This is a genomic window from Flavisphingomonas formosensis, from assembly GCF_009755815.1.
GTDB classification, from domain to species: domain Bacteria; phylum Pseudomonadota; class Alphaproteobacteria; order Sphingomonadales; family Sphingomonadaceae; genus Flavisphingomonas; species Flavisphingomonas formosensis.
The window spans coordinates 457,932-515,602 of record NZ_WRPK01000003.1 but is presented as its reverse complement, the minus strand read 5'-3'; the positions used below and the strand labels follow the sequence as shown (position 1 = coordinate 515,602).

General features: G+C 64.7%; 53 protein-coding genes, 1 tRNA gene and 1 riboswitch (2 of these 55 cut by a window edge). Of the genes, 37 read left to right on the top strand and 17 right to left on the bottom strand.

The features are described from left to right. Positions 1-84, top strand: partial view of a M13 family metallopeptidase gene (locus GQY20_RS11835; protein WP_157217263.1) — the end only. 1,965 nt of this gene lie to the left of the window's left edge; only the last 84 of its 2,049 coding nucleotides appear in the window; the start codon falls outside the window, past its left edge; it ends in the stop codon at positions 82-84. 15 nt (positions 85-99) lie between these two features. Here the strand turns inward: GQY20_RS11835 and GQY20_RS11830 are convergent, their stop codons facing one another. Further along, positions 100-444 (bottom strand): hypothetical protein, encoded by a 345-nt coding sequence (locus tag GQY20_RS11830; RefSeq protein WP_157217262.1) that lies wholly within the window; start codon positions 442-444, stop codon positions 100-102. Positions 445-628: 184 nt separating this feature from the next. Here GQY20_RS11830 and GQY20_RS11825 point away from each other — a divergent pair, with 184 nt between their 5' ends. The 3 genes from GQY20_RS11825 to GQY20_RS11815 all read left to right on the top strand — a co-directional run bounded on the left by GQY20_RS11825 (position 629) and on the right by GQY20_RS11815 (position 4,802). Then, positions 629-2,341 (top strand): toll/interleukin-1 receptor domain-containing protein, encoded by a 1,713-nt coding sequence (locus tag GQY20_RS11825; protein ID WP_157217261.1) that lies wholly within the window; start codon positions 629-631, stop codon positions 2,339-2,341. A gap of 37 nt (positions 2,342-2,378) precedes the next feature. Then, positions 2,379-3,038 carry a hypothetical protein gene (locus GQY20_RS11820; RefSeq protein WP_157217260.1) on the top strand — a complete coding sequence of 220 codons (660 nt, stop codon included), beginning with the start codon at positions 2,379-2,381 and terminating at the stop codon, positions 3,036-3,038. Between the two features lie 135 nt (positions 3,039-3,173). Beyond that, positions 3,174-4,802: a tetratricopeptide repeat-containing protein gene (locus GQY20_RS11815; protein WP_198350924.1), complete on the top strand. Its 1,629-nt coding sequence runs from the start codon at positions 3,174-3,176 to the stop codon at positions 4,800-4,802. Between the two features lie 15 nt (positions 4,803-4,817). Here the strand turns inward: GQY20_RS11815 and GQY20_RS11810 are convergent, their stop codons facing one another. After that, positions 4,818-5,480 (bottom strand): Crp/Fnr family transcriptional regulator, encoded by a 663-nt coding sequence (locus tag GQY20_RS11810; RefSeq protein ID WP_157217258.1) that lies wholly within the window; start codon positions 5,478-5,480, stop codon positions 4,818-4,820. 146 nt (positions 5,481-5,626) lie between these two features. Here GQY20_RS11810 and GQY20_RS11805 point away from each other — a divergent pair, with 146 nt between their 5' ends. Together GQY20_RS11805 and GQY20_RS11800 are read left to right on the top strand one after the other, a co-directional pair. Beyond that, entirely contained in the window at positions 5,627-8,059 is a 2,433-nt protein-coding gene (locus GQY20_RS11805; RefSeq protein WP_157217257.1) for a hybrid sensor histidine kinase/response regulator, read from the top strand. Between the two features lie 111 nt (positions 8,060-8,170). After that, complete coding sequence (locus GQY20_RS11800) at positions 8,171-8,533, top strand: response regulator (RefSeq protein WP_157217256.1); 363 nt, start codon at positions 8,171-8,173, stop codon at positions 8,531-8,533. A 22-nt stretch (positions 8,534-8,555) separates the two neighbouring features. Here the strand turns inward: GQY20_RS11800 and GQY20_RS11795 are convergent, their stop codons facing one another. Then, positions 8,556-8,888, bottom strand: a complete 333-nt coding sequence (locus tag GQY20_RS11795; RefSeq protein ID WP_157217255.1) for an ArsR/SmtB family transcription factor — start codon at positions 8,886-8,888, stop codon at positions 8,556-8,558. Between the two features lie 80 nt (positions 8,889-8,968). On the opposite strand from GQY20_RS11795, the gene GQY20_RS11790 reads away from it, so the two are divergent. Beyond that, positions 8,969-9,424 carry an SRPBCC family protein gene (locus GQY20_RS11790; protein ID WP_157217254.1) on the top strand — a complete coding sequence of 152 codons (456 nt, stop codon included), beginning with the start codon at positions 8,969-8,971 and terminating at the stop codon, positions 9,422-9,424. Positions 9,425-9,555: 131 nt separating this feature from the next. On the opposite strand, the gene GQY20_RS11785 is transcribed toward GQY20_RS11790, so the two are convergent. Then, positions 9,556-10,023: a DUF1203 domain-containing protein gene (locus tag GQY20_RS11785; RefSeq protein WP_157217253.1), complete on the bottom strand. Its 468-nt coding sequence runs from the start codon at positions 10,021-10,023 to the stop codon at positions 9,556-9,558. A gap of 69 nt (positions 10,024-10,092) precedes the next feature. Further along, positions 10,093-10,485, bottom strand: coding sequence for a limonene-1,2-epoxide hydrolase family protein (locus GQY20_RS11780; RefSeq protein ID WP_157217252.1), 393 nt, complete (start codon positions 10,483-10,485; stop codon positions 10,093-10,095). Between the two features lie 163 nt (positions 10,486-10,648). On the opposite strand from GQY20_RS11780, the gene recA reads away from it, so the two are divergent. The 3 genes from recA to alaS are packed head-to-tail and all read left to right on the top strand — an operon-like array spanning position 10,649 to position 15,321. After that, entirely contained in the window at positions 10,649-11,722 is a 1,074-nt protein-coding gene (gene recA, locus GQY20_RS11775; protein WP_157217251.1) for a recombinase RecA, read from the top strand. 29 nt (positions 11,723-11,751) lie between these two features. Then, positions 11,752-12,600, top strand: coding sequence for an agmatinase (speB, locus tag GQY20_RS11770; protein WP_232476005.1), 849 nt, complete (start codon positions 11,752-11,754; stop codon positions 12,598-12,600). 51 nt (positions 12,601-12,651) lie between these two features. Beyond that, positions 12,652-15,321 (top strand): alanine--tRNA ligase, encoded by a 2,670-nt coding sequence (alaS, locus tag GQY20_RS11765; RefSeq protein ID WP_157217250.1) that lies wholly within the window; start codon positions 12,652-12,654, stop codon positions 15,319-15,321. Between the two features lie 86 nt (positions 15,322-15,407). On the opposite strand, the gene GQY20_RS11760 is transcribed toward alaS, so the two are convergent. Continuing rightward, positions 15,408-17,255, bottom strand: coding sequence for a cation:proton antiporter domain-containing protein (locus tag GQY20_RS11760; RefSeq protein ID WP_157217249.1), 1,848 nt, complete (start codon positions 17,253-17,255; stop codon positions 15,408-15,410). A 160-nt stretch (positions 17,256-17,415) separates the two neighbouring features. After that, positions 17,416-18,636 carry an NADP-dependent isocitrate dehydrogenase gene (locus GQY20_RS11755; protein ID WP_157217248.1) on the bottom strand — a complete coding sequence of 407 codons (1,221 nt, stop codon included), beginning with the start codon at positions 18,634-18,636 and terminating at the stop codon, positions 17,416-17,418. Between the two features lie 238 nt (positions 18,637-18,874). On the opposite strand from GQY20_RS11755, the gene GQY20_RS11750 reads away from it, so the two are divergent. After that, positions 18,875-19,609, top strand: a complete 735-nt coding sequence (locus tag GQY20_RS11750) for a phosphatidylserine decarboxylase (protein WP_157217247.1) — start codon at positions 18,875-18,877, stop codon at positions 19,607-19,609. Continuing rightward, positions 19,606-20,382: a CDP-alcohol phosphatidyltransferase family protein gene (locus tag GQY20_RS11745; RefSeq protein ID WP_157217246.1), complete on the top strand. Its 777-nt coding sequence runs from the start codon at positions 19,606-19,608 to the stop codon at positions 20,380-20,382. The genes GQY20_RS11750 and GQY20_RS11745 overlap by 4 nt, the downstream gene beginning before the upstream one ends. Here GQY20_RS11745 and GQY20_RS11740 read toward each other — a convergent pair. Beyond that, positions 20,345-20,584, bottom strand: coding sequence for a hypothetical protein (locus GQY20_RS11740; protein WP_157217245.1), 240 nt, complete (start codon positions 20,582-20,584; stop codon positions 20,345-20,347). The genes GQY20_RS11745 and GQY20_RS11740 overlap by 38 nt on opposite strands. A 209-nt stretch (positions 20,585-20,793) precedes the next feature. Here GQY20_RS11740 and rpsB point away from each other — a divergent pair, with 209 nt between their 5' ends. The 11 genes from rpsB to fabZ all read left to right on the top strand — a co-directional run bounded on the left by rpsB (position 20,794) and on the right by fabZ (position 31,533). After that, positions 20,794-21,546: a 30S ribosomal protein S2 gene (gene rpsB / locus GQY20_RS11735; protein WP_157217244.1), complete on the top strand. Its 753-nt coding sequence runs from the start codon at positions 20,794-20,796 to the stop codon at positions 21,544-21,546. A gap of 153 nt (positions 21,547-21,699) precedes the next feature. Next, entirely contained in the window at positions 21,700-22,623 is a 924-nt protein-coding gene (tsf, locus tag GQY20_RS11730; RefSeq protein WP_157217243.1) for a translation elongation factor Ts, read from the top strand. Positions 22,624-22,809: 186 nt separating this feature from the next. Next, positions 22,810-23,532, top strand: coding sequence for a UMP kinase (gene pyrH, locus GQY20_RS11725; RefSeq protein WP_157217242.1), 723 nt, complete (start codon positions 22,810-22,812; stop codon positions 23,530-23,532). A gap of 1 nt (position 23,533) precedes the next feature. Beyond that, positions 23,534-24,091 carry a ribosome recycling factor gene (gene frr / locus GQY20_RS11720; protein WP_157217241.1) on the top strand — a complete coding sequence of 186 codons (558 nt, stop codon included), beginning with the start codon at positions 23,534-23,536 and terminating at the stop codon, positions 24,089-24,091. Next, complete coding sequence (locus GQY20_RS11715) at positions 24,088-24,834, top strand: isoprenyl transferase (protein ID WP_157217240.1); 747 nt, start codon at positions 24,088-24,090, stop codon at positions 24,832-24,834. The genes frr and GQY20_RS11715 overlap by 4 nt, the downstream gene beginning before the upstream one ends. Further along, a complete protein-coding gene (locus tag GQY20_RS11710; protein WP_332836088.1) occupies positions 24,831-25,478 on the top strand; it encodes a phosphatidate cytidylyltransferase in 648 nt (215 codons plus the stop codon). The genes GQY20_RS11715 and GQY20_RS11710 overlap by 4 nt, the downstream gene beginning before the upstream one ends. Then, on the top strand, positions 25,475-26,641 hold the full coding sequence (locus tag GQY20_RS11705; RefSeq protein WP_157217239.1) for a 1-deoxy-D-xylulose-5-phosphate reductoisomerase: 1,167 nt from the start codon (positions 25,475-25,477) through the stop codon (positions 26,639-26,641). The genes GQY20_RS11710 and GQY20_RS11705 overlap by 4 nt, the downstream gene beginning before the upstream one ends. After that, positions 26,638-27,777 (top strand): RIP metalloprotease RseP, encoded by a 1,140-nt coding sequence (rseP, locus tag GQY20_RS11700; RefSeq protein ID WP_157217238.1) that lies wholly within the window; start codon positions 26,638-26,640, stop codon positions 27,775-27,777. Before GQY20_RS11705 ends, rseP begins: the two co-directional genes overlap by 4 nt. 74 nt (positions 27,778-27,851) lie before the next feature. Continuing rightward, on the top strand, positions 27,852-30,455 hold the full coding sequence (bamA, locus tag GQY20_RS11695; protein WP_232476003.1) for an outer membrane protein assembly factor BamA: 2,604 nt from the start codon (positions 27,852-27,854) through the stop codon (positions 30,453-30,455). A gap of 47 nt (positions 30,456-30,502) precedes the next feature. After that, positions 30,503-31,057: an OmpH family outer membrane protein gene (locus GQY20_RS11690; RefSeq protein ID WP_157217237.1), complete on the top strand. Its 555-nt coding sequence runs from the start codon at positions 30,503-30,505 to the stop codon at positions 31,055-31,057. Positions 31,058-31,110: 53 nt separating this feature from the next. Further along, entirely contained in the window at positions 31,111-31,533 is a 423-nt protein-coding gene (gene fabZ, locus GQY20_RS11685; RefSeq protein ID WP_408641087.1) for a 3-hydroxyacyl-ACP dehydratase FabZ, read from the top strand. Here the strand turns inward: fabZ and mobA are convergent. From mobA to GQY20_RS11660, 5 genes are all read right to left on the bottom strand, one after another. Further along, on the bottom strand, positions 31,499-32,059 hold the full coding sequence (gene mobA / locus GQY20_RS11680; RefSeq protein WP_157217235.1) for a molybdenum cofactor guanylyltransferase: 561 nt from the start codon (positions 32,057-32,059) through the stop codon (positions 31,499-31,501). The two genes, fabZ and mobA, sit on opposite strands and share 35 nt — an antisense overlap. Then, positions 32,056-32,757 carry an ABC transporter ATP-binding protein gene (locus tag GQY20_RS11675; protein ID WP_157217234.1) on the bottom strand — a complete coding sequence of 234 codons (702 nt, stop codon included), beginning with the start codon at positions 32,755-32,757 and terminating at the stop codon, positions 32,056-32,058. The genes mobA and GQY20_RS11675 overlap by 4 nt, the downstream gene beginning before the upstream one ends. Continuing rightward, positions 32,754-33,722, bottom strand: a complete 969-nt coding sequence (locus GQY20_RS11670) for a FecCD family ABC transporter permease (RefSeq protein ID WP_157217354.1) — start codon at positions 33,720-33,722, stop codon at positions 32,754-32,756. The genes GQY20_RS11675 and GQY20_RS11670 overlap by 4 nt, the downstream gene beginning before the upstream one ends. After that, on the bottom strand, positions 33,722-34,435 hold the full coding sequence (locus GQY20_RS11665; RefSeq protein ID WP_198350923.1) for an ABC transporter substrate-binding protein: 714 nt from the start codon (positions 34,433-34,435) through the stop codon (positions 33,722-33,724). The genes GQY20_RS11670 and GQY20_RS11665 overlap by 1 nt, the downstream gene beginning before the upstream one ends. A gap of 126 nt (positions 34,436-34,561) precedes the next feature. Next, positions 34,562-36,454: a TonB-dependent receptor plug domain-containing protein gene (locus tag GQY20_RS11660; RefSeq protein WP_157217232.1), complete on the bottom strand. Its 1,893-nt coding sequence runs from the start codon at positions 36,452-36,454 to the stop codon at positions 34,562-34,564. Between the two features lie 89 nt (positions 36,455-36,543). Then, positions 36,544-36,693, bottom strand: a riboswitch (cobalamin riboswitch). Between the two features lie 105 nt (positions 36,694-36,798). Between GQY20_RS11660 and rpmE the strand changes: the two genes are divergently transcribed. Beyond that, a complete protein-coding gene (gene rpmE / locus GQY20_RS11655; protein ID WP_157217231.1) occupies positions 36,799-37,029 on the top strand; it encodes a 50S ribosomal protein L31 in 231 nt (76 codons plus the stop codon). Positions 37,030-37,282: 253 nt separating this feature from the next. On the opposite strand, the gene GQY20_RS11650 is transcribed toward rpmE, so the two are convergent. Next, complete coding sequence (locus GQY20_RS11650; RefSeq protein ID WP_157217230.1) at positions 37,283-38,209, bottom strand: XdhC family protein; 927 nt, start codon at positions 38,207-38,209, stop codon at positions 37,283-37,285. A gap of 91 nt (positions 38,210-38,300) precedes the next feature. On the opposite strand from GQY20_RS11650, the gene GQY20_RS11645 reads away from it, so the two are divergent. Then, positions 38,301-38,657: a VanZ family protein gene (locus GQY20_RS11645; protein WP_157217229.1), complete on the top strand. Its 357-nt coding sequence runs from the start codon at positions 38,301-38,303 to the stop codon at positions 38,655-38,657. Positions 38,658-38,738: 81 nt separating this feature from the next. Next, positions 38,739-39,824, top strand: a complete 1,086-nt coding sequence (locus tag GQY20_RS11640) for an AI-2E family transporter (RefSeq protein WP_157217228.1) — start codon at positions 38,739-38,741, stop codon at positions 39,822-39,824. A 145-nt stretch (positions 39,825-39,969) separates the two neighbouring features. Here the strand turns inward: GQY20_RS11640 and GQY20_RS32540 are convergent, their stop codons facing one another. Continuing rightward, positions 39,970-45,897: a cadherin domain-containing protein gene (locus tag GQY20_RS32540; RefSeq protein ID WP_269769733.1), complete on the bottom strand. Its 5,928-nt coding sequence runs from the start codon at positions 45,895-45,897 to the stop codon at positions 39,970-39,972. 654 nt (positions 45,898-46,551) lie between these two features. Next, positions 46,552-47,043, bottom strand: coding sequence for a helix-turn-helix domain-containing protein (locus tag GQY20_RS11630; RefSeq protein ID WP_157217226.1), 492 nt, complete (start codon positions 47,041-47,043; stop codon positions 46,552-46,554). Between the two features lie 598 nt (positions 47,044-47,641). Between GQY20_RS11630 and GQY20_RS11625 the strand changes: the two genes are divergently transcribed. Continuing rightward, positions 47,642-47,899 carry a hypothetical protein gene (locus GQY20_RS11625; RefSeq protein WP_157217225.1) on the top strand — a complete coding sequence of 86 codons (258 nt, stop codon included), beginning with the start codon at positions 47,642-47,644 and terminating at the stop codon, positions 47,897-47,899. 13 nt (positions 47,900-47,912) lie between these two features. On the opposite strand, the gene GQY20_RS11620 is transcribed toward GQY20_RS11625, so the two are convergent. After that, positions 47,913-48,002: transfer RNA gene (locus GQY20_RS11620), tRNA-Ser, on the bottom strand. A 106-nt stretch (positions 48,003-48,108) separates the two neighbouring features. On the opposite strand from GQY20_RS11620, the gene GQY20_RS11615 reads away from it, so the two are divergent. The 10 genes from GQY20_RS11615 to mazG all read left to right on the top strand — a co-directional run. Next, positions 48,109-49,182: a lytic murein transglycosylase gene (locus GQY20_RS11615; RefSeq protein WP_157217224.1), complete on the top strand. Its 1,074-nt coding sequence runs from the start codon at positions 48,109-48,111 to the stop codon at positions 49,180-49,182. Beyond that, the gene (locus GQY20_RS11610; RefSeq protein WP_157217223.1) at positions 49,166-50,191 is read left to right on the top strand and encodes a septal ring lytic transglycosylase RlpA family protein; all 1,026 of its coding nucleotides are present in this window, start codon (positions 49,166-49,168) and stop codon (positions 50,189-50,191) included. The genes GQY20_RS11615 and GQY20_RS11610 overlap by 17 nt, the downstream gene beginning before the upstream one ends. 19 nt (positions 50,192-50,210) lie before the next feature. After that, positions 50,211-51,389: a D-alanyl-D-alanine carboxypeptidase family protein gene (locus GQY20_RS11605; protein ID WP_157217222.1), complete on the top strand. Its 1,179-nt coding sequence runs from the start codon at positions 50,211-50,213 to the stop codon at positions 51,387-51,389. Continuing rightward, the gene (gene tmk, locus GQY20_RS11600) at positions 51,386-52,009 is read left to right on the top strand and encodes a dTMP kinase (protein ID WP_157217221.1); all 624 of its coding nucleotides are present in this window, start codon (positions 51,386-51,388) and stop codon (positions 52,007-52,009) included. The genes GQY20_RS11605 and tmk overlap by 4 nt, the downstream gene beginning before the upstream one ends. Beyond that, on the top strand, positions 52,006-52,980 hold the full coding sequence (locus GQY20_RS11595; RefSeq protein WP_157217220.1) for a DNA polymerase III subunit delta': 975 nt from the start codon (positions 52,006-52,008) through the stop codon (positions 52,978-52,980). The genes tmk and GQY20_RS11595 overlap by 4 nt, the downstream gene beginning before the upstream one ends. 227 nt (positions 52,981-53,207) lie before the next feature. Next, a complete protein-coding gene (gene metG, locus GQY20_RS11590) occupies positions 53,208-54,770 on the top strand; it encodes a methionine--tRNA ligase (protein WP_157217353.1) in 1,563 nt (520 codons plus the stop codon). Next, the gene (locus tag GQY20_RS11585; protein WP_157217219.1) at positions 54,757-55,533 is read left to right on the top strand and encodes a TatD family hydrolase; all 777 of its coding nucleotides are present in this window, start codon (positions 54,757-54,759) and stop codon (positions 55,531-55,533) included. Before metG ends, GQY20_RS11585 begins: the two co-directional genes overlap by 14 nt. Then, positions 55,530-56,297, top strand: a complete 768-nt coding sequence (locus GQY20_RS11580) for an MBL fold metallo-hydrolase (protein WP_157217218.1) — start codon at positions 55,530-55,532, stop codon at positions 56,295-56,297. Before GQY20_RS11585 ends, GQY20_RS11580 begins: the two co-directional genes overlap by 4 nt. Next, positions 56,294-56,887, top strand: a complete 594-nt coding sequence (locus GQY20_RS11575) for a retropepsin-like aspartic protease family protein (RefSeq protein ID WP_157217217.1) — start codon at positions 56,294-56,296, stop codon at positions 56,885-56,887. Before GQY20_RS11580 ends, GQY20_RS11575 begins: the two co-directional genes overlap by 4 nt. A gap of 61 nt (positions 56,888-56,948) precedes the next feature. After that, a protein-coding gene (mazG, locus tag GQY20_RS11570) for a nucleoside triphosphate pyrophosphohydrolase (protein WP_269769732.1) crosses the window boundary here: on the top strand, positions 56,949-57,671 show its 5' portion. It continues 9 nt past the right edge of the window; 723 of the gene's 732 nt are visible here — the first part of the coding sequence; the start codon lies at positions 56,949-56,951; the stop codon falls past the right edge of the window.

The window sequence follows — 57,671 nt, the reverse complement described above, 5'->3', positions numbered from 1 at the left end:
CTCGATCCCTGGTATGGAGCCTATAAGCCGGCGCCCGGCACGAAGCTTTATCTGGCTCCGGCGGATCGCGTTCGCATCTGGTAGGGGGCGGAGCGGGCGTCAGCCCATGATCCGCTGGATGATCCGCCGTGGCGGCCTCGCCGGCCTTGCCGGGCGCATGGGCGTGACGCGTATGCTGGAGGACCAGCCCCACAGCGTCACCACTGCCGCCGCATAGGACGGCTCGACCGGGTCGGTTTCGGCTTCCTCGACGGCTGCGAATTCGGGCAGGCTGCGCAGCCGCTCGATCCGGGCGCGGTCGGCCCTGCCGAAGATCTTGCCTTGTTGGATGGATTGGGCGGTGATCTCCACACGCTCGCGCAGCAGGGCGCCGGTCGCCGCGATCATGTCGCTCCGGGAGGATATGCTGAAGATGAGGGCGATGGGATCGGCCTGATCGGTCATGGCGTGTCACCTGCTATCGTTGCTGCCTGCTCGCCGCCCGGCTTAGGGCGGGGGCGTTCCGGCCGCGCGTGACGCCTGTCACGCCGTTGGAAAAGCCTTGTCCTTTGGCTTACGGAAGGGTCGGATGCCGCCGCGCGGCGCATAGGCCGACCATGCTCGGCCCGGGGGAGACGGGAACGCGGTGATGTGGGGGAGCAAGCCTGTCCTGGCTGTGGAGCGCCGCTATCGCGCCTTCATCAGCTACAGCCATCGCGATGCCGCGATCGGCCGGCAGCTGCATGCCCGTCTCGAAAGCTATCGCCTGCCTCGCCGCCTCGTCGGCTGGGAGGCGAAGCGCGGTGCGGTGCCCGCTCGCCTGACGCCTATCTTCCGCGATATCGACGAGTTGCCCGCCTCGGACGATCTCAGCGCGGAAGTGACGGCCGCGCTCGCCGCGTCGGACAGCCTGATCGTGCTCTGCTCGCCCGACGCCGCCGCCTCGCTCTGGGTCGCGCGCGAGATCGCGCTGTTCCGGCAGCTCCATCCCGATCGGCCGATCCTCGCCGCGCTCGTCCGCGGCGAGCCCGAGGAGGCGTTTCCCGAGGCGCTGCGCGTCGGCGGGATCGAACCGATCGCCGCCGATCTGCGCAGGGGCGGCGATGGCAAGCGGCTAGGGGTCCTGAAGCTCGTCGCCGGCATTCTCGGTATCGGCCTCGACATGCTGATCCAGCGCGATGCGCAGCGCCGTCTGCGGCGTGTGACCGCGGTCACGGTCGTCGCCCTCGTCGCCGTGCTAGCCATGGCGATATTGACGATCGTTGCGATGCGCGCCCGTGCCGAGGCGGAGCGACAGCGCGCGGCAGCGGAGGGACTGGTGGAATTCATGCTGACCGATTTGCGGCAGCGGCTGATCGGGGTCGGCAGGCTGGACGTGATGTCCGCGGTGAACGAGCGGGCGATGCGCTTCTATGGCGCGCAGGAGACGCTTGCCGCGCTTCCGGCCGGCAGCCTGGAACGGCGGGCCCGCCTGTTGCAGGCGATGGGTCAGGACGACGAGACCCGCGGCGATCTGGATCGCGCGCTCGCCAAGTTCCTCGAGGCGCATCGTACCACCGAAACGCTGCTCGCCCAGGCGCCCGATGATCCGGCGCGCATCTTCGCCCATGCCCAGAGCGAATATTGGATCGGCCATATCGACGAACTCGCCGGCCGCTTCACCCGCGCGATGGCGGCTTACCGCCGTTATCAACAGCTCGCCCGCCGCCTGATCGCCATCGCGCCGGCCAATCCCCGCTATCAGATGGAGATGGGCTATTCCGACAGCAATGTCGGCATCGTCCTGTTTACCGGCCTGAATCGGCCCGCCGAGGCGCGCGGCTGGTTCCTGAAAGCGCTGCACTGGTTCGAGCGGGCGAATGCCGGCGTGCCTGATGCGCGGGCCGAAATGGCCAATGCCCATGCCTGGATCGCCGACACCTATATGGACGAGCGCAGCTATGATGCCGCGCGCGAGCACCGGCTTGCCGAACGCGCGCTGCATCAGGCGCTGCTCGCCGCCGACCCGGCCAATACCGCCAAGCGATATGCGCTGGTCATCACCAACCGATCGCTGGCGCGCATTGCCATGGCCCAGCGCGACTATCCCGCCTGCCACGGCCTGCTCGATCTCGCCTCCGCCGATCTCGCCGCGCTGCTCCGCATCGAGAACGGCAACGACGTCTGGCGCCAGCAGGCGGCCTGGATCGCGATGGATCGTGCTTCGCTCGCCCTCGCAGAGGCGAACCGCGCCGCCGCCCGCTCCAATCTCGCCGATGCGCGCACGGCGATCGCCGCCGTCCGCCAGGACGCGCACAACCCGTCCAGCGACATCGCGCTGATCAACCGCCGCATTTCCGAAATCGCGTCCGCCGCCCGGTAATTTGGCGGCGTTGCCAGACAGTGAAAGGATTGAACCCATGGCTTTCCAGACCGCAAGGCAGATCAAGGCTCATTTCAAGGATGCGAGCTGGGGCGATTCGCCGATCAGCGCTCCGCCCGCCGGGGTGGCGGAGCCCGATCGCATCCTGGTAATGTATCTGGGCTTCGATCAGGACTTCCAGCTCAAGCCCGTCCAGCGCGCGGAATTGCTGAACGGTCGCACGGTCGAGGTCGCCGAGGAGGAGATCGTCGCCCAGATCCGCGTCGATCTGGCGAGCGGCACCCCCCTCCCGGCCGAGGGCGCGGGCGTCCAGTTCGATCATTATCCTTCCTATTTCACCGTCGTGCTCGACGCCGGCAAATGGCAGTTCTTTCCCGAGAATGGCGGCGCGGCGGACGAGACGATGATCTTCGTGCGTGAAAAGGCCGCCGATTCGAACGGCCCCGGCACCCGCTACGATCCGAACAAGAGCTTCTACAATCTCTCCCGCCGCCGTATCCAGGGCCGGGACAGCATCCGCTGCGCCAACTATATGCTCGATCGTCAGGGCCGGCCGATGCAGGAGAATGAGACCCGCACCTATTCGTTCAACTTTCTCGTGCGCGTGCCGATCAACAATCCGGAGAGCGGTGAGGATCCGTGGCTGACGATCATCATCGATCCGACCGGCCAGAATCAGGGCCCGAAGCGGCCTTGACGAAGGCGGTCGACGGCTTTGCGGGGTTGCGCATGCCCCGCTTGTGCCGGCAGATTGCGCCGGCGACGGACGGCGTTCGCGCGGAATTGAAACTGCTTGCCGCGCGGGCTCCCGTCCGCCGGGGGAGGACCGGCCTTGCCGACCAGTGCCGCTGACAGGTTGATCTCGATCATCGCCCACGCCCGCTCCGGCGCTCTCGAACAGGCTTGGCTGTTGTTCCGCGAGGCGGGGTTGGACGCGGAAAAGGACGATCCTGCGGTGCTCAGCGTGCGCGGCCGTCTGCTCAAGGACCGCGCGCTCGCGGCGCCCTTGGCCGAGCGCAAGCGCCTGTTCGGCGTGGCGGCCGAGTCCTACGCCGCGGCCGCCGCGATCAACGGCGCCAGCTATCCGCTGATCAACGCCGCCACCCTGGCGCTGCTCGCCGGTGCGCCGGAGCAGGCCCGCGATCATGCCCGCCAGGTGATCGCCCGGATCGAGGCGCGGCCCGACGAGCCGGAAACCCCTTATTATCGCGCGGCGACGGTGGCCGAGGCGCGGCTCCTGCTGGGCGAGGTCGCGGCCGCGCGCGATGCGCTTGCCGAAGGCATCGCGCTGGCCCCGCGCGCGTGGGAGGATCACGCCTCCACCCTGCGCCAGTTCGGGCTGATCCTCGACGCGCTGGGCGAGGACAAGGCGTGGCTCGATCTGCACCGCCCGCCGCGCAGCATGCATTTCGCCGGCCCGATCACGGTCGCCGCCGGGGATGCGCTGGCAGGGGCGGTCGCGGATCTCATCGCCGCCGAACGGATCGGCTTCGCATTCGGCGCGCTCGCCGCGGGTGCGGACATTGTCATCGCCGAAGCGGCGCTGGCGGCAGGGGCGGAGCTTCACGTCGTGCTGCCGGGCGATCGCGCGGGCTTTGCCAGCCGCTCGGTCGAGCCTTTCGGGGCCGACTGGCTGACCCGCTTCGACGCGCTGATCGAACGGGCGGAGACGGTGCGGGAGATAGGTGCCGAACATGGCCCGGTGGATCACGCCGCCATCGCGCTCGCCGACATGATGGCGATGGGCGGCGCGGCCATGCAGGCCGGCCTGCTGCAGAGCGAGGCAGTTCAGCTGCTCGTCACCGCGGAGGAGGCCGATGGCGGCGTCGGCGGCGACAACAGCATGCGCGTCGGCCAGCGCTGGCTCGCCGCCGGCCGTCGCCAGTTGCGCGTCACCGCACCGCGCACCGCGGCCGCGCCGCCGGCCCCCGCCTTGCTGCCCGATGCGGACGAGCAGCACCACATGGCGGCGATGCTGGCTCTATCGCCGGTCGCGGACAGGGGCGGGCGGCTCGCGCCCGAGGATCTCTCGGCCCGCCTCGCCGCGATTGCCGATGCTCTCGCCGCATCCGGGAACATGACGGTGCCGCCCTGCTGGGCCGCGGGCACGTTGCATCTCGCCTTTGCCGAGACGGCTGCGGCCGTGGCGGCGGCGCAGGCGCTCGCCCGGGCGCTGGCCGCATTCGGCGCCTGGCGCATCGCCGGCCATTTCGGCTCGGTCTTCCGGCTGCAGGACCCGCTGACCGGCGGCACGACGCTGTTCGGCCCGGCGGCCAAGGCTCCCGCCAGGCTGCTCGGCTCCGTCCCGCCCGGCGCCATCCACGTCACCGAGGGCTTCACCCTGGCGCTCTGGGCGGAGAATGCCGCGCCGCCGGGCACGGGCCTAGTCGGCGAGGTGGTCGGCGAGGACGGCCTGCCGGTGCCGGTCTATGCGCTCGCCCGCCAGCGCGGCGTCGACTGACGCCGTTCCGGCGGCTTACACCACCAGGGCGCGCAGCTGCTCCGGCGCAACGATGATCAGGCAGCCTTCCTCGCGCCGCAATATGCCGCGCCGCTCCAGCCCGCTGATCGCGCGGGAGGCGGTTTCGCGTGAGGTGTGCACCCGCTGGGCGAGATCGGTCACGATCGGCACCGGCCGGATCGTGCGCCCGTCGCCGTCGCGCGCCAGGCGCAGCAGCTCGGCATGGACGCGCCCGATCGAGGAGAGGGTGGTCCGCTCGTACATGCGGTTCGTCATCGCCTGCAGCCGGCGCAGCAGCATGCGCGAAAGGGCGAGACCGACGCAGGCATGCAGCTCCGCGAGAGCGATGAAATCCGCCGTTGCGAACATCGCGGTGATGAGCTGGTCGGTCGCCACCACCTCATGGTCGTCCGCCTCGGCATCCTGGTCGAGCGCGCCGAACAGGTCGCCCGGCAGATATTCGTGCAGCAGCACCAGCCGCCCGTCGAACGTGTAGAGCTGCGCCACCGCATGGCCGGAAACGACGAGGAACAGGCTCGACGTGCGGGTGCCGGAGGCGATCACGATGGTGCGTGGCGCATGGCTCTTGCGCGCGCTGCGCTGGAGCAGCGTCGCCGCCACGTCGGCCGGGCAGCCGAACGTCGTCGTGAAGAAGGTCAGCAGATCCGGATCAGTCAAGTGATGCATTCCCCGCCCGCCACTGTGGAGCACAAACAATGTATTTCAAGCGCGGAGTAAAGCCGCCACGCACTCGTCGCGCTTTCGCGGCCCGTCGCGGGCCGACGGCTTGACGCGCGAACGGGCGGGGCGGAAGACAGCCGGCTATGGCATCCTCCTATCCCGGCAGCCCTTCGCGCCTCGGTTATGAAGCGGCCGATCGGCTGATCCTGTTCGGCGTCTCGGCGGCTGGCCTCGTCTCGGCGCTGCTGTTGCTCTGGGCGCTCGGCGATATCGTCTTCGCCGCGGCATTTCTCGCCACCTTCCTGGCGCTCGCGATGCTTGTGCTGCTCTTCGCCCAATTCCGCCGCGCATCGGCTGCGGCCGCGCCGATGCTGGATATCGCGCTGCTCGGCGCCGCGCTGGACGAGGGCGCCGACGCTGTCGCCATCACCGATCGGGCGGGCAAGCTGGTCTATGCCAATCGCACCTTCGCGAACTGGTTCAGGGGCTATGCCCCGCCGCCGGGCATTCCGCTTGGCGAGCAGGCGGTGGAAAGCCTGTCCACGGCCGCCCGCGCCGCGTGGCGGGACGGGCAGGCGCCGGTCCATGGAATTCGCCTGGATCACGGGCCGCTGGAGGTCTCGGTCGCGCGGGCTGGCCAGCACGAGGATCATCTCGTCTGGCGCTTCGGCCGCGCGGAGACCTTCGACATCGCCGGTGAAGCCGCCCGGATGATCGAGGGTGAGCCGGGCCTGCGCCTCGGTGAGGCGGGGATGATGGCCGTGCTCGTCGCGCATGACGGGCGGGTGATCGCGGCGAACCGCGTCTTCGGGCATCGCGCGCTCGGCGGGGAGGGCGACATCGCCGGCCGCTCCTTCGTCGATCTGCTCCACAATGGCGAGGATGGCAGGATCCGCCTCGCGCAGGAGGATGAGGATGCGGCGCCGCTGCGGCTCGTGCAGGTGCCGATCGATCCATCCCGGCCGGACGGCCCGACCCTGTTCGTGATCCTGGACGAGGCCGACGCCGCCTCCGGCGAGGCGCAGGGCCCCTCCGCCACCAATCTCTATGCGCTGCTCGGCATGATGCCGCTCGGCCTTGCCCTGGCGGAGCGCGACGGGCGCTTCCTGTTCATCAACGACGCCTTCGCCCGCGCCGCCGGCACGGGAACGCGCGATACGCCGGTCTATCCGAGCGATCTCGTCGTGAAGGAGGACAAGTCGGCCGTGTCCGATGCGGTGCGGCGTTTCGCCGCCGGCCAGGCCATGTCCGGCGATATCGCCATCCGCCTCAAGCATCGGCCGGAAGAGCCTGTCGCGCTCACCATCGCGGGCGCGCGAGGCCTCGGCAGCGCCGCAGTGCTGCTCAGCCTCAAGGACAATAGCGAGGAGAACCGGCTGAAACGCCAGGTGGCGCAGGCCACCAAGATGCAGGCTGTGGGGCAGCTCGCCGGCGGCGTCGCGCACGATTTCAACAACATATTGACGGCGATCATCGGTCATTGCGATCTGATGATGATGCGTCACACGCCGGGTGACAGTGATTATGACGACATCCAGCAGATCAAGCATAATTCGAACCGCGCCGCCGGCCTGACCCGGCAACTGCTCGCCTTCTCCCGCCAGCAGACGCTGCGTCCGCAGATTCTCCAGCTGCCGGACGTGATCTCGGAAATCTCCAACCTGCTCAAGCGACTGCTCGGCGAGACGGTGACCCTTGTGGTCAAGCATGGCCGCAATCTCGGTGCGGTGCGCGCCGATCCCGGCCAGCTGGAGCAGGTGATCGTCAATCTCGCGGTCAATGCCCGCGATGCGATGGCGGACGGCGGGACGCTGACGCTGCAAACCTATTCCGTCTCTTCCACCGAGGTGCGCCAGCTCGGCAGCGACATCCTCCCGATCGCCGACTATACCGCGCTCAGCGTTTCTGACACGGGCGTCGGCATCCCGGCAGACGTGCTCGGAAAGGTATTCGAGCCTTTCTTCACCACCAAGGAGGTCGGCAAGGGCACCGGCCTCGGCCTCTCGACCGTCTACGGCATCGTCAAGCAGTCGGGCGGCTTCATATTCGTCGATTCCAAGGTGGGGCAGGGCACCACCTTCGTCATCTATCTGCCGGTGCATCGCGCCGAGACGCCGGCTCCCACGGCGCCGCTGCGCAAGGAAAAGTCCGGCGAGCTATGGGGCAGCGGCACGATCCTGCTGGTCGAGGACGAGGATATGGTGCGCGCCGTCGCCGAGCGCGCTCTCTCGCGCCAGGGCTATAAGGTGCTGACCGCGTCGAACGGCGAGGAGGCGCTGGAAACGCTGGAGGCCGCTGCGGACAATGAGCCGATCGATCTCCTGATCTCCGATGTGGTGATGCCGACGATGGACGGGCCGACGCTGGTACGCCACGCCCGGGAGAAATTCCCCGCTTTGCCCATCCTGTTCATGTCCGGCTATGCGGAGGAGCAGCTTCGTCGATCGATCGCGATCGACAATGTCGCCTTCCTGCCCAAGCCATTTTCGGTGCAGCAGCTTGCCGAGGCGGCGCGCGATACGCTGCGGCCCGCCCAGCCGCGGGAGGATGCCGAAGAGGATGAAACGGAAGAATGATCCGTCGGACCAGCGCCTTGCCTGCGTTGGCGGCGCCGACTGTTCCAATCCGGGCAAAATGCCGCAAGGAAAGCCTCTATCCTGCTGCGCGATCGATGTTATGTCGCTGACATGCTGACCCCGAAATCGATTCTCGTCATCGAAGATGAACCGCTCATCGCCATGATGCTGGAAGACTATCTGGATGTGCTCGGCCACAAGGTGGTCGGTACGGTGGACACTGTCGCCGAGGCGCTCGATCGGGTTGCGAAGGGTGATTTCGACGCTGCGATCCTCGACGTTCATCTGCGCGGCAACGAACCGAGCTGGCCGGTGGCGGATGCGCTGTCGGATGGGGGCATACCCTTCCTGCTGGCCACGGGAGGACTCACCGATCAGCCGCCGGCGCGCCATGCCGATGCGCGCATCCTCGCCAAGCCCTTCACAATCGACGGCATCCGCGCCGCCCTGAACCGCTGCTTCCCGGACGCCTGATGCAGGCGGTTCGCAAGCTGCGCTAAGCTGACGGCCGCTCCAGCGCCGATTTCATCCGGTCGAGCATATCCACCGCACGGGCGGCATAAGGGCCGATCCAGCGGTCATGGATCTGCTTGATCGGCAAGGGATTGAGATGATTCCAGCGCTCGCGTCCCCTGCGCTGCACGATCACCAGGTCGGCCTCCTCCAGCACCTTCAGATGCTGCATCACCGTACACCGATCGAGCCCGTCGAGCCGCGCGCATAGCGTGCCGGTGGTGTGCGGCTCGTCTTTCAGCATGTCCAGCATCCGGCGGCGCACCGGAGCGGCGAGTGCCTTGAAGACGCGATCCTGATACTCGACAGAAGACATGTTATAAAAGTATAACCTGTCGGGACTCGATGCAAGCGCGCACCGCAGCGGAAAGCCGCATCGAAACGAGGAGCCGTGCCGTGGAACTGAAATTCAGCGTATCCGCCCATGTCTTGCGGCCAGTTAGCGAGGTGTTCGAGGCTGTTGCCGATCCGGATCGGCTGTCCGCCTATTTCACCACCGGTGGCGCCAAAGGCCGGCTTGAGACAGGAGCCGTCGTCAGCTGGGACTTCCACGATTTTCCGGGCGCCTTTCCGGTGACGGTGATCGAGGTCGAACGGGATCGGCGTATCATACTGGAATGGGATGCCAATGAAGGCGAGGGGACGGCACCCTACCGCACCACCGTCACCATGACCTTCGAGCCGCTGGAGGACGATCGCACGCTGGTGACGATCACCGAGACCGGATGGCGGGAGACGCCGGCCGGCCTCAAGGCCTCCTATGGCAATTGCATGGGCTGGTCGCAGATGCTCTGCGCGCTCAAGGCGTGGATCGAATATGGCATCAACCTGCGCGAGGGCATGTATAAATAGCGGCTTCCCATCCTCCCGGAACGGGGAGGGGGACCGCCGAAGGTGGTGGAGGGGCTCCCGCTCACCTCGGAGGTGGCGCTTGTCTTATGCGGGAACGCCTGCCCCGTTCCGGAGAGGATGGGCGTCCCGCTTCAAGCCCGGTCGACACGCGCCGCATAGCAGCCTCGCGTCGCATAATGGGCATGGAGATACGCCGTTGCCTCGTGCTCCAGCATCGCCTCGATCGCCAGCTTGAGGTCGTCTCCGTCGATCAGCCGCGCGTCCTTCATTTCGCCGTCGTTGTCGAAGGCGCGTAGCGAGATCGGCCTGATTGCGAGAGCGGTCGGGATGGCGTCGATCAGGTCGCAGCGCGTCTCGGCGCCTTCGCGCACGAAAATGGCATGGCTCGATCGATAGGGCGTGTTTGCCGGCTGATGGAGGTAGTTGAGCAGGATCAGCCGTTCGCCCGGCTCGGCGTCGCGCAATTCGATGCGATCGGGATAGCCGGGGCGGGCATCGGCGATGCAGCGCCGCGCACCGCGCGCAGCCAGCGCTGCGTCGTCGAGGCCGTAAAGCGGACGGAATGGGGCGGGATCGAGGCCGGTGATGCGGAAGGACATGATATGCTCCTGTGAAAGGCGCATCCGGTCTGCCCCGCAAGCCGCACGGCCGCATCCCGCGGCTTGCGGTCAAAGCGCGGCGAGATGCGCGGAGACTGCGGCCACGTCCGAATAGTCGCGCCAGGCGAGCACGCGCGGTCCGTCCATCTCGAAAATGCCCATCAAGGGGATGCGGATCACCTCCTTGCCCGCCGCATCGTGGAAGATGTCCGTTCGCTCCGTCAGCACGATCGAGCCGGCCGCCGCGATGTGATGGGTCACGACATAGCCGCCCGTTACCTTCGCCTGGCGGACGAACATGTCCATGAATGCCACCGCTTCGTCGGGACCGACCGTTTTGGCGAAGCCGACATTGTCCCAGACCGTATCCTGCGTGAAGCGACGCCGGATCGATTCGATCATCGCCTCGATGCTGCTCCATTCTCCAAAGAAGCGCAGAACTTCGTCGCATGCCTGTGACATGTCTCTCTCCCCTGTATTTTCCGGCACCATAGCTGTCGCGCGCCATTCGGCAACCGGGGCTGGATTGCCGGAAGTTCCCCTCTTGTTCTCTTGGAACATTTCCAGTACGAACAGCTTCGCGTTGAACCCTACGCTTCGGCGATCTACGAGAAGGACGATTGCGATGGCCGCACAACTCAAGATCATCGGTTCCGAAGGACAGACAGCAGGCATGGATAGACAAAAGGCCCTCGACGCCGCGCTCGCCCAGATCGATCGCGCCTTCGGCAAGGGATCGGCAATGAAGCTCGGTTCGCGCGAGAAGATCGAGATCGAGGCGGTCTCGACCGGTTCGCTCGGCCTCGACATCGCGCTCGGCATCGGCGGCTTGCCGCGCGGCCGCATCATCGAGGTGTTCGGTCCGGAAAGCTCGGGCAAGACCACGCTCGCGCTGCATGCCATTGCGGAAGCGCAGAAAGCAGGCGGCACGGCGGCGTTCGTCGACGCGGAGCATGCGCTCGATCCGGTCTATGCCAAGAAGCTGGGCGTCGATATCGACGAACTGATCGTCTCGCAGCCGGATACGGGTGAGCAGGCGCTGGAGATCACCGACACGCTGGTCCGTTCCAATGCGATCGACGTGCTCGTCGTCGATTCGGTCGCCGCACTGGTGCCGCGCGCCGAAATCGAGGGCGAGATGGGCGACAGCCATGTCGGCCTGCAGGCCCGCCTGATGAGCCAGGCTCTGCGTAAGCTCACCGGCTCGATCAGCCGCTCGCGCTGCCTCGTGATCTTCATCAACCAGATTCGCATGAAGATCGGCGTGATGTACGGCAATCCGGAGACGACCACCGGCGGCAATGCTCTGAAATTCTATGCGTCCGTCCGTCTCGACATCCGTCGTACCGGCCAGATCAAGGATCGCGACGATATCGTCGGCAACACCACGCGCGTGAAGGTGGTGAAGAACAAGGTCGCCCCGCCGTTCAAGCAGGTCGAATTCGACATCATGTATGGCGAAGGCATTTCGAAGGTCGGCGAGATTCTCGATCTCGGCGTCAAGGCCGGTATCGTCGAGAAGTCGGGCGCCTGGTTCTCCTATGATTCGATCCGAATCGGGCAGGGCCGGGAGAATGCGAAGAACTGGCTGCGCGAAAATCCTGAAATGACCGATCGGATCGAGAAAGCGATTCGCGGCAAGACCGAGGCGGTCGGCGAGGCGCTGATGGCAGGCCCCGAAGAGGGTGACGATATCTAGTGGATCGTATCCGACAAAAGCATCCGCTCTTGTCGGAGGTCCGATCCACTAAGCCATGGCTTCGCCAGGTTCACCTGATCGGTCTGCCGACCGACAGTCACAGTTCCTTCCTGCGCGGCGCGGCCGCGGCTCCGGCCGCGATCCGCGCCGCTCTTGCAAGTGCGCACTCCAATGCTTCGGCCGAGCTCGGTGGCGAATTCGGGACTGATATCGGCGTGCACGACTGGGGCGATCTGCCGCTCGTCGAGGCGGTGGACAGCGACGATGCGCAGATCGATGCCGCCATCGGCGCTGCGCTGGCGGCAGGAGGCGTCCCGATCTCGCTCGGCGGCGATCATTCGGTGACCTTTCCGATCGTGCGCCGCATCGCTCAGGCGATCGGCCCGGTGAATATCCTTCATATCGACGCGCATCACGATCTCTACGATGATTTCGAAGGCGATCCGCGCAGCCATGCCTCGCCCTTCGCCCGCATCATGGAGGGCGGTTTTGCACATGGCCTCGTCCAGGTCGGCATCCGTACCCTCAATCGCCACGGACGCGAGCAGGCAGATCGCTTCGGCGTGCGCATCGTGCCGATGCTCGGATATCACATCGATGCCGTGCCGGTGCTGGAAGGACCGCTCTACATCAGTCTGGACATGGATGGTTTCGATCCCGCAGTTGCTCCCGGCGTCTCGCATATCGAGCCGGGCGGTCTCACCGTGCGCGAGGTGCTGGCGCTGCTCGATCGCCAGGCCGCACCGATCGTCGGCGCCGACGTGGTCGAGCTGAATCCGTCGCGGGACGTGAACGGCATGACCGCGATCCTCGCCGCCAAGATGGTGAAGGAGCTTGCGGCGCTCGCCATGCGCAACGGCTTCGCATTTCGGAGCTAAAGTTTGGGCTGCGATCTTCTCAAGCGCGTCGAGGTCGCTTAAGTCGCGGCTATGACATCGACCAACGACATCCGCCGTTCCTTCCTCGATTACTTCGGATCCGAGGGGCATCGCGTCGTGCCTTCGGCGCCGCTGGTGCCGCACAACGATCCGACGCTGATGTTCACCAACGCCGGCATGGTGCCGTTCAAGAACGTCTTCACCGGCCTGGAAACGCGCCCCTATTCCACGGCGACGTCGAGCCAGAAGTGCGTCCGTGCCGGGGGCAAGCACAATGATCTCGACAATGTGGGCTATACCGCGCGGCACCACACCTTCTTCGAGATGCTCGGCAATTTCTCGTTCGGCGATTATTTCAAGGAACGCGCGATCGGCCTCGCCTGGAATCTGATCACCCGCGAGTGGGGGATCAGCGCGGATCGGCTGACCGTCACCGTCTATCATACCGATGACGAGGCCTATGATCTGTGGCGCAAGATCGCCGGCCTGCCGGAAAGCCGGATCATCCGCATCCCGACCTCGGACAATTTCTGGGCGATGGGCGATACCGGCCCTTGCGGCCCCTGTTCGGAGATTTTCTTCGATCACGGCGATCACATTCCCGGCGGCCCTCCGGGCAGCCCGGATGAGGATGGCGATCGCTTCGTCGAGATCTGGAACCTCGTCTTCATGCAATATGAGCAGGTCGACAAGGAAACCCGTGTCGATCTGCCCAAGCCGTCGATCGACACCGGCATGGGGCTGGAGCGGATCGCCGCCGTGCTCCAGGGCGTGCACGACAATTATGATACCGACACGTTCAAGGCGCTGATCGCCGCTTCGGGCGAACTCACCCGCAGCGATACGGCGGGCCCGATGAAGGCGAGCCACCGCGTCATCGCGGATCACCTGCGTGCCTCCGGCTTCCTCGTCGCCGATGGCGTGCTGCCGGCCAATGAGGGTCGCGGCTACGTGCTGCGCCGGATCATGCGCCGGGCGATGCGCCATGCCCATCTGCTTGGCGCCAGCGAGCCGCTGATGTACCGGCTGGTGCCGGCGCTCGTCGCGGAGATGGGCGTCGCCTATCCCGAGCTCGTCCGCGCGCAGCCGCTGATCGAGGAGACGCTGAAGCTCGAGGAGACGCGCTTCCGTCAGACGCTCGCCAATGGCTTGCGCCTGCTCGACGAAGCGACGGGCGCGATGAAGCCCGGCGACACGCTGCCCGGCGCCGTCGCATTCAAGCTCTACGATACGTTCGGCTTCCCTTACGATCTCACCGAGGATGCGTTGCGCGCCCAGGACCTCGCCGTGGACCGCGCGGGTTTCGACGAGGCGATGGCCGAGCAGAAGCGCAAGGCCCGCGAGGCGTGGAAGGGCTCCGGCGAAAAGGCGTCCGACGAGATTTGGTTCGATATCGCCGAAGAATTCGGCAGCACCGAATTCACCGGCTATGTCAGCCATGAGGGCGAAGGTCAGGTGCTCGCCATCGTCAAGGACGGTGCGCGTATCGACAGCGCCAGTGCGGGCGATGCGGTGACGATCGTCACCAATCAGACGCCTTTCTATGGAGAAAGCGGCGGTCAGGCTGGCGATGCGGGCACGATCGACAATGATGCCGGCTTCCATGCCGTGGTCGGCGACACCTCCAAGCCACTGGGTCGGCTCCAAGCGCATCAGGCGCGGATCGAGAGCGGCACGGTCAAGGTCGGCGATGCGGTCCATCTGTCGGTCGATGTCGAGCGCCGCTCGCGCCTGCGTGCCAATCATAGCGCTACCCATTTGCTGCACGCCGCGCTCCGCAACCGTCTCGGCGGCCATGTGACGCAGAAGGGCAGCCTCGTTGCAGCCGATCGGCTGCGTTTCGATTTCTCGCATCCCAAGGCGATGAGCCCGGCCGAGATCGCAGCGGTGGAAGCCGATGTGAACGCGCATATCCGCGCCAATGACGATGTCACCACCCGGCTGATGACCCCGGACGAGGCGATCGCCGCCGGTGCCATGGCGCTGTTCGGCGAGAAATATGGCGAAGAGGTGCGCGTGCTCTCGATGGGGCAGGGCGGCGACGCTGATAGCTCCTATTCGGTGGAGCTGTGCGGCGGCACCCATGTTTCGGCGCTCGGCGACATCGCCTTGTTCAAGATCGTGTCGGAAAGCGCGGTCTCGTCAGGCGTGCGTCGTATCGAGGCGCTGACCGGCGAAGCGGCGCGCCAGTGGCTCACCCAGCGTGAAGATCGGCTGAAGGAAGCCGCTGCCGCGCTCAAGGCATCTCCGGAGGAAGTGCCGCAGCGCGTCGCGTCGCTGATCGAGGATCGCCGCCGGCTCGAGCGCGAGCTGGCCGAAGCCAGGAAGGCGCTCGCGCTCGGCGGTGGCGGGGCGAAGAGCGAGGCTGCAGGCCCCGAGCATGTCAACGGCATCGCCTTTATCGGCCAGGTGATTGAAGGGCTCGATCCCAAGGGGCTGCGCGGTCTCGTCGACGATGCGAAGAAGCGGCTCGGTTCCGGCGTGGCCGTGCTGGTTGCAGTCAATGACGGCCGCGCCAGCGTCGCGGTGGGCGTCACGCCCGATCTCGTCGCCAGTCACGATGCCGTGGCCCTGGTCAAGCGCGCCGTGGCGACGCTCGGCGGGCAGGGCGGCGGCGGTCGGCCCGACATGGCGCAGGGTGGCGGTCCCGACGGCGGCCAGGCGCTCGCCGCGATCCAGGACGTGAAGGCTGCGCTCGGCGGCGTTCCAGCCGAGGCCTGATTTTCCTTCGGCATTCCGGGCTTGATCCCGGATGGCAACAACGGGAAGGCAGGCCCGTACCGAAAGCGGAAAAGCGGAACCGCCGCTCAGGCCCCGACGGCGCCAGGCGGCGGCGGGTCGGGCAGAGCCACGTCCACTTCGGCCGGCCGGGGGGCCGGGCTCGGTTCCTCGGTGCGCTTGCGGGTGATCGGGTCGCGCCGCATCTGGGACATCTCGACGATCCGGTCGCGCATTTCGGCCCGCTTGCGATGGATCGATTCGATCACCGGCCCCATGGCGAGACCGAGATCGACCAGCACCGCTTCGGATAGCTGCAATGAGGATTCGAGGGTTTCCGGCACCGCGTCCGTCGCGCCAGCCCGATAGAGCTCGGCCGCATGATTGGCATCGCGGGCCCGCACGACCAGCGGCAGTTCGGCGAACATCCGCCGGATACGGCGGGTGATGTGGACGATCTGGACGGGATCGTCCATCGTCAGGATCACCGAGCTCGCACGGCCGAGATCGAGCCTTTCGATCATGCCCGGCCGGGAAATGTCCCCGAACATCACATTATAGCCCTCTCGGCGCGCGCGCTCGACCGTGTCGATGTCGGCGTCCACCGCCAGATAGGGTTGCTTGTGTTCGCGCAGCATCTCGGCGATCAGCGTGCCGACCCGGCCCATGCCGATGATGACCGAGCGTTTCTCGCCGAACCAATCGTCCGCGCTTTCGATCGCGCTGGCGTCGTCGCTCTCCACCGTGCGTGCCGCCCGGCGCCCGACCAGCGCCAGCACCGGCGTGAGGATCAGGCCGATCGCGGTCACTGTCTGCCAGAAGGCGGCGGTCGCGGAATCGATGAGCCCGGCCTGCAATGCGGTGCCGAGCACGATCAGCGTGGTTTCCGATGGCGAGGCCATCAGGAAGCCGATCTCGGCGGCGACGCCCATGCGGGTGCCCACCATCCGCAACAGTCCGGTCATCACCGCCGTCTTCACGATGACGACGCCCGCCACCGCGACCAGCAGCGTCGGCCAGTTGGCCATCACCGCGCGCAGGTCCAGCCCCATGCCGACGGTGATCAGGAACACGCCGAGCGCCAGTCCCTTGAAGGGCGACGTGACCAGCTCGACCTCGGAATGATATTCGGTCTCGGCGATCAGCAGGCCGGCGATCAGCGCGCCGACGATCGGCGAGAGCCCGGTCGCGGCGGTGGCGATCGACGAGAGGATGACGACCAGCAGGCTGATCGACAGGAACAGTTCCGGGCTCTTCGTCCGCGCCGCTTGGGCGAACAGGCGCGGAAGCAGGAAGCGGCCGATCAGCAGCATCATCGCGATCGTCAGCACGCCGGTCCATAGCGTGTGGATGAGGCCGTCGACGCCGGCATCGCCCGCCCGCGGCGCGATCGCGCCGAGGATGAAGATCACCGGCACCAGCGCCAGATCCTCGAACAGCAGCATCGCGAAGGAGGTGCGGCCGACCGGACTGGTCATCCCCGCCATCGGCAGGACGAGCGCGGTGGAGGAGAGGGTGAGCGCGACGCCGAGGCCGAACGAGCCCGCCCAGGGCAGGCCCGGCAGCGCGAAATGCAGCGCGGTGCCGATGATCAGGCCGGACAGGACGAGCTCGGCCGCGCCCAGCCCGAACACCTCGCTGCGCATCGCCCACAGGCGCCGGAACGACAGCTCCAGCCCGATAGAGAAGAGCAGCAGCACGATGCCGAATTCGGCGAAGGGCTCGATCGCGGCCGGATTGGATATGGTGACATGGTAGAGCCAGGGTGCCCTGTCGACCAGCGATCCGAGCCCATAGGGGCCCGCCAGCACGCCGACCAGGATGAACCCGATGACGGGGTTGACCCGAAAGCGTGCGAAGGCCGGTATTACGATACCCGCCGCACCGAGGATGACCAGCGCATCGCTGAATCCGGCTGAATGAACCCCTGTCGCCATAGGGCGACATTATGCGGCCTTTGCGGGGAATGTCAGCAGTGCTGATGCGCTAAGATGAACCTTATTTCACACTTGCCTGCCTGCACCCGGGGTGAAGCAAAAAGGCCCGCCCCGATCATCCGGGGCGGGCCTTCGTCGCTCGTGGATCAGCAGGCTGGCCTTACTTCCACTCGCCCATCGCTTTCTCGAGGTTGGTGCGGATCGCCTCGAAGAACTGCTCGGTGGTCATCCAGGGCTGGTCCGGTCCGATCAGGATCGCCAGATCCTTGGTCATGCCGCCGCTCTCGACGGTCTCGATGCAGACCCTCTCCAGCGTCTCGGCGAAGCGCGTCACGTCCGGCGTGCCGTCGAACTTGCCACGGAAAGACAGGCCCTGCGTCCACGCGAAGATCGACGCGATCGGGTTGGTGGAGGTCTGCTTGCCCTCCTGGTGCATGCGATAGTGCCGCGTCACCGTGCCATGCGCCGCCTCGGCCTCGATCGTCTTGCCGTCCGGCGACATCAGCACCGAGGTCATCAGGCCCAGCGAGCCGAAGCCCTGCGCAACCTGATCCGACTGCACGTCGCCATCATAATTCTTGCAGGCCCACACGAACTTGCCGCTCCACTTGAGCGCGGAGGCGACCATGTCGTCGATCAGGCGGTGCTCGTAGGTGATGCCGGCAGCCTTGAACTTGTCGGCGAAATCGGCGTCGAAGACCTCCTGGAACAGATCCTTGAAGCGGCCGTCATAGGCCTTGAGGATGGTGTTCTTGGTCGAGAGATAGAGCGGCCAGCCACGGTCGAGCGCATAGTTCATGCTCGCCTTGGCGAAGTCGCGAATCGACTGGTCGAGATTGTACATGCCCATCGCGACGCCGGAGCCGGGGAAGTCGAACACCTCCTCTTCGATCGTCTGGCCGTCCGTGCCGGTCCAGACCATCTTCAGCTTGCCGGGTCCCGGGATCAGGAAATCGGTCGCGCGATACTGGTCGCCGAAAGCGTGGCGGCCGACGACGATCGGGTCGGTCCAGCCCGGGATCAGCCTGGGAACATTCTTGATCACGATCGGCTCGCGGAACACGACGCCGCCCAGAATGTTGCGGATCGTGCCGTTCGGCGACTTCCACATCTTCTTGAGCTTGAATTCCTCGACGCGAGCCTCGTCCGGCGTGATCGTCGCGCACTTCACGGCGACGCCATACTTCTGAGTCGCCTTGGCGCTGTCGATGGTGATCTGGTCGTTCGTCTCGTCGCGCTTCTCGATGCCGAGATCATAATAGTCGAGATCGATGTCGAGATAAGGGAGGATCAGCCGCTCGCGAATCCACTGCCAGATGATGCGGGTCATCTCGTCGCCGTCCATCTCGACGACCGGGGTCTTCACCTTGATCTTAGCCATGGGCTCGCTTTCTCCTGGGGACCGAAAATCATGTGGCACGCGTCTAGGGCCTGAAATGCGCGCGATCAACTGCCGCTGGGCGGCGTCGGATTGTGGCCGGACCACGATGGCGCGCGATCATGGCCGGACAAGCAATTCCTGCCCGAATTCGGCCTGTGCGTTCACATCACGGCGTCTCGGCGCCGATTTTTAGGAAAACTGGCTCCCTCTTTCCGACACGTTGTTCTAAGATAGCGCGATGGCTTCCATCATTCCGCCGGACGGCGGCACCCCCACCATCAAATGGCGCTTCCCGTCGGTTCACCCCGACGGCAGGAAATTCGTGGTCATCGCTGCGGCGATCGTGCTGCTCTTCGCGATCCTCCATTGGACGACGCTCGCCTGGCTGATGGCTGGCGTGACCATCTGGGTAGCAGCCTTCTTCCGCGATCCGATCCGAACCACGCCGAAAGGGGAGGGCTTCATCGTCGCCCCGGCAGACGGGCTGATCACCTTGATCCAGGCGGTCCCGCCGCCCAAGGAAATGGCGGGCGAGGATGGTCTCGGCTTCGAGCCGATGATGCGCGTGTCGATTTTCATGAGCGTGTTCGACGTGCATATTAACCGTTCGCCGATCACCGGCACGATCCGGCGCGTGGTCTATATTTCGGGCAAGTTTCTCAACGCCGACCTGGACAAGGCCAGCGAGGACAATGAGCGGCAGCATTTCCTGGTCGAGGGCCTGGATGGCACCCGCATCGGCTTCACCCAGATCGCCGGCCTCGTCGCGCGCCGTATCGTGCCGTTCGTGAAGACCGGCGACATCGTGGCCGCGGGCCAGCGCGTCGGTCTCATCCGCTTCGGCAGCCGTGTCGACGTCTACCTGCCCGCCGGCACCCAGCCCCGCGTCGCCCTCGGTCAACGCACGATCGCGGGTGAAACCGTCCTCGCCAAATTGGGCGAGACCGACAGGGTCGGCGGCGTCGCGCAATGAGCGATATCCGGCGCGACAGCGCCCGGCGCGGTATCCCGTTGCGAGCGCTCGTTCCTAATGCGGTGACGGCGCTTGCTCTGTGCTTCGGCCTTACCGGCATGCGTTTTGCGATCGGCGGCGAATGGGAGCGCGCGCTCGGATCGATCATCATCGCTGCGGTACTCGACGGCATAGATGGCCGTATCGCCCGCCTTCTGAAAGGCGAGACCCGCTTCGGCGCAGAACTCGATTCGCTGTCAGACGTGATTGCCTTCGGAGTGTCTCCGGCGATCATCCTCTATCTCTGGTCTCTCCAGCATCTCCCTCAATTCGGCTGGATTTTCTCGCTGGCCCATGCGGTGTGCTGCGCTCTGCGCCTCGCGCGCTTCAACGCCAACATCGATGCGGTGGAGCAACCCCACAAATCGGCCGGATTCCTCACCGGCATTCCCGCTCCCGGCGGAGCCGCCCTGCTCTTCCTGCCCATGTATCTATGGCTTTGGACGGGCAACGCCCTGTTCAGCGAAACTTGGCTGGTCGCGCCATGGGCCGCGCTGGTCGCGTTCCTCATGATCTCCAGCCTCGCGACCTACAGTTGGTCAGCGCTCAAACCGCGTCGCGGCATCCGGCTGGAAGTGATCCTGGTCGTCGCTCTCCTCGGAGGCGCCCTGATCTCGGCGCCCTGGGCCACTTTGACGGTCGTCGCGATCCTCTATCTGGCGACGATACCGTTCAGCATCCGGGGCTATGCCCGCGTCAGGCGGCTTCGCGCAGCACAGCAGGACGCGGCATAGCCCGACGACGCCGGGCTGTCATACGCACCGGCGGGAGCATGCCGGCCGCGCCGCTACTCCGGCCATGGAGAATGCGACTGATTTCGCTCCATTCACCGATCAGCGTGACCGCCATGCCGGCGATCACGACGAACAGCATGCCCGAGAAATAGATCGTTGACAGAATGTGAAGCATTGCCGCCTCCAAAACCGCATAGTGCAATAGGCCATCGTCCCGAGCAGAGTGCGCGCTGAACGGCCTGTCGCATCGTCCGTTCCTGACTGTTCTCTTTTTGTTCTAAGGTCAAGCCTTGATTTGAGGGAATTTTGCGATTAAGCGGCGCCCCATTCCACATGCGGGGCGCACATACCGGTGCTCGGGTTTGCTCGAGTCACTGCTCCGCAGAGGTAAAACCGGAAGGAGAAAGACCTATGGCGGCTCCCACCGTCTCCATGCAGGCGTTGCTCGATGCGGGCGCGCATTTCGGCCACCAGACCCATCGCTGGAACCCGAAGATGAAACCGTACATCTTCGGCGATCGCAACGGGATTCACATCATCGATCTGTCGCAGACCGTGCCGCTGTTCGCGCGCGCTCTCGATTTCGTGGCGGCCACCGTCGCCCATGGCGGCAAGGTACTGTTCGTCGGCACCAAGCGCCAGGCGCAGGAGCCGATCGCCGAGGCGGCGCGCCGCTCCGGACAGCATTTCGTCAATCATCGCTGGCTGGGCGGCATGCTCACCAACTGGAAGACGATCTCCAACTCGATCAAGCGCTTCAAGGCGCTCGAGGAGCAGCTTTCGGGCGACACGCACGGCCTGACCAAGAAGGAAGTGCTTCAGCTCACCCGTGAGCGCGACAAGCTCGAGCTTTCGCTCGGCGGCATTCGCGACATGGGCGGTATCCCGGACATCATGTTCGTGATCGACGCCAACAAGGAAGAGCTGGCGATCAAGGAAGCGAACACGCTGGGCATCCCGGTCGTCGCGATCCTCGATTCGAACGTCGATCCGTCGGGCATCGCTTTCCCGGTTCCCGCGAATGACGACGCCGCGCGCGCCATCCGCCTCTACTGCGATGCGATCGCCGACGCTGCGACCCAGGGCAACCAGGGTGGCCGCGCCGCCCGCGGCGAAGATCTCGGCGCTCTTGCCGAGCCGCCCGCGGAAGAAGCGCTGGCGTAACATTTTTCCTGCATCCCGGCGCGGCATCGCGCCGGGATCGTGCGATGCGGGGCGACCCGTTTTCGAGCGGCCCCGGCTGAAAGGCTCCGAGCGGCGACGCCACGGGCCTCTGCTGGGGCAGCTTATTTTTGAGAAGATCGAAAGGACAAGGACATGGCGGAAGTGACTGCCGCGACTGTCAAGGAACTGCGCGACCGTACCGGCGCCGGCATGATGGACTGCAAGAAGGCGCTGGCCGAAGCCGGCGGCGACATGGAGGCCGCGGTCGACTGGCTGCGGACCAAGGGGCTCGCCGCGGCCGCCAAGAAGGCCGGCCGTCAGGCTGCCGAAGGCCTCGTCGGCGTGGCCGTCAAGGGCACCAAGGGTGCGGTGGTCGAAGTCAACTCGGAAACCGACTTCGTCGCGAAGAATGACCAGTTCCAGTCCTTCGTGAAGTCGGTCAGCGAGATCGCGCTCGACACCGGCAATGACATCGACGCGCTGGCCTCGGCGAGCCATCCCGAGGGCGGCACGGTCGCGGAGAAGCTGACCAGCAACATCGCCACCATCGGCGAGCAACAGGCGCTGCGCCGCGCGAAGACCGTCGAGGTCGCCGAGGGCGCGGTGATTCCTTATGTCCACAACGCAGCTGCGCCGGGCCTCGGCAAGATCGGCGTGCTCGTGGCGCTGGAGAGCGCGGCTCCGGTCGAGAAGCTCGAGGCGCTGGGCAAGCAGCTGGCGATGCACATCGCAGCCGCCAACCCGCAGGCACTGACCGCCGACGGCCTGGATGCCGACACGATCGAGCGCGAGCGCGCGATCGCGGCTGAAAAGGCAGCCGAATCGGGCAAGCCCGCCAATATCGTCGAGAAGATGGTGGACGGTGCGATCGCAAAGTTCCGCAAGGAGAATGCGCTGCTCAGCCAGCTGTTCGTGATGGATAACAAGACGCCGGTTCAGGACGTCATCGCCTCGGCCGCCAAGGAAGCTGGCGCACCGATCGTGCTGAAGGATTATGTGCGCTTCCAGCTCGGTGAAGGCATCGAGAAGAAGGAATCGGACTTCGCGGCGGAAGTCGCCGCGGCCGCGGGCGTCTGATCCGCGCCGACGATCTGTTCGAAGGGAAGGGCGGTCGCCAAGCCGCCCTTCCCGGGACGGCCGTGGGAGCCGTTCTACCCTCGCTTTTCAGGTGAGGCGAATTGGCGAAAGCCTCCTTGGCATCGGCCGATGTCCTCTCTAAGGTCCGCGCCGTCCCGACCAGCAAGAATGGAAATCAGACAGGCGATGACACGCCCGCGCTTCAACCGCATCCTCCTCAAACTCTCGGGCGAGGTGCTGATGGGGCCCGGCCAGTTCGGCATCGACCCCGAAACCGTTGCGCGCGTGGCGGACGAGATCGCCGGTGTCGCCCGCAATCATGAGCTGTGCCTCGTAGTCGGCGGGGGCAATATCTTCCGCGGCCTTGCAGCAGCGGCGCGCGGCTTCGAACGGACCAGTGCCGATTATATGGGCATGCTGGCCACGGTCATGAATGCACTGGCGGTGCAGAATGCGCTGGAACAGATCGGCGTCGACACGCGCGTCCAATCGGCGATTCCGATGAACACGGTGTGCGAACCCTTCATCCGGCGCCGCGCTGAGCGGCATATAGAGAAGGGGCGGATCGTCATCTTCGCCGCGGGCACCGGCAATCCCTATTTCACAACCGACAGCGCGGCGGCGTTGCGCGCAGCCGAGATGGGCTGCGACGCGCTGTTCAAAGGCACCTCCGTCGACGGCGTCTATGATGCCGATCCGAAGAAGATTCCCACGGCAAAGCGTTACGATACAGTTACTTTCAGCAAGGTCCTGTCGGATGATCTGAAGGTAATGGACGCCAGTGCGGTGGCGCTGTGCCGCGACAACAACATCCCGATCGTCGTCTTCAACATTCGCGAGCAGGGCAATCTGGCCCGCGTGCTTGCCGGCGAAGGCACAGCAACGGTCGTCCAGAACGAGGAGATGTGACATGGCAGCCTATAACAAGGCGGATCTGGAGCGGCGCATGCACGGCGCGGTCGAGGCGCTGAAGCATGATCTGGCCGGCTTGCGCACGGGCCGCGCATCGACCACGCTGCTCGATCCGGTAACCGTCGAGGTCTATGGCGCCCATATGCCGATCAACCAGGTTGCCACAGTTTCCGCACCGGAACCGCGCATGCTCCATGTGCAGGTGTGGGACCGGTCGAATGTCGGCCCGGTCGACAAAGCGATCCGTTCGGCCGGGCTCGGTCTCAATCCGATCGTCGATGGTCAGAATCTGCGCCTGCCGATCCCGGATCTCACCGAGGAGCGCCGCAAGGAACTGGCCAAGCTGGCCGGCCAATATGCGGAGAAGGCCCGCGTCGCGGCGCGCAACGTCCGCCGCGATGGCATGGACGCTCTCAAGACCGACGAGAAAAAAGGCGAAATCGGCGAGGACGAGCGTAAGCGCCGCGAAACCGACGTGCAGAAGCTGACCGATTCGACCATCGCCGAGATCGATGGCGCCGCTTCGGCCAAGGAAAAGGAAATCCTCGGCAAGTGAGCTCCGCTCCCGCCAGGCCGGAGCCGGCGTCCGGAGGTGGGGCGGGGGTCGTCCCGCGCCACGTCGCCATAATCATGGACGGCAACGGACGCTGGGCGAAGAAGCGCATGCTGCCGCGTGTCGCAGGGCACCGGAAGGGGGCCGATGCGGTTCGCGCGGCCGTGCGAACCGCCGGGGAGCTCGGCATCGAGGCGCTGACCCTCTATGCTTTCTCTTCGGAGAATTGGCGGCGCCCGGCAGACGAGATTTCCGATCTGATGGGACTGTTGCGCCATTATCTGCGCAGCGAGATCGACGAACTCGATGCGAATGGCGTCCGTTTCCGCATCATCGGCGACCACAGTCGCCTGGAATCCGATCTGGTGCGCATGCTGGAAGAAGCGAGCGAACGGACCGCCCATAATCGCGGTCTTACGCTCGTGATAGCGCTCAATTACGGTGCACAGGACGAGCTCGTGCGGGTGGCTCGCTCTCTTGCAGCCGATGCCAAGGCGGGGCTGCTCGATCCGGCGGCGATCGATGCCGAGGTTTTTGAGAGCCGTCTGGACACCCAGGGTCTGCCGCCGCTGGATCTGCTGATTCGCACCTCAGGCGAGACGCGGTTATCCAATTTCCTGCTTTGGCAGGCGGCCTATGCCGAGTTGATGTTCGTGGATACGCTGTGGCCGGACTTCAACGGCGATGCGCTGCGCGACGCGGTTGCCGCCTACGGACGGCGCGAAAGACGTTACGGAGGCCTGTGACGACCAGACCAATGGGTGAATTGGCGACGCGGAGCCTCGTCGGCACTGGGCTGATCGTGGTCGCCGTGCTCGCCCTGTGGGCAGGCGGTTGGGCGTTCGGCCTCCTCGTTGCGCTTGCTGCCGTAGCGATGCTCGTCGAATGGCACGGCCTCACGCGGAGACGCGGATTGCACTGGCTCGCGATCGGCATTGTGTACATCGCGTCCTCGGCCGCCGCGCTGACCTGGCTTCGGTCGCTGGACGACGGCGCGATCGTGCTATGGGTGTTCATCGTGACATGGGCGACGGACATACTGGCCTATTTCACGGGGCGGAGCTTCGGCGGTCCGAAGCTCGCGCCATCGATCAGCCCGGGGAAAACCTGGTCCGGCCTTATCGGCGGCGTGATCGGTGCCAGTATCGGCGGCGGGCTTGTCGTTCACCTGTGCGGTTTGGCGACCGGGCTTTTGTTGCTGGCGCCATTGCTGGCGGTGGCGGCCCAATGCGGCGACCTTTTCGAAAGTTCGCTGAAGCGGCGCGCGGGCGTGAAGGATTCGGGAAAGCTGCTGCCGGGCCATGGCGGAGTTCTGGATCGGCTCGACGGTCTGTTGCCGGTCGCGTTGCTGACCGGCTTGGCATATTTTAGTGGATGGATCGCGGTATGAGCGGACGGCGTTCGATAACCATACTCGGAGCGACGGGCTCGATCGGCACCTCGACGCTGGATCTGATCGAGCGCGAGCCCGAGGCATTCGAAGTCGTGGCCCTGACGGCGCAGCGCGACGTTGCCGGCCTCGCCGCCGCTGCAAGGCGGACGCGCGCGCGAATCGCCGTCATCGGCGATGCGGCGCTGCTGGCGGATCTCCGTGCTGCGTTGGATGGCAGCGGGGTGCAGGCGGCGGCCGGTCATGATGCGATCGTCGATGTCGCCGCCGAGCGGGCGGACTGGACGATGGCGGCGATCGTCGGCGCGGCCGGGCTCAAGCCGGTCATGGCCGCGCTTCAGCGCGGCGGCACGATCGCGCTTGCCAACAAGGAGTCGCTGGTCTCCGCCGGTGATCTCATGACGGGTGCGGCGCGGCAGCGCGGCGCGACGCTGCTTCCGGTCGATTCCGAGCATAATGCGGTTTTCCAATGTTTCGACCATGAGGACGCCTCGCGCGTCCGGCGCGTCATCCTGACTGCCAGCGGCGGTCCGTTCCGTACCTGGACGCGTGCCGAGATGGCATCGGTCACGCCGGAGCAGGCGGTCAAACACCCCAACTGGTCGATGGGCGCCAAGATCTCGATCGATTCGGCGACGCTGATGAACAAGGGGCTGGAGCTTATCGAGGCCTACCACCTCTTTCCGGTGGGGGTAGATCGGTTCGACGTGATCGTCCATCCCCAGTCGGTCGTCCACTCGATGGTGGAGTATATCGACGGATCGGTGCTCGCGCAGCTCGGCACGCCGGACATGCGCACGCCGATTGCGCATACCCTGGCGTGGCCGACGCGCATGAAGACGCCGTGCGCGCCGCTCGATCTCGCCGCGGTCGGGCGGCTGGATTTCGAAGCACCGGACATCGATCGCTTTCCTGCCTTGGGACTGGCCAAGGCCGCTCTCGTCGCTGGAGGTGCACGGCCTGCCGTCCTCAATGCCGCCAACGAGGTCGCCGTGGCGGCCTTTCTTGGTAAACGAGTTGCTTTCCTAGATATTGCCGCCATCGTCGCGGATGTTCTCGACCGGTTCGATCCGCCGCCCCCTGCGACGCTCGACGACGTGTTCGAGATCGACGCGGGTGCCCGGCGCGAGGCCGGGCGGGCGATGGAGGCATTGGCGGCGTGACGCAGTCACCTGGGGTTATCATGACGGTCCTGAGCTTCCTGCTCGTCATCGGACCCTTGGTTTTCATACACGAGCTGGGCCATTATTTCGCCGGCCGCGCCTGCGGGGTGAAGGCGGATGCCTTCTCGATCGGTTTCGGGCGCGAGATACTCGGTTGGACCGACAAGCGCGGCACTCGCTGGAAGGTCGGCTGGATGCCATTCGGCGGCTATGTGAAGTTCGCTGGCGACATGAACCCCGCGAGCGCACCGACCGACGACTGGCTGATGCTGCCGCCCGAGGAACGGGCCAAGACCTTCCAATCGAAGAAGCTGTGGCAGCGCTTCATCATCGTGCTCGCCGGACCGATGGCAAATTTTCTCTTTGCCATCACGGTCTTTGCTGCGGTCTTCTCCTTCTACGGCGAGCCGCGCACTCCGGCGGTGGTGTCGCATGTGCTCCCCGGTTCCGCCGCCGAGGCCGCAGGCATCCGGCCGGGCGACCGGATCACCATGATCGCGGGACAAGGAATCCAGCGCTTCGAGGATATTGCTGATATCGTCAGCCTGCGCCCCGGCGAGACACTGCGCATGGATGTCTATCGCGGCCCCACCCAGGTTCACCTCAAGGTAACGCCCGGCGTGCGCGAGGAGAAAGACCGGTTCGGCAACGTCTTCCGCATCGGAATGCTCGGCATTTCATCGGCCGAACGCGTCGTCGTCCCGCTTCAACCACATGAGGTACTGACCGCCGCCGTGGGCCAGACGGTGTCGAGCGTGCGCATGATGGTCGATACGCTGGTCCAGGTCATTACCGGGCGCCGCGCGGCATCGGAGCTCGGCGGCCCGCTCAGGATCGCACAGTTTTCGGGGCAGGTCGCGTCGATCGGCTGGTTCGAGGTCGTCATGTTCATGACGATGATCTCGATTAATCTCGGATTCATCAACCTCTTGCCAGTTCCTCTGCTGGATGGCGGCCATCTTTTCTTCTATGCAATCGAGGCGGTCCGGCGGCGGCCGCTTACTCCGGCGACGCAGGAGTGGGCGTTTCGGTCGGGTCTCGCCTTGCTGCTCACGTTGATGGTATTCGTCACGATGAACGATCTCGGTTCCTTCGGTGTCTGGCAGCGGCTTGCCGGGTTGATCGGACGATCCTGATCGGGCAGGGCTAGAGTGGGTGGAAGGTTGGCCGGTTCGGCCAGCGCCCTTTTCGGGACGGGGACGGTTCGCAGGTGACATTCATTTCAGTACGGCCGCACGGCCCCCGATTGGCTTCGGCGCTCCTGATCGGCACGATCCTGGGCGGTACTTCCGCCTTGGCGCAGAGCACGACCGCAACTCCCGCCGCTCCTCCGGTTGCGCCTCCTGCGGCGGCACCCGTTGCCGGAGTGGTAAAGTCGATCACCGTCTCAGGTTCACAACGCATAGAACCGGACACGGTTCGATCCTATCTGTCGTTCAAGGCAGGCGATTCCTATACGCGCGAGACGCTGGATCAGGCCCTGAAGGACCTCTACGCGACCGAGCTGTTCGCGGACGTGCAGATCCGCGACGACGGCGGCGCGCTCACTATCCTGGTCCGCGAAAATCCCGTGATCAACCGCATCGTCCTGGAAGGCAACAAGGCGGTCAAGGACGACAAGATCCGTCCCGAGATACACCTTGCCCCACGCGAGATCTTCACGCGATCCAAGGCGCGCGCCGACGTGCAGCGCATCATCGAGCTGTATCGGCGCCAGGGCCGCTTCGCCGCCACCGTCGAGCCGCAGATGGTGCAGCTCGACCAGAACCGTGTCGACATCGTCTTCCAGATCACCGAGGGCAAGAAATCCAAGGTTCGCCAGATCAACATCATCGGCAACCAGAAGTTCGGCGACGGGCGCCTGCGGCAGGAGATGGCGACCAAGCAGTCGCGGCCCTGGCGCATCTTCAGCTCATCGGACAGCTACGATCCCGATCGTCTCGCCTATGATCAGCAGAAGCTGCGGCAATTCTACCTGACCCAGGGATATGCCGACTTCAATGTGGTCTCGGCGCTTGCCGAGCTGACGCCGGACAAGCGCGATTTCATCATCACATATGTGGTCGAGGAAGGTGAACGCTATAAGTTCGGCGACATCAACGTCGACAGCGACATCCGCGACCTCAAGCCCGCCGACCTGCAGCCGCTGGTCAAGATGCACAAGGGCGACTGGTACAATGCCAAGATGGTCGAGGACACGGTCGACCTGATCAACCAGACCGCCGGCCTGCTCGGCTATGCCTTCGCCGATACCGATCCGCAGTTCGACCGTGACAAGGACACGCGGACGATGGCGGTGACCTTCAAGGTCAACGAGGCGCCGCGCGTCTATGTCGAACGGGTGGACATCAACGGCAACACCCACACGCAGGACAAGGTGATCCGCCGCGAGTTCCGCCTCGCGGAAGGCGATGCGTTCAACAGCTTCAAGGTCAAGCGCTCGCGCGACCGCATCCAGAGCCTGGGCTTCTTCCAGGATAAGCTGGAGATCGACCAGAAGCAGGGCAGCGCGCCGGACCGGGTGATCCTGACGACCAACGTCGAGGAGAAATCAACCGGCGAGCTCCAGGTCTCGGCTGGCTATTCCAGCCTCGAGCGCTTCATCGTCAACCTCGGCATCACCGAGCATAACTTCATGGGCAAGGGCCAGGAGGTCCGCGCCAGCGCCGATTGGTCGAAATATTCCAAATCGGTCAATCTCGGCTTCACCGAACCCTATTTGTTCGACAAGAACATTGCGATCGGCGGTGACGTATATCGGCGCGACTATAACTCGTTCAACTATCTGAACGGCAACGACCGCCAGACCACCTATTCGCAGTCCACCACGGGCTTCCAGGTTCGCCTGGGCGTGCCGCTGACCGAATATTGGTCGACCGCGCTGCGCTACACGCTCAACTATGACGACGTGTCGCTCGACAAGGGTACCTATTATACCGACGGCAAGTGCGATCCGATCCTTGCCGGCCGCTATCTCTGCGATGCGATCGGCAAGCGCCTGACTTCGTCCGTCGGCTACAGCCTGGTCTACGACAATCTCAATAATCGTATTCGGCCGAGCGCCGGCCGGCGCATCATCCTGAGCCAAGATTTCGCAGGCCTAGGCGGCGACGTTCGGTACATCCGCTCCACGATAAACGCGAAGCAATATTGGGGTATCGGCAACGGCTTCATCTTCTCGCTGAGCGGCGAAGGTGGCGTGATCTTCGGCCTCGGCCAGTCGGTCCGCCTCACCGATCGCTTCTTCCTCGGCGATCCGCAGATGCACGGCTTCGACATCCGCGGCGTCGGCCCGCGTATCATCCGGCGCTATACCGATCCCACGTCGACGGGCACCGACAAGACCGACGATGCGCTCGGCGGCAACAAATATTATCAGGGCCGTGCGGAGCTCGAAATCCCGCTCGGCGCCGGTGCGCGCGAGCTCGGCCTGAGGCCGTCGATCTTCGCCGACATCGGTGCCGTGTGGGGCACCAAGATCAATTCCAACGATCTGGTGCAGAATCCTACAGCCTATACCCGCCCGATCCTTGACAGTGCTGGCAACCAGCAATGCTATAACAGCTCGACCGGCGCGCTCTCGACGAAGCCAACCGGCGACTGCCCGACCGGGACCACGCTATATGGCCAAACCATCCCAGCTTTCACCGAGCAATTCTATGGCAACACGCCCAAGCCGCGCGTAGCGATCGGTTTCGGCGTGAACTGGAATTCACCCTTTGGCCCATTCCGCATCGATATATCGAAGGTGCTTCTGAAGGCCAAAGGCGACGACACCAAGCTTTTCTCGTTCAACGTAGGGACCCAGTTCTAATGAAAAAATTCGTTTCTCTCGCGACCACTGTCGCAACTGCATTGCTTGTGTCCACCGCGATAGTCGCCCCCGCGCACGCCCAGGCCGTCCCCGCTGCCTCGATCGTGCTGGTCGACATGGAAGACGTCATCAACAGCTGCAATGCGGGCAAGGGCGCGCAGACTCAGCTTCAGGCCCAGGCAAATGCTCTCCAGTCGCGCGTGCAACAACTGCGTACCGGCTTCGACGGCGAAGAGCAGGCGCTGCAGAAGGCGGTCGACGGCAAGACCATGACGCAGCCGCAGATCGAGGCGAAGGCCAAGGACCTCCAGACCCGTGAGGCCGCCGCCCAGAACGAGATCGGCACCAAGCAGCGTCAGCTCCAGCTCAACCAGCAATATGTGGTGAAGCAGATCAACGATGCGGCGCAGCCGATCATCACCGCGATCATGAAGGAGAAGGGCGCAAACATCGCGCTCGCGCGGGGCGCGACCCTGCAGGCTTCGGATGCGCTGGACATCACCAATCTGGTGACGACGCGCCTCAACTCCGCGCTGCCCAGCGTCCAGGTCAACGCGCCGGCGCAGCCTGCTGCTCCGGCCGCCAAGTCCCAAGGCCGGTGAGCGAAACCACCGCGGCGGCCACCGCCATCGGCCCGCTGGACATCCGGCGGGTGATGGCGGCGTTGCCGCATCGTTTTCCGATGCTGCTGGTGGATCGCGTCGAAACGCTGATTCCGAACCAGTCGATCGTCGCGATCAAGGCGGTTTCGGTCAACGAACCCTTTTTCGCCGGCCATTTCCCGGATCGGCCGATCATGCCGGGCGTGCTGATCGTGGAGGCGCTGGCGCAGGCTGCCGGCGTGCTCGCGGTGGAATCGCTTGGCCTGTCGGGCACCGGCAAGCTGGTCTATTTCCTCGGCATCGAGAATGCGAAATTCCGCAATCCGGTGGAACCGGGCGTGCTGCTTCACCTTGAGGTGGAGTTCGTCCAGAAGCGTTCGAGCGTCTGCAAATTCGCCGGTCGCGCACTGATCGCGGGCAAGGTCGCGGCGGAATGCAATTTCACCGCGATGATCGCGGATCCTCCAGCCGCCTGAGCTCTTCGCGGCGATAGGCTGCGAGATCATCAGGCGTATTGATATTGGCCAGGGCGCGCGGTGGATCGACTCGTCGCGCGCCCGCCTTTTCGATCAACCCTTGCATCGATCTGTCGGCGCTTTGATCGAGATGTGCGATCAACAGCGGACGGAGTCGCACGTCCCACAGACCGACCAGCGGTTGGCCGCGCAACACAGAGGAAGCCGGCGACAGGCGCTGGATAAGATCGTCCGGCAGGTCCGGCAGGTCGCATCCGCTGGTCAGCACCGCATCATACCCTTCCGTCGCCGCATGGACGAGCGCTCCCGCGAGCGCGCCGAGCGGACCGAGCCCGTGCCGCGGCTGATCGGCAATCGCGGCGAGCCCCTGCCATTGCCGACCGACAACCACCAGTGCATCGCATTGCGGCGCGAGCTGCGCAGCGACGTGGTCCAGCATGGCGATGCCGTCGATCTCGACCGCCGCCTTGTCGCTGCCGAAACGACGCGCCTGGCCACCGGCGAAGATCGCACCCAATATGCTCATGCTATCACCCATCCGTCGCCGGATCTAGCGATGCCGAACGTTTCGGCCAAGATCCGGTCGGAGAGGGCAGTCTCAGGCGGTCCGTCAGCCACGATCCGTCCTCCCGCGATCACCAGGATACGGGCGGCATGCGCCCGTGCCAGGTCGAGATCATGCACCGTCGCGAGCACGGCCGCGCCACGGCGCGCTTCGGCTTTAACGATATCGAGCACGCGCAGCTGCCAGAGCGGATCGAGATTGGCCACAGGTTCGTCGAGCAGCAGTGCAGACGGTGCGTTGATCAGCGCGCGCGCCAGCAGAATGCGTGCCCGTTCGCCTGTGGAGAGGCGATCCACCCTGCGATCGCCGAACGCGCCTGCCCCCACGCGCTCCAGCATCGCGGCGATGGCTTCTTTCGAGGGATCGATCTGACCGAGCGCGATGAGATCCCGCGCGGTGAGCGGCCAATCCATATCGCGGCTTGCCGGCAGATAACCGAGATGCCGCGCACGGTTCGCCGGTCCGAGCGTGCCCACGTCGAAGCCATCGATCCGGCATGCACCGCGTGCCGCACCGATCCTGGCCATGCCGCGCAGAAGGGTTGTCTTTCCTGCGCCGTTCGGGCCGACGAGCAGCGTCAGCTCGCCCGCGCGCAAGGCGATGTCGGTCGGCCCGAGGCGGCCGGGCAGGGCGATGCCGGTTGCCGACAGCCGGATCACGATCGGATGTCCCAACGCATTCGCGCAACCAGCCACAGGAAGAAGGGCGCCCCCAGCATCGCCGTGACCACCCCGATCGGCAATATCCGGCCCTCCGGCGCGGCCCGAACGAGAAGGTCGGCCGTAGTCAGCAGCAGAGCGCCTATCAATGCCGCCGGGCCGATCGCGCGGCCAGGATGCCCGCGCGTCAGCCGCCGTGCAAAGACGGGGGCGACCAGCCCTATGAACCCTACCGCGCCACAGATCGCAACGCTCGCTCCGATACCGACGGCCACGGTGACGATCACCCGCCGTTGCAAAGTGCGAAGATCATAGCCCATCGACGCCGCAGCCTCCTCGCCGAGCGCCAGCGTGTCGAGCGCGCGCGCGTCGCGCCTCAACAGGATGAGAGACAGCAGGATCGGCGCGATCGCAAAGAGCGCCTGGTTCCGGCTGCGGTCGACCAGAGAACCCATCAACCAGTCATAGGCATCGTAAAAGGCGAAAGGCGAAGGCGCGAGCGCCAGAGACAAGGTGGTCAGCGCGCTTGTCACCGCGCTGATCGCGATGCCGGCGAGCAACAGGGTTGCGGTTTCGGCATGCGATCCGGCGAGGCTGAGCAGCAGCACAAGCGCGAGCAGCGCGCCGATCACGCCTCCCGTCGCCAGGCCGAAGGGGCCGGCAAAACCGAACAGATAGCCGGTGACGACCGCTCCCAGTGCGGCTCCGCCGCTCGCGCCGGTAATGTCGGGCGATGCCAGCGGATTGGCGAAGAGTGCCTGAATCGCGGCACCGGCGCCGCCCAGCATTGCGCCGTAGAAGAGTGCCAGCGCCGTGCGCGGCAGGCGAATCTCGATCGCTATCGTCGTAGCCAGCGAAGGATCGCTGGCGATGAGGCGCGGCAGTCCTTCGAACGGGAGCAGCAGGGACGCCCCGGCAGCGAACAGCAGGGCAATTATGATCGCCACGAACCAGACCCGCGGCATCACCGGTTGAGTGTCCTGAGGCGAAGGATTTCGGGAAGCAGGGAGGGGCCCATGCAGGTCCAGCGGCGCCCATCTGTCGTGATGGTCCGCGTGCGCGGCATCGTCCGCAGCGCGGGATGGGACAGCCAGGCGCCCTCGCGGGAGGTTTCGCCGGCACGATAGGTGCTGCGCACCAGCAATTGCGGAGGATGGCGCAACAGCGCCTCGACGCCGATCCGGTCGCCGGGCAGGGCCTGCTGGCGGATGCCTGCCAGCCGGAGCCATTGTGCGCCCAGGCCAGTGGCAGACAGACTGCGTCCTCCGCCGGAGAGAAAGATCGCTTCCCGGCTTTGGCGCGGTGTGCTGCGACGAACCGCCGCGATCTGCGCGATCAGCCGAATGCCACGCGCCGGCTGCCCCAGCGCGGCAGCGAGCTGGCGGATGCCTGCTTCGAGATCGTCGAGCGAAAGCGGATAGGGCAGATCGACGATGCGCGCGCCGATTGCCCGCGCCAGCGTCGCCCGGTCGCGCGGGCCCCCGCCGGTCGAGACGATCAGATCGGGCTTGAGGGCGGCGACGGACAGCATGCTGCCGTCATTGCTGGCATGCCGCCGCGCAATCCGCCATAGGGCTGACTCCCGCGGATCGTGCGAAAGATAGCTGAGCGAGGCGATCTGGCCGGGATCGGCGAGCAGCAGCACCATGTCGTCGGTGCACAGGTTGAGCGATACCACGCGACGCGGCCCGGCAAATGCAGGATGCGCGGCAAGAAGCGCAGCGAACCCCATGGCAAAACGAAGGAATTTTCGCGTTGTCCTGAAGTTCACCACTTGCATCGCGGGTTTCAGATCCCGATGCGCTTATTCGCCCAGCCGCACGCGCAAGCCGCCATAGACGGTGCGACCGAGCGTCCGGTATCCGACCACGTCCTGATAATGGCTGTCGAAGGCATTTTCGATCCTGCCGAATATCTCGAGATTGCTGCTGATGGCATAGGCGATCCGCCCACCGGCCAGCACATAGTCCTTCAGTTCCACCGGCTGATAGATATCAAAATCAATGTCGCGGCGCTTGCCGACATAACTCAGCGAGCCGCCCAGGCTGAAGGGCCCCTTGATCCAGTCGGCATAGAGGTTGGCGCTATGCTTGGGCCGCCGCACCTCGCGCACCTTGCTGCCGTCGCGCGCATCGAGGTAGGTGTAGTTGGCGTTGAGCCGCAAACCGGCGATCGGACGCCATTCGCCCGAAAGCTCGAAGCCGCGCCGGCGGCTTTTACCCGGATCGTTCACATAGGTGTAGGGATAGGGGATGGTCGGGGTCGCCGGCAGGCCGGTATAGACGATCTCGTCGCGCAGCGCGTTGGAGAAGCCGGTCAGCTCCAGCGACGCGGTGTGGCCCGCCCAGCGCAGGCCAGCCTCGAAACCGCGCGATTTCTCGGGGGTCAGAGCGGGATTGCCCAGGAAGCCGGTGTCGCGGCCATAACCGAACAGCTCCGCGAAGCCCGGCTGGGAAATGCCTTCGCTATAGCCGCCGACGATGCCGATTGCCGGGGTCACATGCAGGATCGCATGGGCGCGGACGGTGGTCGCATCCTTGAAGCGATTGAAGGCATCATGGCGCAGTGCGACGTCGGTCGACAGGAGCGAGCCCCATTCACCCAGCCATTCGCCCAGCAGGGCGGTGCGACCACGGCTATAATCGACGTCGCTGGCGCTGCCATATTGCCGGTCGCGCGTGGCATAATGCTCGTCCTCGCGATCGATGCGGGCGATCAGCGTCTGCCGGTTGGAACCAAAGGCAAAACGATGGACGATTTGCCCGCCGATCCGCGTGCGCCGGCCGATGCTGTCGTTGGTATGGACATCGCCGTCATAGTTGCGGTTGGTGCTGTCCAGATATTGCGCGTCGATCTGGCCGCTCCAGGCAGCGTCCGGCCCCAGGCCCAGCCGCGCCCAGCTGCGCAGCGCATAGGTTTCCGCGGTCGAGCTTTCCGCCGTATCACCGCGCAGATAATAAGGCGGCGGCGTGCCGTCGAACTCGTCATGATGATGAATATAGTGGCCGACGATGCCGATCTCGCCGTCGCTGCCCGGCCGGGCGACCGCCTTGAGGCTTGCCGAATAGGATTTGAAGCCGTCCTTGTCGCCCGTGCCGCCTCCCAAAATGTCGATGCCGTCGGATCGGGCAAAGGACCCCGTCGCCGAAATGCCGACCTTGTCGCCGCCGGACGCGATCGCGGCGGAGGTCCGCGCGAAATCATGGCTGCCATATTCGGCGGAGGCGGTGGCACGCAGCGCGCCGAATGGGTCGGGCGTGTCGAGTGCGATCACACCGCCCAGCGCCTCGGATCCGTAGATCGCCGATTGCGGCCCGCGGATCACCTCGATCCGGCCCAGCCCGTCGGCGGCAAAGGTTTCGAAGCGCGGCTGGTCGTCGGAGGCGAGGTCGTTGAAATCGATCCCGTCTATATAGACGAGCGTGTGATTGGCCTCTGCACCGCGGATACGGATCTGGGTCAGCGCTCCCATGTCGCCGGAAGTCGCGACCGACACGCCTGGGGCGAGGCGGATCAGGTCGAGCGCGAAGGGCGCACCGCGCGAGCGGATCTGCTGCTGATCGAAGACCGTCACCGATGCCGGCACATCGACCTGGCTGACAGGAACCAGCGCCGCGGTCACCACGATCGTGTCCGGGCTGTCGCTGGCGGGCGAGGCGGCCGCAGCTGCGGCGGCAAGCAGGATGAGGCTGTTCATTCTTCGTCTCCCTGGGAACCTGTTGGTGTCGCCACGGAGGACCGGCGCATGATCTGCCGCTCCACGCGCTGACGGCTGATCCCGGCCGGGCGCGGACGACAGCGAGGGCAGGTTCCTGACTTCACGGCCTGAGGGCCGCTTACAGTTGCGGGCACAGCGCCGGATTTTCACCGGCTTCCCTTTTCACCGCTCCCCCGCCGCACCGTCGTGCATCGTGAGCGGCACCTTCGCCTGCGCGGGCCGCTAGGAGAGGGGATGCGCCCTTGTCAAGCCGGGCTATGGGCGGTAAGGGCGCGCCTTCGCATTCCCGGCTGGTCGGAAACCAGCCCCTGAGGAGCTAGGCCGTGAAGAAAGACATTCATCCAGATTATCACATGATCAAGGTGCAGATGACCGACGGCACCGTCTACGAGACCCGCTCGACCTGGGGTTCGGAAGGCGAGACGCTGCTGCTCGACATCGATCCGCTGGCGCATCCGGCCTGGACGGGCGGCAAGTCCACCCTCCTCGATACCGGCGGCCAGGTGGCGCGCTTCAACAAGCGCTTCGGCGGCCTTACGCTCGGCAAGAAATAAGCTTCCTGCCTTTACCAATCGTTTGACGCCGGGCCGGCCTCTGCCGGTCCGGCGTCATGCGGTTTGGAGCGGCCAGGCGAAAGCACGACCGTTCCAGAGCGTGCGCAATCCGGCCGGTTCGGACCATCGCCTTTATGATATTGTGATTTTCGAACGGGCGGGTGCGTCCACCTGCCTCGAAACCGCCCTAGTGGTCTGACCGGAACGGATGCATCCGCATCCGTTTCGGAAAATCAGACCACTTATCCAGGGTTTAGCTGCCCATGTTCCGGAAGGCCTGGATCATTCCGGCTGCAACGGAAAGAGCGATCTCAGCCGAACCCAACGCCCCGATGGCGATGCCCGCCGGCCCGTCGATACGGCCAAGCTGATCCTCCGCGACGCCGGCCTGGCGCAGACGATCGAGCCGTGCGGCGTGGCTGCGGCGCGATCCCAGGGCCGCGATATAGGCAGCCGGGGTCGAAAGGGCGGCGATCAGCGCGGGGTCGTCAATCTTGGGATCGTGGCTGAGCGTCACGATCGCACTCGCCGAATCCGGTCCATGCGCTTCGATCGCGTCGTCCGGCCAGCGATCGTCGAGCTGCGTGTCGGGAAAACGCTCCGTGGTCAGGAAACGGGCCCGCGGATCGATCAGCACTGGCACCACATCCAGTTCCCGTGCGATCCGAACCAGCGATTGAGCGATCTGCACGGCGCCAACGACGAACAGCCGGCGTGGCGGCTGATAACGACGGACGAACCGCTCGTCGCCAACCTCGGCGCCCTCGCGCGTACGCCCCGAGAGCAGATCGGTCGTAAGCGATGTCCACAGGCCCGCCGCCCGGCGCTCCGCAACCTGCTCCAGCAGGGCTGGCGGGAAGCCATCCTCGCTCAGCGGTTGCACGATCAGCGCGATTTCGCCGCCACATGGCAGGCCCACTTCCCAGGCCGACGCGTCGCTCACGCCATAGCGCAATCGGCGGGGCTTGCCGTCGGCGATGGTTTGCCCTGCTGCCATCAGCACTTCGCCTTCCACGCAGCCACCGGACACCGATCCTTCGAAACGGCCATCCGCATGGACGAGCATGTGGCTGCCTCGCGGGCGGGGCGCCGAACCCCAGGTATTGATGACGGTTGCGATTGCCATGGGCGATGGAGACCAGGCCCGCATGCTGTCGATCAGTCGGTCGAATTCGTTCATGGCGGCGATTAGGGGGTAGAGCGCCGCGAAATCAACGGTCTGACCCGCATTTCATTGTCGCGGCGCTACCGGTTCCTGTAGAAATGGCGGAATGCCGATTCAATTTTTCCGCCGCATAGCGCCCTTTCTCTTCTGGGGGGCACTTCTCTTCGCCTATGTCTGTGCGATCATGCCGGCGAAGGAGGCGCCGACCTTCTCGAGTTCCGACAAGGTCGAACATATGGTCGCGTTCTTCACGCTCGCGGCGCTGGCGGCTTTCGCCTTTCCCCGTGCGACCGCGCTGCGCATCGGCCTGTGGCTTGCCTTTTTCGGTGCCTTCATCGAATTCAGCCAGGCGATCCCCTTCCTGCATCGCGATGCCAGTGTCTATGATTGGGTTGCCGATGTGGTCGCGCTGACGGTCGGGTTGGCCGTCGTCAATCCCGCCCGTCGCATCGGGCTGACCTGACTCCAGCCTCTGCCGTGATCGCGTCGCCCGCATTTCCTTGGCGGCATGCCGCGGCTAAGGAGGCTGTGGGGAGGCAGGCACATGACGCATTCGGAACGCGGACAGCGCATTTCGCGGATCATTCTTTCGATCGGATTGACCCTCCTGGGGCTGTGGATCGCGCGGGGCTTTCTCCCGGCACTGATCTGGGCGGTGGTGATCGCGATCGCGATCATGCCGCTCTATGCCCGGGCCGAAAGGCGCTGGCCGCCCGGCAAGCATAATCTGCTGCTCCCCAGCCTGTTCACGCTGGGAATAGGCCTGCTCATCCTCGTTCCAATCGCGATCGCCGCTTTCCAGGCGGCGAGCGAAATACGGGACGTTTCAGGCTGGATACAGAATGCGGCGCAGAATGGCGTGCCGGTACCGCAGTGGATCTATCATCTGCCCTTCGCCTCGGCGCAGGCTGCGGCCTGGTGGCAGGCCAATCTCGCCACTCCGCAGGCGACGAGCGATCATCTCCATCATCTGAACAGCCAGATGCTGATCGCCCACAGCCGTACCATCGGCAGCAGTATCGCGCGGCGGGCGGTGATCTTCGCCTTCACCCTGTTTGCCCTGTTCTTCCTGCTGCGCGACCGGACGTTGCTGACCCGGCAGATGTTGACCGCCAGCGAACGGATCTTCGGTCCTTCGGGCGAAAGGATCGGGCTGCAGATGGTCCTGTCTGTCCGCGGCACGATCGATGGCCTCGTGCTGGTGGGAATAGGAGAGGGGATCGTGATCGCCATCGCCTATTTCGTGCTCGGCGTGCCGCATCCCGTGCTGTTCGGCGCGCTCACCGCCGTCGCGGCGATGATCCCATTCGGCGCTCCGCTGCTATTCTGCGTCGCGGCGCTGCTGCTGCTCATCCAGGATGCGATGGGCTCGGCAATCGCCCTTGTCGTGTTCGGTTTTGCGGTGGTGTTCGTGGCCGATCATTTCATCCGGCCGGCGCTGATCGGAGGTGCGACCCGGCTGCCGTTCCTCTGGGTGCTGATCGGTATTCTCGGCGGCGTCGAGACCTTCGGCCTGCTTGGTCTGTTCATAGGTCCAGCCACCATGGCCGCACTTGTCCTGCTCTGGCGCGAACTGGTCAACGGCGGGCCCAAATCGGCAGACGCCGGGGTTCCCATCGACACGCCCTGATCCCGCGCCGTCCTTGCCCTCCCACTCGAAACGGCTCCGCCGCCGGAGCAGGAACGCTCCGACGGCTTCGCCAATGCGAGAAGTCAGCTTGTGCGATGCATAGCAAGACCACCCCGAATACGGGATCCGGGGTGGTCGGGAGATTTCAGAGGATGAAGTCGGACGCGGTCAACGGTGTCGAGGTCGAGACCACGATCGAAAAGTCCGCCACTGCATCGCCATTCACATCGGCCTGGACGAGGAAGCCGTTCGCGATCGCCGTCGTGGTCAGCTGGCCCGCAACATGCGAGAAGCTGTTGACGAAGGTGAAGGCGTCATTGCCCCCACCGGTGATCGCGTCGATCGCGGACAGATCGATCTTGTCGCCCTGAGCCGAACTGAAGTCGATGATCTTGTCCGCAGTCGCCTGGGTCGCGCCGCTGTCCTGCAGCGTGTCGAAGACGAAGAGATCAGCGCCAGCTTCGCCGCGGAGCTGATCGAGGCCGGTTCCACCATGGATCACATCGTTGCCAGCGCCGCCGTAAATGCTGTCGTTGCCGCCGCCGCCGTAGATCGTGTCAGCCCCCCCGCGACCATTGATGCGATTGTCGAAGTTGTTGCCGGTAAGGGTCAACCCCGTGTCGACCGAGGCGGTCAGCGTCTCGATGGACATAGTGTCGGTCAACTTATAGCTGATCGAAGTGACGACGGTGTCATTGCCCTCTCCCGAGGCTTCCTGGACGATGTCGTTCAGACTATCGACCCGATAGGTGTCGTTGCCTAGACCGCCCACCATCGTGTCGTTGCCGGCATTGCCGTCGAGCGTGTCGTTGCCTGCGCCGCCGTAGAGAATGTCGGTGCCGTTGCCGCCTGCCAGCGAATCGTCACCGTCATTGCCGAACAGCGTATCGTTGCCGTCATCGCCACGGATGGTGTCGGCTCCGTTCCCTCCTTCGATATGATCGGTACCGAGACCGCCGTAAATGGTATCGTTGCCGTCCATTCCCATCAGCGTATCGTCGCCGCCCAAGCCGTCGATGCGATTATCAAGCAGATTGCCTACCAGCGTGAGGTCCGCATTCGACCGCGCGCTGAGCTGCTCGATGCTCATGGCGTCCGACAGCGTGTAGTTGCCATATGCCAGGACGGTATCGTAGCCTTGGCCCGCCAGCTCGATGATAGTGTCGTTCTGGCCTTCGACAGTATATTGGTCGTCGCCCAGTCCGCCCTGCAGCGTGTCATTGCCGGCACCGCCGTCCAGCTTGTCGTTGCCGTCATTGCCGAGCAGCAAGTCGTTGCCGATACCGCCATAGACCGTATCGTCGCCGGAGCCGCCGTAGAGCTGGTCGTTGCCTTCGTCACCATTAACGGTGTCATTGCCGTCGCCGCCGTAAACTACGTCGTCGCCGGCCTTGCCGGACAGAACATCCATCCCAGCCATGCCGGAGATGGTATCGGCTCCGGCTGCCCCCTCGATACGATTGTCGAAGCTGTTGCCGGTCAGCGACACGCCGGTGTTCACGTTGGCGCGCAGGGTTTCGACGTAGATGCCCTCGGCCAGCGTGTAGCTGACATTGGCGAGCACCGTGTCATTGCCCTGATTGACACCTTCCTCGATAGTATCGCCGGCATTGTCGACGACATAGGTATCGTCGCCGATGCCGCCGCGCAGGATGTCGGCGCCCGCGCCGCCTTCCAGCCGGTCGTTGCCGTCGCCGCCTTCCAGCGTGTCCGTCCCGGCGCCGCCATAAAGGGTGTCGTTGCCGGCAAGGCCTCGCAGCGTATCGTCGCCGGCCGCTCCGTAGATGGTGTTGCCAAGACTGTTCCCGGTGAGGGTGATACCCGTGTCGACACTGGCCATCAGCCGCTCGACATAGACGCCCTCCGCCAAGGTGTAACTGACCGACGCCTGGACGGTGTCGGTACCCTGACCGTTGAGCTCGACGATGGTGTCGCCGGCATTGTCGACGAAATAAGTGTCGTCGCCAACGCCGCCGGTGAGCGTGTCGATACCGGCGCCGCCATCGAGCGTGTCGTTGCCTGTACCGCCGTCGATCGTGTCGTTTCCGTCTTCGCCACGCAGGACATCGTTGCCGTTTCCGCCATAGACGATGTCGTTTCCAGCACCGGCAAAGACGCTGTCGTTGCCGTCCATGCCGCTGATCGTGTCGGCGCCGGCGCGGCCATCGATGCGGTTGTCGAAGCTGTTGCCGGTGAGGATCAGGCCGGCATCGGACGTTGCAGCGAGACGCTCGACCGATACGCCTTCCGCCAGCGTATAATTCACGCTGGTCTGGGCGATGTCATTGCCTTCTCCCAGTGCCTCGACGATGGTGTCGCCGGCATTGTCAATCGTATAGACGTCGTCGCCGGCGCCGCCGCGCATCACGTCTGCGCCGGTGCCGCCGTTCAGGCGATCATTGCCTGCACCGCCTTCCAGCGTGTCGATGCCGTCGCCGCCGTTGAGATTGTCGTTGCCGTCGCCGCCATAGAGGGTGTCGCCGCCGGCATTGCCATTCAGCGTGTCGTTTCCGGCCATGCCGTACAGCGTGTCGTCGCCGGCGGCCCCGGAGATGGTGTTGTCAAATTCGTTGCCGGTCAGTGTCACGCCGGTGTTCACCGTCGCGATCATCTGCTCGACCTGCACACCCGCTCCGAGCGTGTAGCTTACCGACGTGCGCACGACGTCGGTACCGCCGCCGGCACCTTCCACGATCGTATCGCCGGCATCATCGACATAGTAGGTATCGTTGCCGGCACCACCCGTCATCGTATCGGCACCCGTGCCGCCGTCGATCGTATCGTTGCCGTTGCCACCGTCGATCGTATCGTTGCCGGCGCCGCCGAAAAGCTGGTCATCGCCGTCGAGACCGCTGATCGTGTCCGCGCCGCCGCCGCCGGTAATGCGGTTGTTGAGTTCGTTGCCGGTCAGGATCAGGCCGGCATCCGAATTGGCCGTGAGCTGTTCGATTTCCGATCCGGAGCCGAGCGTATAATTGATCGACGTGACCACCGTATCGGTGCCGCCACCGGCCGCTTCCTGGACTACGTCACTGGCGCTATCGACATAATAGGTGTCGTTTCCGGCGCCACCGACCATCGTATCGATGCCGGCACCGCCATTCAGAACGTCATTGCCGTCACCGCCATAGAGCGTGTCGTTGCCATCATTGCCGTTCAGCGTGTCATCCCCGGCGAGGCCGCTGATCGTATCGTTTCCGGCTGCGCCATCGATCTGGTTGTCGAGGCTGTTGCCGACCAGCACCATGCCGGCATTGTTGGTGCCTTTCAGATTTTCGATCGAGTCGCCGTCGGTGAGGGTGTAATCGATAGAGGTTTGGATGGTGTCGGTGCCCTCACCGGGATTTTCGTTCACGACGTCGCTGGCGTTGTCGACGACATAGGTGTCGTCGCCCGTCCCGCCGGTCATCACGTCCGCGCCCGTTCCGCCGTCCAGCAGGTCGTTGCCGGCATTGCCATTCAGCGTATCGGTGCCGGCACCGCCATAGAGCTGGTCATTGCCGTCACCGCCATTGAGCGTGTCGTTGCCGTCATTGCCGTTCAGCGTGTCGTTGCCGCCCGCGCCGTTCAGCGTATCGTCGCCGGCCGCACCGGAAATGGTGTTGTCGGAGTCGTTGCCGGTGAGTGTCTGGCCGGCATTGTTGGTGCCGATCAGCGTCTCGATCGACTGGTTGTTGGCCAGCGTATAGTCGATCGAGGTCTGGATGGTGTCGTTGCCCTGTCCCGGTGCTTCGTTCACGACATCGCCGGCATTGTCGACGATATAGGTGTCGTCGCCCGCGCCGCCGGTCATGACGTCAGCGCCCGTCCCGCCATCGAGCAGGTCGTTGCCGTCATTGCCGTTCAGCGTGTCGTTGCCGGCTCCGCCATGCAGCTGGTCGTCGCCATCGCCGCCATTGAGGGTGTCGTTGCCGTCATTGCCATTCAGCGTGTCGTTGCCGCCCGCGCCGTTCAGCGTATCATTCCCCGCGGCACCGGAGATGATGTTGTCGGAGTCGTTGCCCGTCAGTGTCTGGCCGACATTGTTGGTGCCGATCAGCGTCTCGATCGATTGGTTGTTGGTCAACGTATAGTCGATCGAGGTCTGGATGGTGTCATTGCCTTCACCCGGCGCCTCGTTCACCACATCGCCGGCATTGTCGACGATATAGGTGTCGTCGCCCGCGCCGCCGGTCATCACGTCGGCGCCCGTCCCGCCGTCGAGCAAATCGTTGCCGTCATTGCCGTTCAGCGTGTCGCTGCCCGCGCCGCCATAAAGCTGATCGTCACCAGCGCCGCCGTTCAGAATGTCGTCGCCGTCATTGCCGTTGAGGACTTCGGTTCCGTCACCGCCGTAGAGGGTGTCGCTGCCGTTCCCGCCGCTGAGCGTGTCATTGCCCGCCTCGCCATAGAGGGTGTCGTCACCGTCCATGCCGTTCAGGATGTCGTCGCCATTGCCGCCATAGAGCGTGTCGTTGCCGCCAGCGCCGTTCAGCGTGTCGTTGCCGTCGCCGCCATAGATTGTGGTGGTGTCGTTGGACGGCGCCGTGATCACATCGTCGCCGGGCGTGCCCGTGAGCGTGGGCATCTCGTCGACATTGCTCACCGAGATGGTGAAGTTCTGATCGGTGAATAGCCCATATTGATCGGTTGCGCGAACCGTGATCTGCTCGCTCGTCGCCGTCTCGTAATCGAGTTGCGAGCCATCCGCGACGGTGATCACGCCGGTGTTCGGATCGATTGCAAAGGCGCCGCCGGCATTGTTGGTCAGCGTATAGGTGATCGTTCCGCCGTCCGCGTCATGGGCGGTCACCGTGCCGACGACGGTGCCGTTCGCCGAATTCTCCGGGATCGTCGATCCGTTCAAGGTCACTATATCGGGTGCGGAGTCGATCGCGAGATGCTGGGTGACGATCTGCGTGTTGCCGCCGACGCCCGGCGTCTGCCACGACACCGCCAGCGTGCCGTCGGCCAGCACGGTGATCGACGGGTTGAGTTGGTTGCCCGCGGTGGCGGTGTTGATCCGCGTCTCACTGCCGATCGCGTTGCCGCTGGCGTCGAACGCCTGCACGACGATCGAGGTGCCCGACGTATCGCCGAGGGTGCCGCTGCTGTCTTCCCACGCCGCGACGAAGCCGCCGCCTGCCGTGGCCGCGATCGACACGTCGCCCTGGACGCCGGTGGTGACGCTGCCCAGTGTGAACTCGACGCCAACCTTCACGCCCGCGGCGGTGTAGATCTGCGCCTTGAGATCGCCGCTATTGGCCGGATCTGTCCAGCTCACGACGAAATTGCCGTTGGTCAGCGCGCTGATCTCCGGCTGGGTTTGGCTGCCCGCGGTCGTCGTATTGACGCGGAACTCGCTGCCGACCTTGTTGCCGCTCGAATCGAAGATCTGCGCAGCGATGGCGCTGCCGCTATTTTCGCCGAGGCCGTTGCTGCTGTCTTCCCAGGCGACGACGAAACCGCCGCCGGAGAGACCGGTGACCACCGAATTGGTTTGCAGCCCGTTGGTGATCGTGTTGACCGCGAACTGGTCGCCGATCTTGGTCCCGCCCGACGAGATGATCTGCGCCTGGAGATTGGTTTCGCCCAACAACGGCGTATTGTTCCAGACGACGACATAGTTGCTATTCGACAACGCGGCGACCGAGCCATTTTCCTGATCGCCGACCAGAATACCAAGCAGGCCACCATTGGCTGAAAAATTGGAGCCGACGGGCACGCCATTCGCGTCATATATCTGGGTGATCACATTGTTGCCGGTAAGGCCCAGCAATGCCGGATCGGTCCAGGTGATGGCGAAGCCGCCGTTGCTGAGCGCGGTGATCGCCGGCTCGCTCTGGCTGGCGATCTGACCACCTACGATAGATGGCGGGTTGGCCGTTATTTCATTGCCCACCGGATTGCCGTTCGCGTCGTACACGCGAAGGCTGATCTCGGTCCCGCCGAGCCCGAGAAGGGATGGGTTATAGTCCTGCCACGTGACGACATAGCCGCCTCCGGTGAGGCCGACGATATCTGGTTCGGTCTGGTTGCCCGTCGTCGTCGTGCTGGTCACGGACTCCGAACCGATCTTAACGATTTCCGCCACAATCGCTCTCCTTGCACGTAAAAAGCCTAGAAATGCAGGACAGATTTGGCGTGGCGGCTTGTTGGCTCCTTTTCGAACATGGTTAAGAAATATCGATCCCTCCGTTCCGGATCGGTGGATCCGAAGCGCGTGTCGCTCGTTGCGACCGCGCCATGCCATGGCGATTCGCCGAGCGTTACGGCGAAGACAGGCCTGTTCCATGAAGCAGCGCTCGCGATGCGGCAGCGCACGCTGCGCGATCCGCATATCGTTGCGTGCTCCAGTTCCGGCTATGCGACTGCCAGCAGCGGGAGCCCTTATGTCTCAGGCTGCGGGGTGAATGCCGCGTTTTTGATGGCGATCGGATTTTTCACAGGTCGAACGAGCCGTGTACTGCCGGCTCGCGATCCGACAGGAGTGGGAAGGGGGATTGCTCGACGTGGAATAGGTGCTGCCGGATCAGAGCGCCCTGAGCGCAAACCAGAGCAGCGTGCTGACGATCATCGCCGCGGCCACCTCGATCTCGAAGCGGCGGGTCGGTTCCAGTGGGGCCTTTTTCATGACGAGTCGATCCTTCGGATGAATGCGATCCGCATCCATAAAGGGTTCGCCATGCCTGCCTGTGGCGGCCGTCACAGGCCGCCTGCCAGCAATCCTTAGCCGGCCGAACTCAGGTCACTGCGCCGGCCGCCTGCGCTCGGAGCCCACTTCATCGACGAACCCTCGCACCAGGGATCGCGACAGATCGGTGAGTTGCAGCAGTTTGCGCCGTGAATCCCGGGGATCGGGATAGCGGATCACCATGCCGGACCCGATCAGACTGTCGATGGACCGTAAAGCGGATGTGCTGGGCACCCGCGCCGCAATGCAGGCATCGCCCACGGAAACCGACCGGTGATCCTGCTCATTGATATATAGGTCCATCAGGATGCTGAGTTCGGGTGCGCTCGTGGCAGCACAGTCCGCCCAATAATTGTTCGCCACGTCGAAGAAGCGAAGGATTCCCTCGGCGACCGGACGTCTTTCCGGATCGTCATCGGCTACCATCGCATGCTGTCTGTTGTGCCGATATTGGTCTTCGCAAGGCCGGGCTTGTGGCTGCGCGAAGACGGGATGATCGAGCGCCGCTCGCAGCTCATATTCCTTACGCCGTTTGCTGTACGCCATGTTACGCTTACGCCCCTCTCCGGTGCGACATGGACATGCGACACGTTAATTCGCACCCATGCCAGGATGAACTATGTTCTGAATATTTTGTCACGGAGACGCCCCCCCTTTGCCAAGAGGCATCCGTGTCCAATTTGGACCATTCCGGCTGCGCTTCAAATAATCCTAAACGACTGACAGTAGTGTGAAAAACGGAGTAGCTGTGCACCCATCGCCCGCGTCGCCTGCAAGGCCATCAGTCGGCCTTGGCTCGAGTAAAGCACAGCAAAGGCAGGTTCCTTCACCCATTCATCGAGCATATCCCAGCACGCCAACTTTTCCGAATTAAATCAATGGTTGGGATGGCTTTATTAAGAAAAGCCAATTTGATTTTTATTGCGGCATCGTAGATTGGTCCGCGATGGCATTCTGCCCGTCGCGTCGCCGTGAGGGCTCGGTGACCAGGTCGTCGCCGGCTGCATGGGTGAAAGGCATCATCGCTCAAAACCGGCAGCGCTGTGGAATGGAAGTCGAGGCAGCGTCGTAATTTGTGTGATGACGGTGGTTAATCCTGTCGCAGGAATTTCGTGGCCCGACGGGAAAATTGTGGGAGACACTTGTGCCGGAATTCTCGTCGGTGACAGACGCTGTGAATGCGTTGACGGCACAATGGCCACGCGTGAGGGTCATCCGATCACAGGATCACATCCTCGTTACGGACAACGATGAAATACTATATGACGGCCCGGACTGGGGCCTGCTGTTCTTTATCCAGACCCTTCAGGGCATGACCGCCGAAGAAGAGGGGCGCTCCGATGAGCTGCCGTCGCAGCGTGATCGTGCCCGGCCTGAACCAGGCGCCTCCAAACCCACTTGAGGAGGTGGAGGTCTGGCGGATGGGGTGGGATTCGAACCCACGGTGGGCGTGAACCCACGGCGGTTTTCAAGACCGCTGCCTTAAACCACTCGGCCACCCATCCGTCCGGCACGCCTTATCCCCGCCGCGCTCTTTCGTGCAAGCGGCGCGACGAAGGGGATTCACCTTGTCGTGCCGCTATGGCACTCTACCGCAAAGAAGGGGTGTATATGCGTATCCTGTTTTTGGCCGCCGCTGCGATCGTCACGGCCATGCTGCCCTCCAGCGCGATTGACGGCGAGCGCACTGCGTCCGCCCAGAGCGACAGTTTCCAGCCAAATGCAGATGCGGGTTTTCAAGCCTTTCTCTATGGCCTGCGTCCGCGCGCGATCGCCGAAGGGGTGCGGCCCGCCACGCTCGATGCGGTTCTCCCCACGCTCACCTTCAACCAGCGCGTGATCGATCTCGATCGCAGCCAGCCGGGTGGTCCGCCCACCGGACCGGCGGCGGCCGTCCCGAATTTCGCGCCATATTTCGCCAAGCACGTCGATGCCGACCGCATTGCGCGAGGCCGCGCCAAATATCAGGCGTTGCGACCACTGCTGGGCCGGATCGAGGCGCAGACCGGCGTTCCCGAATCGATCATGATCGCCATCTGGGGAAATGAAACCAATTACGGCAGCTTTACCGGGGATTTCGATCTGCTCCGGTCGCTCGCCTCGCTTGCCTATGAGGGGCGACGGCGGGAGTTGTTCACCGAGGAGTTCATCGCCACGCTGAAGCTGCTCGATCGCGGCATCCCGCGCGAGCGGCTCAAGGGCAGCTGGGCCGGCGCTACCGGCTATCCGCAATTCCTGCCGAGCATGTACATCCGGCTCGGCATGGATGGCGATGGCGACGGCAAGGCCGACATCTGGACGAGCCAGGCCGATGCGCTCGCCTCCATCGCCAACTATTTCGTCAATGCCGGCTGGAAGCCCAACGTACCCTGGGGCGTCACCGCCAGCGTGCCCGCCGGCTTCAACCGCGATGCCGTGAAGCCGCTGATCGTCTCGCCGCGGTGCCCGCGCGTCCATGCTCGCCATTCGCGCTGGCTGAGCGTCGCCGAATGGCGGGCTCTCGGCGTGATCCCGACCGGCGCTGCGCGCATTTCGGACAATGAGCAAGCGAGCCTGATCGAGCCGGACGGGCCGGGCGCCACCGCCTATCTGCTGACCACCAACTATCGCTCGATCCTCGATTATAATTGCTCGAATTTCTACGCGCTGTCGGTCGGGCTGCTCGCCAATGCCGTCTCGCGCTGAACGGGTGTCGAACGGGGCGGGGCGGGGCCAGGCGCCGCGCCCCTGGATCGCCGGGGCGGTGGCGCTGCTGCTCGCCTCCTGCGCCGGGGGGCCGCACCATATGCAAAGCGCCGGCAACTCGCGCCCGCATCGCCCGAGCGGGCCGGTTTCCGATACGCCGGTGAAGGTGGGCCGCCCCTATCAGGTGCAGGGCCGCTGGTATTATCCCGCCGACATACGCGATTATGACGAGGTAGGTCTCGCATCCTGGTACGGCCCGGGCTTCCACACCGGCGCCACCGCCAATGGCGAATATTATGATTCGAACTGGATCAGCGCCGCGCACAAGACGCTGCCCTTGCCCTGCTATGTCGAGGTCACAGCGCTCGATACCGGCCGTACGATATTGGTCCGCATCAACGATCGGGGCCCATTCGTCGCCGATCGGGTCATCGACCTGTCGCTGGGGGCGGCGCGCCTGCTCGGCATCGAGCGCAAGGGGTTGAGCCGCGTGCGCGTGCGGCGTGTCGAGCCGAGCGCCAACGATCGGCTGGCGCTGCGGACTGGCAAGCCCGCCGTGATGCGGCCGAATGCTTCCCCTTCCGAATTGGCATCGCTCAACGCAAGGCTGAACGCACGGCCCGCTATATTGGCGACCGCGGCTTCGGCTGCGACACCGTCTTATCGGCCGGCACCAGTGCCGACGCGCCAGCCTGTCATGCCGCCGGCGGTCATTCCCTACGCTCCGATGCCCGCCGGGCCTGCCGCCGCAAGCGCGTCAGTGTCACCGGTGCCGCCTCTCCCAATGGCTACCGCCAGCCTTTTCGTCCAGGTCGCGGTGCTCAGCGATCAGGCCCGCGCCGAGGGGCTTGCAACAGCGCTGTCGGTCTATGGATCGAGCCGCATCGAGCCAACGGGGCCGCTCTGGCGCGTGCGCATGGGGCCGTACATAGATGAAAGCTCCGCGGAAGCGGCGCTGGCGCGCATTCAGGGTCAGGGCTATCAGGACGCCAGGATCGTCCGAAATTGAGGGAAGGGTGCGTTTCCAGATGAAGTTTCGTCCGTTTGTCGTCGCGTTGCTCGCAACCGCCGTTACGCTGCCTGCGATCGCCGCGGCGCCGCCCTTCGATACGCCCGCACCAGTGGCCTATATGCAGGATCTGTCGTCCGGTGCTGTGCTCTACGCGAAGGATGCCGACCGGCGCATGCCGCCCGCGTCGATGGCGAAGATGATGACGGTCTACGTCGCCTTCGATCTCATCAAGAAGGGCCAGTTGAAGCTGGATCAGACCTTCACCGTCACGCCGGAGACGTGGAAGCAGTGGCACGGCCCAGCCGCCGGCTCGACCATGTTCCTGTCGGTGGGCGAGCAGGTGAGCGTCGGCAACCTGCTTCATGGCATTGTCACGCTTTCGGGCAACGATGCCTGCATCGTCCTGGCGGAAGGCATTGCCGGCACCGAACAGGCGTTCGTTGCGCGCATGAATGACACGGCCAAGCGGCTTGGGCTCGCCAACAGCCATTTCGGCACTGCCAATGGCTGGCCGGACAATGGCGTCACCTATGTCACGGCGCGCGATCTCGCGACGCTTGCCGCCGCCACGATTCGCGACTTTCCAGATCTCTACAAGCAATTCTACAGCCAGCGCGAGTTCACTTGGGGCAAGACGATGGGTGCCGGCCAGGACATCACCCAGGCGAATCGTGATCCGCTGCTCGGTCGCGTTGCCGGAGCCGACGGTCTCAAGACCGGCCATACCGAGGAAGCGGGCTTCGGCTTCACCGGCTCGGCGGAGCAGAATGGCCGGCGTCTGGTCATGGTGGTCGCAGGTCTCACCTCATTCAATCAGCGCATCACCGAATCGACCAATTTCATGAATTGGGGTTTTCGTGCCTGGCGCTCGGTGCCGATCGTCGCGGCCGGCAAGCAGGTCCAGACGGCAGAGGTTCAGCAAGGCGACGCACGTCAGGTCGGCCTGGTCGCGCCGGCCAATGTGGCGGTGTCGGTGCCCGCGGGCGTTGGCAATGAGAATATGAAGGTGGCGGTGGTCTATCAGGGGCCGATAAAGGCGCCGGTCGCCAAAGGCGCACATATCGCCGATCTGGTCGTTTCGACGCCCGACACGCAGCCGCAGGTCACGCCGTTGGTCGCAGCGGAGGCGGTCGGCAAGGCCGGTTTCTTCGATCGCGTCGCGGCCGGTTTCCGCCACCTGTTCGGTATGGCGTGAGCGGCTGCTTCATCAGCCTCGAAGGTGGCGAAGGTGTCGGCAAATCGACGCAGATGAGGCGCCTGGCCGAAACGCTGCGAGCGCGCGGCAAGACCGTGGTGGAAACGCGTGAACCAGGCGGCAGCCCTGGTGCTGAGGCGATCCGTGCGCTGCTCCTTCATGGCAGCGGCGATCGCTGGACGCCGCGGGCCGAAGCGCTGCTGTTCGCCGCCGCGCGCGCGGACCATGTGGCGCGGACGATCCGGCCGGCGCTTGCCGCCGGCCAATATGTGCTGAGCGATCGCTTTCTCGACAGTTCCCTCGCCTATCAGGGCGGCGCCGACGGAATCGGCGCGGAAGCGATCCGTGCGCTCCACCTCATCGGCAGCGAAGGGCTTCTCCCCGATCGCACCTTGATGCTGACCCTGCCGGCCAAGGAAGCGGCCGCTCGCGCCGCGGCGCGGGACCGCGAGGGCGCGGACCGATTTGGCGCGCGCGACGCGGCCTATCATTCCCGCGTTATGGCGAGCTTCCTCGCGCTCGCCGAGGCAGAGCCGGATCGCTTTCGCGTGATCGATGCACTTGGCGAACCGCCGGAGGTGACGGATCGGCTGATCGCCGCCCTTGACGATCTTTTATGAGCATTATCGGCCAACACATAGCGACAGAAGCTTTTTGCGATGCGCTTCAATCCGGTCGCATCCACCACGCCTGGTTGCTTGCCGGCCCTCGCGGGATCGGCAAGGCACGTTTCGCCGAAGCCGCCGCCCGACGGCTGCTCGCCGAAGCGGCCGGACCACCGGTCGCCTTGCCGGGGCTCGACACGCCGGAGGACCATCCGACCGCCCGGCTCATCGCAGCCGGCAGCCATCCGGACTTTCGCCGGCTGGAGCGCGCGTTCCGCGAAAAGACCAATGACCATGCACGCAACATCACCGTGGATCAGGTCCGCTCCCTCCAGACGCTGTTCGCGACCACGCCAAGCTTCTCCGATCGCAGGGCGGTGATCATCGATGCCGCTGACGACATGGAACGCGGCGCCGCGAACGCTCTCCTGAAGAATCTGGAAGAGCCGCCGGCCGGCACGGTCTTTTTTCTGGTCAGCCACGCACCGGGCCGGTTGCTGCCGACCATTCGCTCGCGTTGTCGCGTGCTGCGCTTCGGCCTCCTCGACGATGCGGGGTTGGAGAAGGTTCTGCGCGCCGAGATTCCCGATGCGAGCGGACCGGAGATCGCCGCGCTGGTGCGGGCGGGGGAGGGTTCACCCGGCCGGGCGATGCGTTTTGCCGGCCTCGATATCGCTTCCCTCGACCAGGCGATCGCCGATCTCATCCGCGAAGGCGATCCCGGCAACGGACGCAGCAGCGCGCTTGCCCGCGCGCTCGCCACCAAGGCTGCGCAACCGCGTTACGAGGCGTTCCTCGAGCGGGTGCCAGGGCATATCGCCGATGTCGCCAAGCGCACGTCCGGCACCGCGCTGGCCCACGCGATCCGTACCTGGGAAGAGGCACGCGCGCTCGCGGGCGGGGCAGTGCCTTTATCGCTCGATCCACAAGCCACCGTCTTCACCCTCGCTGGACTGCTCGCGTCGCTCGCCCCAACCCGGCATTGAGCATCGTCGCTACAGGCAGGAAGATGCGGAACGCGGGATGAAGGTTGTGCACGTCCCTTGCTCCGTCATCGCGGTGCGCTAGAGAGACCGCAACGACCTCGCCCGTTCGGCCTGGGCGAATTCGAGAACCGCAGCCTTGCGCATTGGAAGGACCGTTCGTGACGGACGCCTTTGCAACCGCCACGCGGCTCGACTTCGCGCACGCCCGACGCCACATTTGGACGATCATGACCGAGCCATTCTACATCACCACGGCGATCAGCTACCCCAATGGACGGCCACATATCGGCCATGCCTATGAGGCGATCGCGACCGACGCCATCGCCCGCTATCAGCGGCTGAAGGGACGCGACGTCTTCTTCATGACTGGCACGGACGAGCATGGCCTCAAAATGGTCCAGACCGCGCGTGGCCGTGGGCTGGATCCTCGCGCGCTTGCCGATGAAATGTCTGGTTATTTCAAGGAAATGGATGACGCGCTGGGCATTTCCTATGATCGTTTCATCCGCACGACCGATCCGGATCATTATGCGGCCTGCACCGCGATCTGGAAGGCGATGGAGGCCAATGGCGACATTTATCTGGGCCGCTACGAAGGCTGGTATTCGGTTCGCGACGAAGCCTTTTACGACGAGAAGGAACTGATCGCGCAGCCGGACGGCACGAAGCTCTCGCCTCAGGGTACGCCGGTCGAGTGGACGGTGGAGGAAACCTGGTTCTTCCGCTTGTCGGCTTATCAGCAGAGGCTGCTGGATCTGTATGAGTCGCAACCGGATTTCATCCGTCCGGACGCCCGTCGGAACGAGATGATCAGTTTCGTTTCGGGTGGTCTCGCGGATCTGTCCATCTCCCGTACCAGCTTCGATTGGGGCGTGCCGGTGCCGGACAGTCCGGGTCATGTGATGTATGTCTGGGTCGATGCACTGACCAACTATCTCACCGGCGCTGGCTATCCGGACTTCACCGGCCGGCCGCATTGGCCAGCGGACGTGCACATCATCGGCAAGGATATCGTGCGCTTCCATACGGTCTATTGGCCGGCTTTCCTGATGTCGGCGGGCCTCCCTTTGCCCAGGCAGGTCTTTGGCCATGGCTTCCTGCTCAACCGCGGCGAGAAGATGTCCAAATCGGTGGGTAACGTCGTCGACCCGCTGCAGATGGCACAGCTCTACGGTGTCGACCAGCTTCGCTATTTCCTGTTGCGCGAGGTCAGCTTCGGTCAGGACGGCAGCTACAGCCACGAGGCGATCGTCAACCGCGCCAATGCGGAACTGGCCAACAGCTTCGGCAATCTGGCGCAGCGCGTTCTTTCCATGATCTTCAAGAATCTCGGAGGCGAGTTGCCCGCAGCCGGGGATGCCGAGGAAGATCGCGATCTGCTCGCAAAGGTGCATGCGGCATGTGCGGTCGAACTGCCGCGGGAATTCGACCAGTTCGCGTTCAGCAGCGGCATTGAGATTTGGCTGCACGCGGTTTTTGCGTGCAATCAGTATGTCGACGCGCAAGCGCCCTGGACGCTGCGCAAGACCGATCCAGATCGGATGAAAGCCGTGCTGGGCACGCTCTTCCTATGCATCCGCGATCTGGCCATCGCCATTTCGCCGATCGTGCCAGCTTCTGCGGGAAAGATGCTGGATCTCATGGGTATTCCTGCCCGAGAACGCGATCTCGTCGCGCTCGCCGATGCGGGCTGGTACGATCGGCTGCGGGACGATGCCTTCCGCCTGGGCGCGCCAGCCCCCATCTTTCCCCGGCTGGAATTTCCCGAGGACGCCAATGCTGGTCGATAGCCACTGCCATCTCAACTATGCCGGGCTGATCGAGCAGCAGGCCGAGATATTGGCACGTGCACGCGCATCGGGCGTCACCACCATGCTCAACATCTCGACCCGCGAACGGGAATGGGATGCCGTGATCGCCACGGCGGAGCGCGAGGCGGACGTGTGGGCCAGCGTCGGCATCCATCCGCATGAGGCGGACGATCATCCCGATATCGATACGGCGCGGCTGGTGGCGGCGTCGGCGCATCCGCGCGTGATCGGCATCGGTGAAACCGGGCTCGACTATTATTATGATCATAGCGATCGCGGCCGACAGCAAGCGAGCTTTCGCGCGCACATCGCGGCAGCCCGGGAGACCGGGCTGCCGCTGATCGTCCATACCCGGGATGCCGAGGAGGATACGGCCGCGATCCTTACCGAGGAGATGGGGAAGGGGGCCTATCGCGGTGTTATCCATTGCTTCACCGCCAGCGCCGACTTTGCCCGGATCGCGCTCGACCTCGGCTTCTATATTTCCATATCCGGGATCGTGACGTTCAAGAACGCCAAGGATCTCCAGGCCACGGCGACGACGTTGCCGGGCGACCGGCTGCTCGTCGAGACGGATGCGCCGTTCCTGGCGCCCGTGCCGCATCGCGGCAAGCCTGGCGAACCGGCCTTCGTCGCCGATACTGCGCGCTTCCTTGCCGGCCTTCGTGGCGAAACGGACGAAGAATTAATGGCCGGAACGAGCCGTAACTTCTTTTCACTCTTCGACAAGGCGGCTGCATGAAGCTCCGGATCCTGGGGTGCGGGACTTCGTCGGGCGTACCACGGATCGGCAATGACTGGGGCGATTGCGACCCGGCCGAGCCACGCAATCGGCGAACCCGCGCCTCGATCCTGATCGAGAGCGATACGACCCGCATCCTCGTCGATACGGCGCCAGACATGCGCGAGCAGCTGCTGGCCGCCGATATCAATCACATTGATGCGGTCATCTGGACGCACGACCATGCCGACCATTGCCATGGCATCGACGATCTGCGGCAGATTTTCCACATGGTCGGGCATCCGATCGATGCCTATGCGCGGCTGCAGCCGTTGCGGACGCTGCAGCAGCGGTTCGACTATGCCTTCGAAGGCCGCGACGGCTATCCGCCGACGGTATACGGCAGGATATTGCCAGACCGGCTGACCATCGGGGACATCGGCATCTCCGTCGTCGATCAACCGCACGGCAGCATCTGGTCTTCGGGCCTGTGCTTCGAGCGGGAAGCCGTTCGAATCGGATATTCCACGGATTTCAATTCCTTCACCGATGACATGCGGATGTTGTTCGAAGGCGTAGACGTCTGGGTGGTCGATGCTTTGCGCCGTTCGCCGCATCCGACCCACGCGCATCTCGCAGCGACGCTCGACTGGATCGCGCAATGCCGGCCGGGGCGGGCGCTGCTCACCCATATGGACCAGTCGATGGATTATGCCGCTCTCCTCGCCGAGCTGCCGCCAGGGGTCGCCCCGGCTTATGACGGGCTCGAGGTCAGCCTCCCATGAGCGCGGACGATAATGCACGGCTTCTGTTTCTGATCGGCTGCATCGTGCTCGTGGCCAGCGGACTGGCGGCAAGGCGGCTTTCCTTTGGTCAGATCTGGAAGCCGGCGCTGGCCTGGGTCGCGATCTTTCTGGGGCTGTTCTTCGTGATTGCGGAGCGCGACCGACTGACCCCGGTAACGCGCTGGTTCCGCAGCTTCGATCCCGATGCCGGCATTGCGACGGGCGAGACACTCCGGATCCGCAAAAGCGGCGACGGGCATTTCTGGATCCGAGGCCAGGTCAACGGCCGTGAAATCCGGTTCCTGATCGATAGCGGCGCATCCTTCGTCGCTCTGAGCAGCGCCGAGGCGGAGCTTGCCGGCATCAAGGAGGACAATGGCGGTTTCGGCGTCGCACTCGATACCGCCAATGGCACGATCGTCGCGTCGCGCGGTCATATTGCCGAGCTGGAGGTCGGGCCGATCATCCGCAAGAATCTCTCCGTGGTGATGGCGCCGGAATTCGGCGACTCCAACGTATTGGGGATGAATTTCCTATCCAGCCTGTCGAGCTGGAAGGTCGAAGGCGATACGCTCATCCTGACGTCATGACCGGACGCAGGACAGATCTATATTTTACATAATGTATATTATCAGACTTATGGAGAAGCCCGTGCTCGAGCCCCTCGTCGCTATCATGGCGCGCCTGCGCGACCCAGACACCGGCTGCCCCTGGGACGTGCAGCAGAACTTCCGGTCGATCGCGCCCTATACGATCGAGGAAGCCTATGAGGTCGCGGACGCGTGCCAGCGTGACGATATGGCCGCGCTGATGGACGAGCTCGGCGATCTTCAGCTCCAGGTCGTCTTCCACGCCCGCATGGCCGAGGAACGCGGCGCCTTCTCCGTGGCCGACGTGATCGACACCATCTGCGCCAAGATGATCCGCCGCCATCCGCACGTCTTCGGCGACGGTGCCGCTACGCCCGGCTGGGAAGCCATCAAGGCAGCCGAACGCGCCGAAAAGCCCGATACCTCCGCCCTGGCTGGGATCGCGCTGGCGCTGCCGGCCTTGCTCCGCGCCGAAAAGCTCCAGAAGCGCGCCGCGCGCACCGGCTTCGACTGGCCCGATGCCGACGGCCCGCGCGCCAAGATTGCCGAGGAACTGATCGAGGTCGAAACCGCGCCTGACCAGGACGCGCGCGAGGACGAGATCGGCGATCTTCTGTTCGCCGCAGTCAACTGGGCACGCCATCTCGGCATCGACCCCGAAGCCGCGCTTCGGCGCGCCAACGCCAAGTTCGAGGATCGTTTCCGCAAGATGGAAGCCATGGCCGGCGACGGCTTCGCATCGCTTCCGCTCGCGGAAAAGGACGCGCTTTGGGATCGGGCCAAG

Coding starts and splice junctions, on each gene's coding strand:
- GQY20_RS11750 (WP_157217247.1), top strand. CDS start 18,875: ATGGCTTCCATCATTCCGCCGGACGGCGGCACCCCCACCATCAAATGG.
- pyrH (WP_157217242.1), top strand. CDS start 22,810: ATGACACGCCCGCGCTTCAACCGCATCCTCCTCAAACTCTCGGGCGAG.
- fabZ (WP_408641087.1), top strand. CDS start 31,111: ATGGCGGCGTTGCCGCATCGTTTTCCGATGCTGCTGGTGGATCGCGTC.
- GQY20_RS11645 (WP_157217229.1), top strand. CDS start 38,301: ATGCCGATTCAATTTTTCCGCCGCATAGCGCCCTTTCTCTTCTGGGGG.
- GQY20_RS11610 (WP_157217223.1), top strand. CDS start 49,166: ATGCCGTCTCGCGCTGAACGGGTGTCGAACGGGGCGGGGCGGGGCCAG.
- frr (WP_157217241.1), top strand. CDS start 23,534: ATGGCAGCCTATAACAAGGCGGATCTGGAGCGGCGCATGCACGGCGCG.
- GQY20_RS11640 (WP_157217228.1), top strand. CDS start 38,739: ATGACGCATTCGGAACGCGGACAGCGCATTTCGCGGATCATTCTTTCG.
- GQY20_RS11755 (WP_157217248.1), bottom strand. CDS start 18,636: ATGGCTAAGATCAAGGTGAAGACCCCGGTCGTCGAGATGGACGGCGAC.
- GQY20_RS11575 (WP_157217217.1), top strand. CDS start 56,294: ATGAGCGCGGACGATAATGCACGGCTTCTGTTTCTGATCGGCTGCATC.
- GQY20_RS11785 (WP_157217253.1), bottom strand. CDS start 10,023: ATGTCCTTCCGCATCACCGGCCTCGATCCCGCCCCATTCCGTCCGCTT.
- GQY20_RS11800 (WP_157217256.1), top strand. CDS start 8,171: ATGCTGACCCCGAAATCGATTCTCGTCATCGAAGATGAACCGCTCATC.
- GQY20_RS11760 (WP_157217249.1), bottom strand. CDS start 17,255: ATGGCGACAGGGGTTCATTCAGCCGGATTCAGCGATGCGCTGGTCATC.
- GQY20_RS11780 (WP_157217252.1), bottom strand. CDS start 10,485: ATGTCACAGGCATGCGACGAAGTTCTGCGCTTCTTTGGAGAATGGAGC.
- GQY20_RS11650 (WP_157217230.1), bottom strand. CDS start 38,209: ATGAACGAATTCGACCGACTGATCGACAGCATGCGGGCCTGGTCTCCA.
- GQY20_RS11585 (WP_157217219.1), top strand. CDS start 54,757: ATGCTGGTCGATAGCCACTGCCATCTCAACTATGCCGGGCTGATCGAG.
- GQY20_RS11705 (WP_157217239.1), top strand. CDS start 25,475: ATGAGCGGACGGCGTTCGATAACCATACTCGGAGCGACGGGCTCGATC.
- tsf (WP_157217243.1), top strand. CDS start 21,700: ATGGCGGAAGTGACTGCCGCGACTGTCAAGGAACTGCGCGACCGTACC.
- GQY20_RS11825 (WP_157217261.1), top strand. CDS start 629: ATGTGGGGGAGCAAGCCTGTCCTGGCTGTGGAGCGCCGCTATCGCGCC.
- GQY20_RS11795 (WP_157217255.1), bottom strand. CDS start 8,888: ATGTCTTCTGTCGAGTATCAGGATCGCGTCTTCAAGGCACTCGCCGCT.
- GQY20_RS11595 (WP_157217220.1), top strand. CDS start 52,006: ATGAGCATTATCGGCCAACACATAGCGACAGAAGCTTTTTGCGATGCG.
- mobA (WP_157217235.1), bottom strand. CDS start 32,059: ATGAGCATATTGGGTGCGATCTTCGCCGGTGGCCAGGCGCGTCGTTTC.
- GQY20_RS11830 (WP_157217262.1), bottom strand. CDS start 444: ATGACCGATCAGGCCGATCCCATCGCCCTCATCTTCAGCATATCCTCC.
- metG (WP_157217353.1), top strand. CDS start 53,208: ATGACCGAGCCATTCTACATCACCACGGCGATCAGCTACCCCAATGGA.
- GQY20_RS11660 (WP_157217232.1), bottom strand. CDS start 36,454: ATGAACAGCCTCATCCTGCTTGCCGCCGCAGCTGCGGCCGCCTCGCCC.
- recA (WP_157217251.1), top strand. CDS start 10,649: ATGGCCGCACAACTCAAGATCATCGGTTCCGAAGGACAGACAGCAGGC.
- GQY20_RS11745 (WP_157217246.1), top strand. CDS start 19,606: ATGAGCGATATCCGGCGCGACAGCGCCCGGCGCGGTATCCCGTTGCGA.
- GQY20_RS11605 (WP_157217222.1), top strand. CDS start 50,211: ATGAAGTTTCGTCCGTTTGTCGTCGCGTTGCTCGCAACCGCCGTTACG.
- rpsB (WP_157217244.1), top strand. CDS start 20,794: ATGGCGGCTCCCACCGTCTCCATGCAGGCGTTGCTCGATGCGGGCGCG.
- GQY20_RS11630 (WP_157217226.1), bottom strand. CDS start 47,043: ATGGCGTACAGCAAACGGCGTAAGGAATATGAGCTGCGAGCGGCGCTC.
- GQY20_RS11820 (WP_157217260.1), top strand. CDS start 2,379: ATGGCTTTCCAGACCGCAAGGCAGATCAAGGCTCATTTCAAGGATGCG.
- GQY20_RS11580 (WP_157217218.1), top strand. CDS start 55,530: ATGAAGCTCCGGATCCTGGGGTGCGGGACTTCGTCGGGCGTACCACGG.
- GQY20_RS11670 (WP_157217354.1), bottom strand. CDS start 33,722: ATGCCGCGGGTCTGGTTCGTGGCGATCATAATTGCCCTGCTGTTCGCT.
- alaS (WP_157217250.1), top strand. CDS start 12,652: ATGACATCGACCAACGACATCCGCCGTTCCTTCCTCGATTACTTCGGA.
- GQY20_RS11805 (WP_157217257.1), top strand. CDS start 5,627: ATGGCATCCTCCTATCCCGGCAGCCCTTCGCGCCTCGGTTATGAAGCG.
- GQY20_RS11615 (WP_157217224.1), top strand. CDS start 48,109: ATGCGTATCCTGTTTTTGGCCGCCGCTGCGATCGTCACGGCCATGCTG.